Origin of the sequence: Bacillus sp. B19-2 (genome assembly GCF_022832475.1) — a bacterium.
GTDB lineage: Bacteria > Bacillota > Bacilli > Bacillales > Bacillaceae > Bacillus > Bacillus paralicheniformis.
Map to the genome: position 1 here is coordinate 1 of NZ_JALHKQ010000010.1, position 42,835 is coordinate 42,835.

Annotated in this window: 46 protein-coding genes, 2 tRNA genes, 1 rRNA gene and 1 pseudogene; 16 read left to right on the plus strand and 34 right to left on the minus strand. The window is 45.3% G+C overall.

The genetic code is table 11. From position 1 onward, the window contains the following. Nucleotides 1–162: 162 nt before the first annotated feature. The 4 genes from amyS to MST20_RS20685 all read right to left on the minus strand — a co-directional run bounded on the left by amyS (nucleotide 163) and on the right by MST20_RS20685 (nucleotide 5,200). On the minus strand, nucleotides 163–1,701 hold the full coding sequence (gene amyS / locus MST20_RS20670) for an alpha-amylase (protein ID WP_243944507.1): 1,539 nt from the start codon (nucleotides 1,699–1,701) through the stop codon (nucleotides 163–165). A gap of 130 nt (nucleotides 1,702–1,831) precedes the next feature. Beyond that, the gene (locus MST20_RS20675) at nucleotides 1,832–3,211 is read right to left on the minus strand and encodes a polysaccharide deacetylase family protein (RefSeq protein ID WP_243944509.1); all 1,380 of its coding nucleotides are present in this window, start codon (nucleotides 3,209–3,211) and stop codon (nucleotides 1,832–1,834) included. 71 nt (nucleotides 3,212–3,282) lie between these two features. Continuing rightward, nucleotides 3,283–3,960 carry a DUF3298 and DUF4163 domain-containing protein gene (locus MST20_RS20680; RefSeq protein WP_145650806.1) on the minus strand — a complete coding sequence of 226 codons (678 nt, stop codon included), beginning with the start codon at nucleotides 3,958–3,960 and terminating at the stop codon, nucleotides 3,283–3,285. Between the two features lie 292 nt (nucleotides 3,961–4,252). Beyond that, entirely contained in the window at nucleotides 4,253–5,200 is a 948-nt protein-coding gene (locus tag MST20_RS20685) for a helix-turn-helix transcriptional regulator (protein WP_243944511.1), read from the minus strand. A gap of 94 nt (nucleotides 5,201–5,294) precedes the next feature. On the opposite strand from MST20_RS20685, the gene MST20_RS20690 reads away from it, so the two are divergent. After that, complete coding sequence (locus MST20_RS20690) at nucleotides 5,295–5,720, plus strand: VOC family protein (RefSeq protein WP_243944513.1); 426 nt, start codon at nucleotides 5,295–5,297, stop codon at nucleotides 5,718–5,720. A 260-nt stretch (nucleotides 5,721–5,980) separates the two neighbouring features. Continuing rightward, the gene (locus MST20_RS21455; RefSeq protein ID WP_003179417.1) at nucleotides 5,981–6,067 is read left to right on the plus strand and encodes a putative holin-like toxin; all 87 of its coding nucleotides are present in this window, start codon (nucleotides 5,981–5,983) and stop codon (nucleotides 6,065–6,067) included. Between the two features lie 313 nt (nucleotides 6,068–6,380). Here the strand turns inward: MST20_RS21455 and ftsW are convergent, their stop codons facing one another. The 4 genes from ftsW to MST20_RS20710 form a co-directional block, all read right to left on the minus strand. Continuing rightward, nucleotides 6,381–7,523 carry a putative lipid II flippase FtsW gene (gene ftsW / locus MST20_RS20695; protein WP_243944514.1) on the minus strand — a complete coding sequence of 381 codons (1,143 nt, stop codon included), beginning with the start codon at nucleotides 7,521–7,523 and terminating at the stop codon, nucleotides 6,381–6,383. Next, nucleotides 7,520–8,677 (minus strand): rod shape-determining protein RodA, encoded by a 1,158-nt coding sequence (gene rodA, locus MST20_RS20700; RefSeq protein ID WP_243944515.1) that lies wholly within the window; start codon nucleotides 8,675–8,677, stop codon nucleotides 7,520–7,522. Before rodA ends, ftsW begins: the two co-directional genes overlap by 4 nt. A gap of 15 nt (nucleotides 8,678–8,692) precedes the next feature. Continuing rightward, nucleotides 8,693–9,337 carry a helix-turn-helix domain-containing protein gene (locus MST20_RS20705; RefSeq protein WP_243944516.1) on the minus strand — a complete coding sequence of 215 codons (645 nt, stop codon included), beginning with the start codon at nucleotides 9,335–9,337 and terminating at the stop codon, nucleotides 8,693–8,695. A gap of 193 nt (nucleotides 9,338–9,530) precedes the next feature. Next, complete coding sequence (locus MST20_RS20710; RefSeq protein ID WP_020450387.1) at nucleotides 9,531–10,163, minus strand: homoserine/threonine efflux transporter; 633 nt, start codon at nucleotides 10,161–10,163, stop codon at nucleotides 9,531–9,533. A gap of 145 nt (nucleotides 10,164–10,308) precedes the next feature. On the opposite strand from MST20_RS20710, the gene MST20_RS20715 reads away from it, so the two are divergent. Next, on the plus strand, nucleotides 10,309–11,136 hold the full coding sequence (locus MST20_RS20715; protein WP_243944517.1) for a TrmB family transcriptional regulator: 828 nt from the start codon (nucleotides 10,309–10,311) through the stop codon (nucleotides 11,134–11,136). A 35-nt stretch (nucleotides 11,137–11,171) separates the two neighbouring features. Here the strand turns inward: MST20_RS20715 and MST20_RS20720 are convergent, their stop codons facing one another. The 5 genes from MST20_RS20720 to MST20_RS20740 form a co-directional block, all read right to left on the minus strand. Further along, entirely contained in the window at nucleotides 11,172–12,227 is a 1,056-nt protein-coding gene (locus MST20_RS20720; protein WP_243944518.1) for an LLM class flavin-dependent oxidoreductase, read from the minus strand. Between the two features lie 267 nt (nucleotides 12,228–12,494). Continuing rightward, nucleotides 12,495–13,469, minus strand: a complete 975-nt coding sequence (locus MST20_RS20725) for an SPFH domain-containing protein (RefSeq protein WP_243944519.1) — start codon at nucleotides 13,467–13,469, stop codon at nucleotides 12,495–12,497. A gap of 21 nt (nucleotides 13,470–13,490) precedes the next feature. After that, entirely contained in the window at nucleotides 13,491–14,258 is a 768-nt protein-coding gene (locus MST20_RS20730; protein WP_243944521.1) for a TPM domain-containing protein, read from the minus strand. After that, complete coding sequence (locus tag MST20_RS20735) at nucleotides 14,258–15,283, minus strand: TFIIB-type zinc ribbon-containing protein (RefSeq protein WP_243944523.1); 1,026 nt, start codon at nucleotides 15,281–15,283, stop codon at nucleotides 14,258–14,260. Before MST20_RS20735 ends, MST20_RS20730 begins: the two co-directional genes overlap by 1 nt. Nucleotides 15,284–15,318: 35 nt before the next feature. After that, nucleotides 15,319–15,999, minus strand: coding sequence for a PspA/IM30 family protein (locus MST20_RS20740; RefSeq protein ID WP_243944525.1), 681 nt, complete (start codon nucleotides 15,997–15,999; stop codon nucleotides 15,319–15,321). A gap of 368 nt (nucleotides 16,000–16,367) precedes the next feature. Between MST20_RS20740 and MST20_RS20745 the strand changes: the two genes are divergently transcribed. After that, entirely contained in the window at nucleotides 16,368–17,645 is a 1,278-nt protein-coding gene (locus tag MST20_RS20745; RefSeq protein WP_243944527.1) for an MFS transporter, read from the plus strand. Nucleotides 17,646–17,665: 20 nt separating this feature from the next. Here MST20_RS20745 and MST20_RS20750 read toward each other — a convergent pair whose 3' ends face one another. Beyond that, nucleotides 17,666–19,138: a carboxylesterase/lipase family protein gene (locus MST20_RS20750; RefSeq protein WP_243944529.1), complete on the minus strand. Its 1,473-nt coding sequence runs from the start codon at nucleotides 19,136–19,138 to the stop codon at nucleotides 17,666–17,668. A gap of 153 nt (nucleotides 19,139–19,291) precedes the next feature. Here MST20_RS20750 and MST20_RS20755 point away from each other — a divergent pair, with 153 nt between their 5' ends. From MST20_RS20755 to MST20_RS20765, 3 genes are all read left to right on the plus strand, one after another. Further along, nucleotides 19,292–20,056: an SDR family oxidoreductase gene (locus tag MST20_RS20755; RefSeq protein ID WP_243944531.1), complete on the plus strand. Its 765-nt coding sequence runs from the start codon at nucleotides 19,292–19,294 to the stop codon at nucleotides 20,054–20,056. An 83-nt stretch (nucleotides 20,057–20,139) separates the two neighbouring features. Continuing rightward, on the plus strand, nucleotides 20,140–20,502 hold the full coding sequence (locus MST20_RS20760) for a DUF488 domain-containing protein (RefSeq protein WP_075755223.1): 363 nt from the start codon (nucleotides 20,140–20,142) through the stop codon (nucleotides 20,500–20,502). 65 nt (nucleotides 20,503–20,567) lie between these two features. Then, on the plus strand, nucleotides 20,568–20,852 hold the full coding sequence (locus MST20_RS20765) for a DNA-binding protein (RefSeq protein ID WP_243944533.1): 285 nt from the start codon (nucleotides 20,568–20,570) through the stop codon (nucleotides 20,850–20,852). A 26-nt stretch (nucleotides 20,853–20,878) separates the two neighbouring features. Here MST20_RS20765 and ppsA read toward each other — a convergent pair whose 3' ends face one another. Together ppsA and MST20_RS20775 are read right to left on the minus strand one after the other, a co-directional pair. Next, on the minus strand, nucleotides 20,879–23,503 hold the full coding sequence (gene ppsA, locus MST20_RS20770) for a phosphoenolpyruvate synthase (RefSeq protein ID WP_243944535.1): 2,625 nt from the start codon (nucleotides 23,501–23,503) through the stop codon (nucleotides 20,879–20,881). 15 nt (nucleotides 23,504–23,518) lie between these two features. After that, entirely contained in the window at nucleotides 23,519–24,133 is a 615-nt protein-coding gene (locus tag MST20_RS20775) for a TetR/AcrR family transcriptional regulator (RefSeq protein ID WP_243944537.1), read from the minus strand. 160 nt (nucleotides 24,134–24,293) lie between these two features. On the opposite strand from MST20_RS20775, the gene MST20_RS20780 reads away from it, so the two are divergent. Further along, nucleotides 24,294–24,524 (plus strand): hypothetical protein, encoded by a 231-nt coding sequence (locus MST20_RS20780; protein WP_243944539.1) that lies wholly within the window; start codon nucleotides 24,294–24,296, stop codon nucleotides 24,522–24,524. 49 nt (nucleotides 24,525–24,573) lie between these two features. After that, complete coding sequence (locus MST20_RS20785) at nucleotides 24,574–25,254, plus strand: SOS response-associated peptidase (RefSeq protein ID WP_243944541.1); 681 nt, start codon at nucleotides 24,574–24,576, stop codon at nucleotides 25,252–25,254. Nucleotides 25,255–25,321: 67 nt separating this feature from the next. On the opposite strand, the gene MST20_RS20790 is transcribed toward MST20_RS20785, so the two are convergent. After that, the gene (locus tag MST20_RS20790) at nucleotides 25,322–25,783 is read right to left on the minus strand and encodes a GNAT family N-acetyltransferase (RefSeq protein ID WP_243944543.1); all 462 of its coding nucleotides are present in this window, start codon (nucleotides 25,781–25,783) and stop codon (nucleotides 25,322–25,324) included. A 97-nt stretch (nucleotides 25,784–25,880) separates the two neighbouring features. Between MST20_RS20790 and MST20_RS20795 the strand changes: the two genes are divergently transcribed. Then, entirely contained in the window at nucleotides 25,881–26,147 is a 267-nt protein-coding gene (locus MST20_RS20795; protein ID WP_243944544.1) for a hypothetical protein, read from the plus strand. A 24-nt stretch (nucleotides 26,148–26,171) separates the two neighbouring features. Here the strand turns inward: MST20_RS20795 and MST20_RS20800 are convergent, their stop codons facing one another. The 3 genes from MST20_RS20800 to MST20_RS20810 all read right to left on the minus strand — a co-directional run bounded on the left by MST20_RS20800 (nucleotide 26,172) and on the right by MST20_RS20810 (nucleotide 29,607). Beyond that, nucleotides 26,172–26,621: a YfmQ family protein gene (locus MST20_RS20800; RefSeq protein ID WP_243944546.1), complete on the minus strand. Its 450-nt coding sequence runs from the start codon at nucleotides 26,619–26,621 to the stop codon at nucleotides 26,172–26,174. A gap of 113 nt (nucleotides 26,622–26,734) precedes the next feature. Then, nucleotides 26,735–27,652 carry a VanW family protein gene (locus MST20_RS20805; RefSeq protein WP_243944548.1) on the minus strand — a complete coding sequence of 306 codons (918 nt, stop codon included), beginning with the start codon at nucleotides 27,650–27,652 and terminating at the stop codon, nucleotides 26,735–26,737. Nucleotides 27,653–29,184: 1,532 nt separating this feature from the next. Beyond that, nucleotides 29,185–29,607 (minus strand): antibiotic biosynthesis monooxygenase family protein, encoded by a 423-nt coding sequence (locus MST20_RS20810; RefSeq protein WP_243944550.1) that lies wholly within the window; start codon nucleotides 29,605–29,607, stop codon nucleotides 29,185–29,187. Nucleotides 29,608–29,739: 132 nt separating this feature from the next. Between MST20_RS20810 and MST20_RS21460 the strand changes: the two are divergent. The 3 genes and pseudogenes from MST20_RS21460 to MST20_RS20825 form a co-directional block, all read left to right on the plus strand. Then, nucleotides 29,740–29,886 (plus strand): annotated as a pseudogene (locus tag MST20_RS21460) (transcriptional regulator); the annotation flags it as partial. A gap of 82 nt (nucleotides 29,887–29,968) precedes the next feature. Next, nucleotides 29,969–30,427 (plus strand): hypothetical protein, encoded by a 459-nt coding sequence (locus tag MST20_RS20820; RefSeq protein ID WP_243944551.1) that lies wholly within the window; start codon nucleotides 29,969–29,971, stop codon nucleotides 30,425–30,427. 282 nt (nucleotides 30,428–30,709) lie between these two features. After that, nucleotides 30,710–30,997: a tyrosine-type recombinase/integrase gene (locus MST20_RS20825; protein ID WP_347880877.1), complete on the plus strand. Its 288-nt coding sequence runs from the start codon at nucleotides 30,710–30,712 to the stop codon at nucleotides 30,995–30,997. Nucleotides 30,998–31,073: 76 nt separating this feature from the next. Here MST20_RS20825 and groL read toward each other — a convergent pair whose 3' ends face one another. Then, complete coding sequence (gene groL / locus MST20_RS20830) at nucleotides 31,074–32,711, minus strand: chaperonin GroEL (RefSeq protein WP_243944555.1); 1,638 nt, start codon at nucleotides 32,709–32,711, stop codon at nucleotides 31,074–31,076. Nucleotides 32,712–32,755: 44 nt separating this feature from the next. Further along, nucleotides 32,756–33,040, minus strand: coding sequence for a co-chaperone GroES (gene groES / locus MST20_RS20835; RefSeq protein ID WP_003179248.1), 285 nt, complete (start codon nucleotides 33,038–33,040; stop codon nucleotides 32,756–32,758). 225 nt (nucleotides 33,041–33,265) lie between these two features. Here groES and MST20_RS20840 point away from each other — a divergent pair, with 225 nt between their 5' ends. Then, nucleotides 33,266–34,000, plus strand: coding sequence for a CPBP family intramembrane glutamic endopeptidase (locus MST20_RS20840; RefSeq protein WP_243944557.1), 735 nt, complete (start codon nucleotides 33,266–33,268; stop codon nucleotides 33,998–34,000). Continuing rightward, nucleotides 34,000–34,191 carry a YdiK family protein gene (locus MST20_RS20845; protein WP_243944559.1) on the plus strand — a complete coding sequence of 64 codons (192 nt, stop codon included), beginning with the start codon at nucleotides 34,000–34,002 and terminating at the stop codon, nucleotides 34,189–34,191. Before MST20_RS20840 ends, MST20_RS20845 begins: the two co-directional genes overlap by 1 nt. 44 nt (nucleotides 34,192–34,235) lie before the next feature. On the opposite strand, the gene tatC is transcribed toward MST20_RS20845, so the two are convergent. From tatC to moaC, 4 genes are read right to left on the minus strand one after another with little or no spacing between them, the layout of a single operon-like run. Further along, nucleotides 34,236–35,012 carry a twin-arginine translocase subunit TatC gene (gene tatC / locus MST20_RS20850; RefSeq protein WP_243944561.1) on the minus strand — a complete coding sequence of 259 codons (777 nt, stop codon included), beginning with the start codon at nucleotides 35,010–35,012 and terminating at the stop codon, nucleotides 34,236–34,238. A 6-nt stretch (nucleotides 35,013–35,018) separates the two neighbouring features. Next, complete coding sequence (locus tag MST20_RS20855; protein WP_020450330.1) at nucleotides 35,019–35,192, minus strand: twin-arginine translocase TatA/TatE family subunit; 174 nt, start codon at nucleotides 35,190–35,192, stop codon at nucleotides 35,019–35,021. 38 nt (nucleotides 35,193–35,230) lie between these two features. Then, entirely contained in the window at nucleotides 35,231–35,875 is a 645-nt protein-coding gene (locus tag MST20_RS20860; RefSeq protein ID WP_035337111.1) for a redox-sensing transcriptional repressor Rex, read from the minus strand. Between the two features lie 3 nt (nucleotides 35,876–35,878). Then, the gene (gene moaC / locus MST20_RS20865; RefSeq protein WP_243944563.1) at nucleotides 35,879–36,385 is read right to left on the minus strand and encodes a cyclic pyranopterin monophosphate synthase MoaC; all 507 of its coding nucleotides are present in this window, start codon (nucleotides 36,383–36,385) and stop codon (nucleotides 35,879–35,881) included. A 146-nt stretch (nucleotides 36,386–36,531) separates the two neighbouring features. Here moaC and MST20_RS20870 point away from each other — a divergent pair, with 146 nt between their 5' ends. Then, nucleotides 36,532–38,457, plus strand: a complete 1,926-nt coding sequence (locus MST20_RS20870) for an ABC-F family ATP-binding cassette domain-containing protein (RefSeq protein WP_243944565.1) — start codon at nucleotides 36,532–36,534, stop codon at nucleotides 38,455–38,457. Between the two features lie 239 nt (nucleotides 38,458–38,696). Here MST20_RS20870 and tsaD read toward each other — a convergent pair whose 3' ends face one another. The 8 genes from tsaD to rrf all read right to left on the minus strand — a co-directional run. After that, nucleotides 38,697–39,722 (minus strand): tRNA (adenosine(37)-N6)-threonylcarbamoyltransferase complex transferase subunit TsaD, encoded by a 1,026-nt coding sequence (tsaD, locus tag MST20_RS20875; RefSeq protein ID WP_243944567.1) that lies wholly within the window; start codon nucleotides 39,720–39,722, stop codon nucleotides 38,697–38,699. After that, the gene (rimI, locus tag MST20_RS20880; protein WP_243944569.1) at nucleotides 39,712–40,170 is read right to left on the minus strand and encodes a ribosomal protein S18-alanine N-acetyltransferase; all 459 of its coding nucleotides are present in this window, start codon (nucleotides 40,168–40,170) and stop codon (nucleotides 39,712–39,714) included. The genes tsaD and rimI overlap by 11 nt, the downstream gene beginning before the upstream one ends. A gap of 12 nt (nucleotides 40,171–40,182) precedes the next feature. Next, entirely contained in the window at nucleotides 40,183–40,872 is a 690-nt protein-coding gene (gene tsaB, locus MST20_RS20885; RefSeq protein ID WP_243944571.1) for a tRNA (adenosine(37)-N6)-threonylcarbamoyltransferase complex dimerization subunit type 1 TsaB, read from the minus strand. Continuing rightward, nucleotides 40,853–41,329 carry a tRNA (adenosine(37)-N6)-threonylcarbamoyltransferase complex ATPase subunit type 1 TsaE gene (tsaE, locus tag MST20_RS20890; RefSeq protein WP_243944573.1) on the minus strand — a complete coding sequence of 159 codons (477 nt, stop codon included), beginning with the start codon at nucleotides 41,327–41,329 and terminating at the stop codon, nucleotides 40,853–40,855. The genes tsaB and tsaE overlap by 20 nt, the downstream gene beginning before the upstream one ends. Nucleotides 41,330–41,337: 8 nt before the next feature. After that, nucleotides 41,338–42,321, minus strand: a complete 984-nt coding sequence (thiL, locus tag MST20_RS20895; protein ID WP_243944575.1) for a thiamine-phosphate kinase — start codon at nucleotides 42,319–42,321, stop codon at nucleotides 41,338–41,340. A gap of 196 nt (nucleotides 42,322–42,517) precedes the next feature. After that, nucleotides 42,518–42,594: transfer RNA gene (locus MST20_RS20900), tRNA-Asp, on the minus strand. 40 nt (nucleotides 42,595–42,634) lie between these two features. Next, nucleotides 42,635–42,711: transfer RNA gene (locus tag MST20_RS20905), tRNA-Met, on the minus strand. Between the two features lie 12 nt (nucleotides 42,712–42,723). Next, nucleotides 42,724–42,835, minus strand: a 5S ribosomal RNA gene (rrf, locus tag MST20_RS20910); the annotation flags it as partial.

Genomic DNA, 42,835 nt, shown 5'->3' on the forward strand with positions numbered 1-42,835 from the left:
GCGCTGATCTTTAGAGTGCTTAGACAACATGGAAAAACCTCCAAAAACTAGATTTCACTCACATTTTAACAAAAAAAGCTTGTCGATCAAGCCACTTTTTATGGCTTTGTCGACAAGCTGAACGGATTTCCTTTAGGAAATCCGTCCTATCACTCTATTCTTCTATTTTTGAACATAAATCGAAACCGACCCGCCGTTTACGTGAAACTCTCCCCAGCCTTCAGAATTGATGACAACCGGTTCGGAACGGTTTCCGGTGATGTCATGCCATGTCTCACCGGCGTTTTGCCGGCCGACATACATTCGCTTTGCCCCGCCGGGTCCGTCTGTTATTAACGCCGCCAAACCGGAATTTGCAACCGAGCTGTCGCCTTCCCTCGTCCAGCCGACAATGTCATGATGGTTGAAATAATCATGCTGTGCTCCGTACGCATATTGTTTTCTCGCTTTTAAGATCGGTTCGATTTTGTGTTTCAGGGCAGGAATTTCGCGCTGCGAGGCTCCTTTCGTCCCGTACATATCCCCGTAGAAAACCTGCGGGTAGCCTGCTTCTCTTGTCAAAATAAAAGCGTAAGCGAGCGGCTTAAACCATGTTTGAACAGTCGACTCAAGCGATTGCCCCGGCTGTGTATCATGGTTATCGACGAATGTAACCGCTTTCAATGGATGCTTGGAAACGACTGTTCCGTTCAGCAATTTCCTCATATCATAGCCGCCTCCCTGTGTCGATGCAGCATGGAACTGGTAATGAAGCGGCACGTCAAACACTGAATGATTAAAGTTTGTTTTGTTTAAATAGTTTTCCAGCGCGCCTAAGTCATTCTGCCAATATTCGGCTACCGTAAACATTTCCTTCCCTGTTTTTTCCCTGACATGATTGACCCACTCCCGCAAAAAAGAAAATTTAATGTGTTTGACGGCGTCAAGGCGGAATCCGTCCAATTGCAGCTCATTGGCATACCACGTTCCCCATCTCTTTATTTCTGCCGCGACATCAGGATGATCATAATCGATGTCGGCATACATCAAGTAATCATAGTTGCCGTTTTCATTGGAAACTTCCCAATCCCATGCCTTTCCTTGAAACTTATAGATGCGGTTCAGCTTTCGGGACTCGTCCCAATCGGTTCCGTCAAAATGGTACCAATGCCATTTGAAATCGCTGTATGTGCTGCCGCGCCCCGGGAATTGAAAATGTGTCCACGCTTTGATTCGCTGTTCTCCTGATGTTACGCGGTTGCGGTCGGCGGGATCGACTTCAACAGCCGTTACATCTTCGGTCGCATCAGCACCGCCTTTGTGGTTGATGACTACATCGCCGTAAACGTTGATATCCCGGGAATGAAGACTGTTGATCGCAGATTGCAGTTCTCCCTTTGTGCCGTACTTTGTCCGAACCGTCCCTTTTTGATGAAACTCCCCTAAATCATACAGATCGTAAGCGCCGTAGCCCACATCATCTTGGCTTGTTCCCTTATATGCCGGGGGAATCCAGACGGCAGTAATACCGTGTTCAGCCAAATATGCCGAGTTATTTTGTAAGCGTTTCCAATGTTGCCCGTCATTTGGCATGTACCACTCAAAATACTGCATCAGCGTCCCATTAAGATTCGCCGCCGCTGCTGCAGAGTGAGGCAGCAAGAAGATGAGCGCCAATAACAGCGGCAGCAATCGGGCATAAAGCCGTTTGTGTTGTTTCATGATTCTCCTCTCCCCTTTCAAAGTGAAACACATGCTATTGTATAAATATTTTGAATTTTTAACAAATATCATTTTCCCTATATTTTCTTGCAACAGAAAAGCGCCGATATGGCGCTTTCTTCTCATTTATTCAATATCCTCTCTGCTTCTTCACTTCTTCAAGCTGAGATACAGTTACCAATTGATAGCCTTTTGCTTTCAGCTTTTTAATAATCTCTTCAGCCGCTTCTGCGGACGTTGCATAAATATCGTGCATTAAGACGATTTTTCCGTCTCCCGCATGACTCATGACATGATTGACTATCTTTTGTTTATTTCTGTACTTCCAATCTTCCGGATCAACATCCCACAACGAGACCTTCAGGTTGGAAAGCGAGCGGACGGAATCATTGATCCCGCCGTATGGAGGGCGCAAGTGTGCAGGCTGGTGTCCGCTGATTTTTTCGATCATTTCTTGCGTGTCGTTAATTTCCTGAAACGCTTTTTCGTTTGACAGCCTTGTCAATAACGAATGGTCCCAGGAATGGTTGCCGACTTCGTTTCCTTCCTTCAGCATCCGTTTTATCGTTTCGGGATAATATTGGGCTCTGCTCCCAAGCACGAAGAAGGTCGCATGCCCTTCATGCTTCTGTAAAGCGTTCAATATTTTATTCGTTGTAGCGGGATTCGGGCCGTCATCAAATGTGAGAGCAATCACTTTTCCATCAGGATTTATTTTCGCTTGTTTCGGAAGGGGGACAGGCTCCTGTTCACGTTTTGCCTGAAGACGATTCTTTTTCATATTTTGATATTGGTCTTTTAAAATATCTTTTACCCATTCTTTTTTTATTTTTACAGACTGCTCAAGACCGGTTTGTTTTTTCTCAAAATAAAATTCGAGTTCGTTTTCCAGGAGCGCGAAGCGGCTGAAATGCTCTTCCCGAGGGCTTGTCCCTTCTTTTAATAAAGCCATGTCGGCAGACGGATTCCGATTTTTCAATTCCTGATAGGCAATGCTTGAAATCCTGTTCAGAAAATCTGAATTTTCTTCGAACAGGTCTTGAAGGGACAGCAGCTTTTTCTGTTTTAAATCGGCGTTAAACGTCTTGACAGACGTTGTCCCCGAAACGCCCCCGGCCTCTATGTATTGATTCAGCACCACACTGGCCGTATCCTTTGTATAATAGACAACCTTATATTTGATGTTCAGTTCAAAAGGCCCGTCTTCATGCTGAGCCTGGGCCTTTGCATTATCCTCTTTAAAACCGGCCAATTCTTGATTCACATACGCTTTTATTTGTTCATCGATTTCTTTTATGTGAAACACCGGATAGTGGATGGCATACCTCTCTTGTTTGCTGTCATTGACCATGGATTCGACGCCGAGGCCGGATTGTCCGCCGTCTTTTTTTGGTTGAGGGGGCTCTTGACTGTTGCTTGACACCTTATTGTAAGAATACCCCGCCAAACCTATTAATATCGTTAAAAAAATCAACATTTTAACCCATCGAAATGATGGTTTGCCAGACATCGCTGCTCACTCTCCTGTTTCATGACTTGCTGTCTCTGTTTCTATTACAAATATTGTTTCTTATACCGGGACTAATATAAAAGCGTCGACGGAAGCTTTATTTCCTGGTTTCCGGCCGCATACGGGGCGATGTCATACTGCTGAAATACGATTGAAATTCCGCTGCTTGTATAATAGAATGCCGTCTGTTCATCCAAGCGGATATCGCTCTTTTTCAGATCAGAATAAAATTGTTCCGGATGTTCGTTAATATAGCTGAAAATATAGTTCTTTGCCTTTTCGATTTTCGCCTGATTGTTTAATACGTCAGTCAGCACGACTTGTTTGTGCTTGTCAAAGTCAAAGTTGTAGGATGTAACGGTGTACATGCCGTGCGCACCGCCGGAGAACTGATAGTCATAGATTAAAAAGCTCAGTTTGCCTTCCTCGTTGTATTTGACTTTGTAGGACGTTTCATAGACGTTTTCCTCGTCCTTATCCTTCTTTTCGGCATCTTTAACGATTTTTTGAAATTCTTTATAGGAGTTTTTTAAATGAAGTTTTACCGCATCGTTGGCCAGCTGGGCATCTTCTTCCTTCAAATCGCTGAATACCGGAAAAGAAAGCGAACTGATGTCTTTGTAATATTCCGTGTGAATCGCGGCTTTTCTATTTTGTGAAGCGTTTATTTGAGATGTTCCTTTATTGATGATAAATAGCAGCGATGCTGTGAGTACAAGGAATCCTAAAATAGCCATCGCTTTTTTCATAAGCATGCTCCTTTGTCAATCTTCTTTTAAACTCGTAACATATCATTTTTCTTTGTAACATAAATGTAATATTTATTTCATATTTGTAATGATACTCACTTTTAAATCCGCCGTCAACTTTTTTGGGTAAAAATTTCTTCTGACGGCAAAAATAAGACACTCTCAGGAATCGAGAGTGTCGTTAACGGGATGATGAAGGAGACGTGCGTCTTCACGCTTTTTTTGCAAGGCTATAAATGCTAAGAAACGCCAGGCTGCGGTCTTCGTGATCAGTCTGACCGAAGTCTTCATTTTAGCCGTATTGTTTCAGCATATCGGATAATGTCCGCTTCATCCTTTCGATTAATTCGGAAGGCTTCTGAATAACCGCTTCCCGGCCGAATGAAATGAAATAATCCGCAAAAAAATCGATATCCTTCGGTGCGATCTCGCCTTTCAGCACGCCGGACCCGTCTTCATTTACGTGCAGCTCAAAGTGCGGCCATTTAAGTGAACCGTGCCGTTCTACTCCTTTTTTTGTCAGCTCTGCGGATAATTCCAATGTCTCCCTTGGCCGGGACACAGCTGAAAAACGGTTCTGTAAATTAAGACCGGTTAAATCAATCGGGGCCGTATGTTCATCAAGCTCGGCCCGCTTGATCCGGTCGCACCTGAAGATGCGGTAGTCCTTTCTTAACAAACAGTAAGCCGGGCAATACCACTTCCCTTGATTGGCATAGATTCCGATCGGCTGAATGTTTCTCTTGCTTGCTGTGCCATTTGCTTCATATTCGATGATCAACACCTTTTGCTGAACTGCCGCCTCAAGCAGCATCTTTAAGACCGGAATGTCGTCTTTTTGCTCATAAGGCGTATAAAAAGCAACGCGATCCTTCATACTGTCAATCGCATCCCGGATGTCTCCTGAAAGATTTAAATAAAATTTCTTTTTGATGGACTCGTACTGAGCGTCAAACGGCAGGGATATATAATGCTTCAGCGCATCGATCGCAAAGAAGATGGCAATCGCTTCGTTCTCGCTGAAGGCGATGGGAGGAAGAATCCTTTCATTTAACACCTGATACCCTCCGTGGGGGCCGGTTTCAGAATAGAGGGGCACCCCCATTTCGCTGAGCTCTTGCAAATCCCTTAAAACCGTTCTCTTGGAAACCCCGAATTCCTGCGCCAGCTCCCCGACCGTAAATCGTTTTTTCCGGTTTACCATCATGATCATTTCATTCAATCGTTTCGCTTTTGACATGAAAACCTCCAATCATTTTTTAACGATGACATAAGTTGTCACCATTATAATATACAATCTTCTTAGATCAACAAAAAAAGGAGATGTTCCCTCTATGAAAACGCAAATTACACCTTACATCCTGATGAATGGAAGAGCAAAGGAAGCGATTGATTATTATCGTCATGTACTCGATGCTGAAGTAAAGTTCAGTCAGACGATTGGTGAAGGCCCTGCAGATGAGGCGGCGAATTTTAAAGAAGACGAATTGGATTTCATCGCACACGCCGTTTTGACAATCGGCGACGCCGTCCTGATGATCGCCGACATCATTCCTGAACTGCCTTTCCAAAGCGGAAACCAATTGTCCATTTGCGTAACGGCAGCTGACGTTTCTTCGGCCAAGCGTCTGTTCGGCAAGCTGAGCGAGCGGGGCGAGGTCAAGCTTGAGCTGAAGGAGACTTATTTCAGTCCCGCCTACGGCATTGTCACCGATCCGTTCGGCGTTACCTTTCAAATTTTTGCCGCGCGTCCCGCATAAATGAACAAATGAGACATATCAAAAAAGGCCGGGTTTCTGAACCGGCCTTTTTTGCACTGGATCAGCTCTGAAAAATTTACAGGGTTTTTGGCTAAAAAGCGGTATTTGACCGCAAAAATGCGTTTCTTCAAACTCACTTGACAAAGGGCATTTATGGAAACGCCTCTTCTTTTTGGTATAATAAAGGTTAGCAACAGTTCGGTTCTATATAAGGGCGGTCGGCTCACCCTCCATCTCTTGGAGAGAAAGGGGGTGAGCATGTGACAGTATCAGAGGCGTTGCAACTCATGGTCTCTTTCGGCATTCTCGTCGTGGCCATTCTGTCATCTAACGACAAAAAAAAGTAAGATCGCCCTTGATTCCCACACCAAGACGATCTTACTTTTTAATTGGGATCTAAAAATAGAGCCGACTCCTTTTTACGGAGCCTCTCTGTTGCTTCCGGGAGATGTAGCCGCATCTTCCGGTCTTTTTTCAGTTTACGCATTCATATAAAGATTATTCTGTTTCACACCTTGAATATATCACGATTTCCTTTATTTATCAATATGAATGCGTTTATATAAAAACGGAGCCACGGTCACATACGATATGAGAAGATCAATTCCTGATGACAGGATCATCCGGTCAATCGCAACTTCAAAATCGGGAAAAGCTACATCAGAAAGGCCTCCCTTTTTTAACTCCCCGCTTAATATGTGAGGAGAGGTTGACCAATATCCCGGCTGACGTCAGCATGAACATTAACGAAGAACCTCCGTAGCTGACAAACGGAAGAGGAATTCCGGTAATGGGAAGAAGGCCGAAAACAGCGCCCAGGTTAAATAACGCCTGAATCATGATCTGAAAAGTAATGCCGACCGCCAGCAGCTTTCCAAACGGATCATCGATTTGCACAGCGATCCGAACGGCTCTGAACATGATCAACAGGTAGGCCCCGATGATCATCAACAGCCCGACACCGCCGAGTTCTTCGCTGATGACCGCCATGATAAAGTCCGTATGGGCTTCAGGAAGAAATCCCAGCTTTTGAACGCTGTTCCCTAATCCATTCCCCCATACCCCGCCCGAATCAATGGCAAGGTAGGAATTGATCAACTGGTAGCCGTCTCCGTTTTCATTTTGAAAAGGATCGCTGAACGATGTCAGCCTTTTTAACCGGTACGGCGCTGTCATAGCAAAATATGCGATGCCCGCCCCTGCCATTGTTCCCAGAAGGAGCAAGTGCCGTATTCTGAGGCCGGCGCACAACAGAACCGCTCCGCAGCTTAACAGGATCGAAACAGCGGTGCCCAAGTCGGGCTGTTTTAAAATCAAAAAAAACACAGCGGCCAAAATGATCAGCGGCGGCATGACGCCCTTTCCAAAATCGGCGATGTATCTCTGCTTTTTCGCATACACATAGGCGAAATAAATAACCATCACAAGCTTCACAGCCTCGGACGGCTGGATTATGAGCGAACCGAATTGAATCCACCTTTGGGAATTGTTTTTCTCCATCCCGATTCCCGGCAGCAAAACGAGAATCAGCAGCAAAAAAGAAAGCTTCACCAAAAACCGGATGAGTTTGCTGTAAGCTTTGTAAGGGAAAAAGACGGCAGCCGAAAAAAAGGTCAAACCGATGAGCAGCCACTGCAGCTGCTTCATAAAAAAATAGCTGCCATCATGATACTTCATATATCCGAGGGGGTAGCCGGCACTGTATACCATCAGCAAGCCAAACGAGGATAAAAACAGAACCGAAGCAATCAATACATAATCCAGTTTCTTTAGATGGGAAAGAATCATTTTGCGCACCTTCATCCCCACTCATTCCCAAACATGTAATGTTTAGATCTGATATTCACACTGAAAACGAGACCTAAAGCGATCATGTTGGTCAGCAGCGCGCTGCCGCCATAGCTGATAAACGGAAGAGCGAGCCCCGTGATCGGCATTAACCCGATTGTCATTCCGATATTTTGGAACACTTGGAATACAATCAACCCCGCAACCCCCGCACATATATAAAGACCGAACAGACTGTTGGACGAGATCGCGATCCTGATGATTCTGTAGATCATCAGAAAATACAGACAGACTAATGTGACGGCACCCAAAAAACCGAATTCTTCACCAATCACGGCAAAAATAAAATCGGTATGAGCCTCCGGAATCTTCCCTCCCTGCACTTGGGTTCCGTGAGTAAAGCCGCTTCCTGACATCTGGCCCGATCCGATCCCCAATAACGCCTGCGTCAGCTGGTATCCATATGTAGAAGCATGTTCATGAGGACTGAGCCAGCCGTATATCCGGTCAAGCTGGTGAGGCTTAATCATCTTTGAAAAAATCTCAAAGTAATGATTGTGCAAATACGTCAAAAAGGCGACCAATCCCATGAATCCAAGTGACAGGGACATGATCATTCTGCCCGAAATCCCCGAGACGAGCATCAACGTGAATGCGATCGACAAAATCACCAATGCGGACCCTAAATCAGGCTGAACCAATATGAAGAAAAACGGAATCACCGTGTAGATCATGATTTTCCCCGTCGGAATGATGCTCTCGGTGAAGGAGAACCTTTTATGCTGAAATTGGTTGAGTATCGAAGCCAACAGGAGAATCAAAATGATCTTCATAAATTCTGAAGGCTGGATTTCGATGACTCCGAAGCTGATCCACCTTTGCGAACCGTTTTTATAAGTTCCAAAAAAATGAACGAGAATCAGAAGAAAAACGGCTCCCGCAAATAAACGAAGCGCCAATCGTTCTAGCAGCTCATAGTCGATGTAGGCCGTTCCCGCCATGACGCCAAACCCGACAAGATACCAAAAAACCTGCCGTTTCGCAAAATAAAAAGGGTCCTGTGTTTCATACTGGCCGGACCCGCTGTAAACGGCCAGCAGACTGATGATAAACAAACAAAATAGAATCAGCAGCAGGCTGATGTCAATGTTGATATGCTTTCTTTTCATCTGTAACATGCTCCATCATGATTTATGTGACAGCTGGTTGAAAACGAATTGAACCGCTGCGGCATCATCAATATAGCCGATTGGAAAAATATAATCCGGTATGACATCAACAGAAACGATAAAATACAGCAAAGCGCCGCCCATCAGCAGCAATTCACGCGGCGTTCCGCGCCCCGAGGTAAATCGGCTGTACATGTCGTGCAAACGGGTCAGAAAAGGACCAATGCCGGCGACTTTCTCGACTTTGGATTCAAACTCAGCCAAAATGGTACGCTTTCCTTCCTCCGTCTGAGAATATTGTTCGTACTCATTCAATTTGTTTTTCAGTTGTTCCGTGGTAAAGGACCGATCATAGACATTTGAAGTTTGCAAAACATCTTCAATTTCGGCAACTGACGAGTGAATATCCGGACGTACGCTCTCCCTCGCCTTCTCCATCGCATAGCCGGCCGCTGTCATCAGCTCATCAAAAGAAACGCCGAGACTTTCAGAAAACCTTTGCAAATGGTTCAGGTTTGCTTTTCTTTTGCCATTGATGATTCTTGAGATGGTCGCTTTATCGATTTGAGTGCGTTCGCTCAATTCTCTTAAAGATAATGATCTTTTTCGCAAATGCTCTTTCAGCAGCGCCCCCAGCTGATTTTTCTTTTGTTCATCCATGAGCTTTTCTCCTCTCACACTTAAAATGTATCAATCTATCAGCCAAAAGACCAAGTCGGTATCAATATATAGAATCGTTGTCAAAATGTCAACGAATAACCATAGACCGCTGTTTTATCTGGCTTATTCCACCCCATAATCGTTGACAAATAAACAAAAAAAGAGCGAGTCAAAACTCACTCCTTCTCCGATATCAATCCAAACCCGTTTTAACGCCAAACCCGACAAGCACCAGCCCCGCGGCTTTTTGAAAGACCTTCTGGAATTTCACGCTTCTCAGCCATTTTTTTGCGAAATCGATCAAATATACGAGGATGAGGAACCAAAACACAGCAAGAAAGGTAAGGATTAAAGCGAGGATGATCAACTGCTGGTTGACGCTTTCTCTTAAATTAATAAATTGAGGCATAATCGTGATATAAACCAAAACAGTTTTCGGATTGAGAACGTTGCTGAACAATCCTTGCATAAACGAATCCTTATAATGCCGGCTTGATGCGTTTTCGGTTTTGTTTTTCTCGGCTTGTATGTCCTCCAAAGAAAACATTTTTTTCGCGAAAAAGCTTTTAATGCCTAAATATATTAAATAGGCCGCCCCCAAGTATTTGATCGTATTGAACAAAATCACCGACTTCGCAATCACCACCGCTAAGCCGAGAACGGCAATCAGCGTCCAGAAAGAAAGCCCAGTCGCCAAACCGAGAACATTGCAGCGCCCGGCGTTCGGCCCGTAGCGAAGCGTGTTTTTCACGACAAGCATCGTATCGGCTCCGGGTATCACCACCATCATGGCGGCAATCGATATGTATGACAGCAGGCTATCCATCAGGTGTCTCCCCCCATACCGGTTTATATAGTGACTACTTGAGTAACCACTTATAAAAAGTGTATCAGCGGACTTGAAATAAATCAATACATCCAGCAAAATATGAGTGACAAAGGTAGCGACTCTTGTTGAAGCTGGAGGGCTTATGAAGGAAACCATATTAGACGTACTGAAAAACCTGAATTTCACCGAGTATGAGTCGAAAGCATACTTGGCACTCTTGGAAGAATCGCCGCTGACAGGCTATGCGGTGGCGAAAAAATCGGGTGTTCCCCGGTCGAAAATATACGAAGTGCTGGAAAGCCTAGTGATCCGCGGCGATATCTTTGTCAGCTACGGCGGCACACCGCAGTACATTCCCGTTCCCGCCAATGAACTGATTAAAAACCGGCGGCTGAAAGCGGAAGAGACTTTTGAACAGGCAGAAAAATATTTCGAGAAGTTTGAACGCACTGCAAATGACCGGGAAAATATTTGGAACATCACTGGGCGAAGCGAGATTATCGATAAAGTAAAGGCTTGTATATCATCAGCCGGAAAAAGGATTCTCCTCGAAATTTGGAAAGAGGATTTTCCTGAATTGGAGCCGGAACTCAAGCAGGCCGCAAAAAAAGGCGTCATCGTCACCATCATTGCGTACGGCGACATTGAAGCTGATTTCGCCAATGTCTATCTCCATGACAGCAGCACACAAATTACAGAAGAGTACGACGGACGCTGGCTCGTATTCAGCGTCGACGATTCGGAAGTCGTGGCCGGCATTGTCTCGCACGGGAAAGACAGCCGCGCAGCCTGGACGATGCATGTAGGCTTGGTGATGCCGATTACCGAAGTGATGATTCATGATCTGTACCTGATGGAAATCATGAAGAAGCACAGAGAGGTATTGGAGGAAAGTTTCGGCGAAAACCTGATCCATTTGCGCCGCAAATTTTCGATTCATCCGGATTTCAAAAAGCATTATATGAAATAAAAGACCCGCGCTAAGAAGGCGCGGGCCTTTTATCATTATGATCTTTCGGATGCCTCCCAGCGGGATACTTCTTCCCTGACGAGCGGCGCCGTTTTTGTTCCAAAAAGTTCAATCGCCTTCATGACATCTTCGTGCGGCATCGAACCGACCGGAACGTGAAGCAAAAAGCGGGTGATCCCGACATTCTTGCGCAGGTGAATAATTTTTTCCGCCACCGTCTCAGGATCGCCTACATAGAGCGCCCCTTCAAAGCTTCTGGCTGCATCGAAGCTCGAGCGGCTGTACGGGCCCCAGCCCCGCTCCCTCGCGAGCGTATTCATAGCCTGCTGGGTGGAAGGGAAAAACCGATCGGCGGCCGTCTCGGTATCCTCCGCAATAAAGCCGTGGGAATGGGAAGCGACCGTCAGCTTTGAGGCATCATGCCCTGCATGTTCCGCCGCTTTATAATAAAGCTCAACAAGCGGGGCGAAATGCTGCGGACTCCCGCCGATGATGGCGAGAACCAGCGGCATGCCGAGCAGTCCGGCGCGAACGACGGATTCCTGGTTTCCGCCGCTTCCGATCCATACAGGCAGCGGATTCTGCACAGGGCGCGGGTACACGCCTGTATTTTGAATAGCCGGACGATGCTTGCCGCTCCATGTGATCCTTTCCGACTTTTGCAGCTCAAGCAGCAAATCAAGCTTTTCTTCAAAGAGCTCATTATAATCGTCTAAATCATATCCAAACAGCGGAAAGGATTCGATGAAAGACCCCCGGCCCGCCATGATTTCCGCCCTGCCGTTTGAGATCCCGTCGAGCGTCGCAAAATCCTGAAAAACACGGACGGGATCTGCTGACGACAGCACGGTGACCGCGCTCGTTAATCTGATCCGCTTTGTCTGTGCAGCCGCTGCGGCCAGGACGACGGCAGGAGAAGAAGCGGCGTAATCTTGACGATGATGCTCTCCAACTCCGAATACATCCAAGCCCACCTGATCGGCAAGGACGATCTCCTCCACTACTTCGCGCAGCCGCTCCGCATGGCTGATGACTTTTCCGGTTTTGATATCAGGGGTCGTTTCTACAAAGGTGCTGATGCCTAATTCCATGTCGCTTTTCCTCCAGATTGTTTCCTTTAATTATTCTGTACATCCTTGATTGATGTATGCCGTATTCTTTTCACCCGGCACTCACATTGTTATATATAGAATACGGCGGGCGTTCTGATCATGCAATTGATCCGACTTGTGAATCAGGATCAGCTTCTGCTCCATTTGTTTTCCAGCTTGGTCTGCCGGCAATCATGCCGGTCTGTTATTCATAAATTCACAAAGAAGATACCAGCTTTGCCGGTATCTTCTATATCGATCCCCCGCTTACACAAGTTTCTGCCCGCAGTTCGGACAGAAGTTGGCTTCACCCGTTTTCGTTCCGCAGTTTGGACAGAAGTTCGGCTTTGCCCCTGCCTGCGGCGTGCTTTGAGGCGTCTGTGTCTGCGCCTGCTGATTTTGGTTCATCTGATTCATCATTTGGTTCGCGACGTTCATTCCCATCATCATGCCGGCCATATCGGATGCGGCACCGCCGCCTGCCATCTTTCCTGACGCCATGCCGTCTGTCATGGAGATCTGCTGATATCTGTTCAGATCGCCGACCATCCCGTGGGAAGCGTTCTTCGTGATCATGTCCTGAATTTCTTTCGGATAATTGAAACTCATGATGTTAAAGCCTGTTATCGTCATGCCGTCGCTGACAATTTCCATATCAAGGTCTTCCTTGATCCCTTTTGCGATATCAAAGGCGTTGGCTTGAAGGTTGAACATATCTTTTCCTTCTTTTGTGATCCACTTCATCAGAAGCTGATCAAGGATAGATGTGATCCGTATTTTGATATCTTCCACAACATACTGATCTTTCACACCGGCAATTTTATCGATTAATGCGACATAATCATTCACCTTAAAATTAAATGTGCCGTTCGCTCTGATCGGCATGCCGCCCGGAAGTCCTGCAGCCGGGATATTAATGGCATTCTTCGTCCCCCATTTAACGGTAAACTCCTTCGTATTAACAAACAGGACTTCGGCGCGCATTCCGCTGTTAAAGCCAAATTTAAAACCTTTTAAAGTAGATAAAAAAGGAATAATTTCAGATTCGATATCATAGTCGCCTTCATCTTGGAATATGCCTATGATTTTTCCATTGTTTAAAAAGACGGCATCCTGACCGGGACGAATGATCAGCCGGCTCCCCTTTTTGATTTCGCGGTTGTTCCATTTGTAGAAAATCATATCATCGCGAAATTCGTCCCATTCTACTACATTTGCAAATTGATTTTTAAAAAACACCATTTGAACTCTTCCTTTCCCTTTCTAAAAGCTTCCCCGGCTGCCGCTGTGCGAATGTCCTCCGCTCGTCGTTCCGCCGCCTGAGCTTTTATTATTGGACGGTTTTCTCTGTTTTGTGACGGTCGTTCTGATGTACTCGTCATTCTTTCTGATCACTCCGGATGTATCACCGTTCATATATGTGTTTGCACTTACGGTCACTCTGCCGCCTGAATTGTATTTCATAATGGCGACGGCAATTCCCGCGATGACTGCTGACACAAGCAATTGAAACCATGTCTTAAAAAAGATGCTGTCCGCCCACGGTTTCTTCTCCATATCATCATACGCCGCCTTCATAAACATTTCGAATGCGGCTTCATAATGATTGTCAGATATATCCGGCGTGATTTTTTCTCTAATTTTGTCCAGTCTGGCGTCATTCAAATATTCTTCAGCCTTTTTAAAGCCGGCAAGATAGACTTCTTTATGCTCCATATCAACCGTTAACACGGCTGCATTTCCGTGCTTCTTCTGATAGCCGGGCGCCTTTTCGTCATAGAAGTCCTCCGTATATTTCTTTACATCGCGGCCATTCGTATCATTGGCCGTCACAATGATAAAGTCGGTTTCCCGTTCGGCGCCTAATTTGGCTGCCAGCGTCTCCAGTTTCTCGATTTCCTGTTTGGTCAGAAGCCCGGCTTCATCATAAACATACCGCTTCTGTTCAGAGGCTGCCGCACCGGAGGCTATAGGGATGAAGACAAGAAAAATCATACATAGGATCATTGCGTTTCTCAATAAATTTCTCATCACGCCCCGCCTCCCATCACAGCAGCGATGATTTTCCAGACTGCAAATATGGAGACAGCCAGTCCGCTAAACCACATCTTTTCTTTAAATGAGCTGATCGGCGGCTTGCCGACGACTTTTCCCGTTTGTCCGTTCATCGCAAAAATGTAATCCTTTTGTTTGTAGTTGTAATTGACCATCCAGACTGGCAAAAGTACATAAAAGCTTTTCATTTTTTGCGTATCGACGTGTTTCGTTTTCACATCGACGGAGCTGTATCCGGATAGAGTGGAATCGATATATGATTCGATGTAGCCGCTGATTTTGCTTTTCGCCCGCGGAAAAAGCTCTTCATCATCGTAATTATATTTTTCAGCGATGTAGCCTGCCAAATAGGCCGTTTTAAAATCTTTCAGCTGATCATACGGATAAGGCTCCAATTTGTCCATCAATTCATCGTTCATCTTTTCTGAGGCATCCACCGGGACTTTGATGTAGTCGAGATTGATATCGCGAAACGCATCATAATGTTCGGTCTCCGTATAGATGTAGTCGCCCTGTGTATACCGATGTACCTTTGTGCAGCGGGCGCTGATCTGCACTTTGCTGTTTAAATCGTACATCCAGAAAGGGACGTACATGCCTGTGATGCTTTTAATCCGGTCAGCAGACATAAAGCCCTTTGGTGTTAACAGCCCTTTTCTGCACCACTTGCGAAACGCGTCTGCCGCTTCCTCTTTACTGATCGTAAAAGGAATCACCTTTGCCGGGGCAAGGTTTCCGGACAGGCGGTCGGTGATCACTGCCGCTCCCCCGCAAAAGCTGCAGGATGTAGCCGTCGTTTCTTTTTCAGTGATCAAAATAGCGCCGCAGTTTTGGCAATGATATTCTGTTGCTTCGTCTTCAGTAAATCTCGCTGTTTTTAATTCTTCCGGAATGTTTTCAATCTTGTCCTGTCTCCCGCAGCTCCCGCAGGCCAGCGTGCCGGATTCAGCGTCAAAGGCCATGTCATCCCCGCAGCCCGGACATTTATAAGATATTACCATGTCTCTTAACCTCTCACTTTATTCATTTCAAATTGTTATGACTTTTGACCCGCCATTTTCGCTTTCAGTGCGGCAAGCGCATCATCCACACCAGAGGGGCTGTCATATTTAGCCTTCAGGTCTTCAATGTCATCTTGAGGAGCGGCGTTCAGTTCAGCCATCGCATTCGCTTCATCAAGCGCCCGGTTGGCCTTTTCCTCCATTCTGCCGAAAGCGGACATTGAATTGTTGGCATTTGCTGCAGATGCACCGAGTTTATTCATTCTTTCCTGTGTTTTCGCCGCTGTCCATTTCGCTTTGATCGCGGCCCGGCGCGCTTCAAGCTCTCCGATATCGGAAACAAGCTTATCGTGCATTTTTTTCATTTGAAGCGCATTGGATGACGCCGTTTGTAATGCAGTTTCTAATTCGGATGCCTTCGTTTCCAGGACCGTTTTCTTTTCTAAAAATGTTCGGGCATCCGCCTCGCTGCCGGCTTCCAAAGCCTTCATGGCATAGCGCTCAAGCTTGTCGATTTCCGCCCGGCAATCCGCCAGTTCTCTTTTTGCCCTTTGCTCGGACGCCATGACGGACGCGGTTTCCGCCTTTACTTTGTTTAAGTCGCTGTTTAAGTTCCTGACATACTGATCCACCATTTTTTCCGGGTCCTCCGCTTTATCAAGCAAAGCGTTAATATTGCTGGCCATAATGTCTTTGAACCTGCTTAATATACTCATCTAAAAAAACTCCTCCTCATAGTAAAATATACTTAGTTTAAATATACTATTTTTTCTAAGGAAAAGTTTCGGTTTTTTAATAAAAAATTGATATAATGGCAGTTTTTCAAGGAGAAATTTCAAACAAAAACAAAGATTTTCAGACGTAATATTCTGATTTATATGTTGATTTATTTTTGTTTTCCGAATAAAGTAATACTATGAGCAAAACATTCGCAACAGCGTGCAAGCTGGAACGGATGCAGGGTCGGTATCAGAAAATGACAACGCTTACATATTCGCATAACTCACTTAGGAAAAATCCAGCATTCAACGCATCAATCCGGCTTCTGTCAGAAAAGAATTCTGATTTGAAAGGGGAACGAATCATGCCAGGGAGAAAAAAAGGCAGTTTGAAGTCGACGATCACGGTTGCCATGTCCAACTATTTGGAGGCGGGATCAATCGTCGCAGGGGCCGGCGGGCTTTCGTTATGGGTTGAATATTTAGGGTTGGACGACGCCCGGGTCGGGCTTCTCGGCGCCTTAAGCGCAAATGGTTTCGGCGCGGCGATCGGCGCTTTTCTCGGCGGTTTTTTAGTCGACCGTTACGGGAGAAAATTCATATACAAATACGATCTATTGGTCTATATGCTTGGCGTTTTGCTGATCGCCATGTCGTTTAATTTTCCAATGCTTTTAACCGGTTACATCGTGACGGGAATTGCGGTGGGCGCAGCGATTCCGGCTGCTTGGACTTACATTGCCGAGGAGGCGCCTGATCACGAACGCGCCGGACGCGTCGGCTGGGGGCAGCTGGCATGGTCGGTCGGACCGGCGCTTACGCTGCTGCTATCGGTTGCCTTGGCGCCGCTCGGTTTGCTGGGAAGCCGGTTGATTTTTGCACAATTATTCGTTGTCGCGGTCATCACGTGGATTTTGCAGCAGCAGATTCACGAATCGTCCATCTGGGAGGAGCAAAAGCGAAAAGAAGCCGAAGACAAAGCAAAAGGAGTTGCAGAAAAGGCATCGATCAAAGAGCTGTTGACCAACAAAGCGAACCTCCGCGCCATGATTCTTCTCATCGGAATTTACGCGTTTTGGAACCTTGTTGCCGGAACAATGGGATATTTCATGCCGTATATTTATGAGACGGTCGGCGGTTTAACAGCAGCGCAAGCCAACCTGCTGCAGGCATTTTTATGGATTTTGACAGTGGCGTCCACATACTTCGTCTTTATCCGTCTCGGCGATAAAGTCAATCGAAAAACGCTTTTTGGCATAGGAGCAGCCATGGCAACCGCCGCATGGGTCATCCTCACCTTCGGCACGATGAACATCACAGAGCTTTTATTATTCGTATGCCTGTGGGGCATTTCTGCGGGATTTGGAGCGCAGGCGTTTTACGGGCTGTGGGCGGCAGAGCTTTTTCATACGAAATACAGGGCGCTCGCCCAAGGCTTCATGTTCTTCATCGTCCGCATCGGCGTCGGACTCATCTCATTGGTCGTTCCTGCGATGATTACGGGATTGGGCTTTAAAACAGCCGGCGCCGTCATGATTGCGTTTCTCGTCATTCATATGATCATCGGGCTCCGTATGGCGCCGGAAACACGCGGCAAATCGCTTGAAGCCATTCAAAGCGAACGCTATCACCAAAGCGGCTGACCTCAGGTCAGCCGCTTGTTCTAAACCTGCTGGTTCGAGGCTGTCAACAGCTTTCTCTTCTCTGAATACGGGTCGTTTTCAATTGCGATCTCTTGATCAAAAATGAGCGTTTTCCGTGAATCTTCATGATAATCAGGCCAGCTGACATGATCGGTGCTCGGATTTCCGGAGCGGGCAAAAGACACCCAGGCAGCCTGAATCTGTTTAACAAGCTGACGCGCTTCCTCCCCAGCCTTCGTACCTGTCAGCTGTTCCAAACTGTCCATATTGCCAAATACAAACGGAATCTCTAAGCCGTGTGCCGCTTTGTTGAACGGCGGATGCTCCGAATCGGAATGCCAGTCAAACCGGTACATAAAGACAGATGCATGTCGTGATTGAGCCGAAGCGAACACAACGGACGGATGCCAAAAGATCAGATCTGTCATCATATCAACATGGCCTTCTAATGATCTCGGATACAGAGACACCGCGGCTTCAGCGGCCTCTTTTCCCATGTATTCTTCTAAAATCTCATTAACCTTGTTCTCAGGCAAAAGTTCCGAATCAGAGGCAAAAAACAAGGCGCCTTCATCGCGGTTTGTTCCGATTAATAGATTGATCCCTTTTGCCGCGCCTTTCGCGACGGCGGCCTCCGGCTTCAGCGGCAGGTTTTTTTCGTCAAGTGCAGGCTGAAAGATCAATTCAAAAATATTTTCTCCCATTAAAGTACGCAGCTGATCGGCGGCTTGAAGAAGTTCCTGATCAGATACATCGCAAAGGCGCTCCAGGTGATGATGATCAATATCGAGAATCGTTAAGAATCTTTCTGCTGCGGCTTTTGCAAGCTTTTCAGACATTGTTGCGGAAGCCCCGCTTTCCATAATTGCCTGTTGAAAAAGCCCCTTTGCTTTCGGCATCGCCAAAAGCGAAGCAATGCTCATCGAGCCCGCCGATTCTCCAAACACCGTAATATGATGACGGTCTCCGCCAAAGAAAGCGATATTTTCTTTCACCCACTCGAGCGCCGCGATTTGATCCAACAGGCCAAGGTTGCTTGGGTAGGAATCATCAATTGAAGAAAGATGCAAAAAACCGAACGGACCGAGGCGATAATTGATGGTGACCACGACCACCTTTCCCTGCTTTGCGAGCTGAGTCCCGTCATAGAACGGTTCACTGCCGGCGCCGAGATAAAAAGCGCCCCCATGAATCCACACCATAACAGGCAGACCCCCATCCGCCTCTTCAGGTGCGTACACATTTAAATACAGGCAATCCTCAGATTTTTGAACCCCCTCTGATTGGGGCAATACCCCGTCGGGCTGCGGACAAACCGGACCAAATTGAAAAGCCTCCCGCTCACCTTCCCAAGCCTCCATGCGCTGCGGTTCCCGGAACCTTAACTCGCCGACGGGAGGTTTTGCGAAAGGAACGCCTTTAAAGATACGGACACCGTTTTCCGCTCTGCCTTTCAGCTTTCCGAAGCACGTTTCGACAGTCGTTTCATACATTTTATTCCACCCCTTTCACTTTTCAATAATAATGCAATCGGAACATACCGTCTAATCGGAATACTTGCATTTTGGAAAATGAAGGGTCTAGTATAGGATCAGAAAAGATGTTCAACTTATTGTTTGAAAATTTGACGGAAAAGAGGGATTTCAATGAAACTGTCGGGACACACAGTACTGATCACAGGCGGTGCATCAGGAATCGGCTTTGCTTTTGCCGAACGATTTATGAAATCGGGAAATACGGTCATCGTCTGCGGGAGAAGGGAAAGCAAGCTGAAAGAAGCAAAGGAAAAATATCCGGAGCTGATCACCCGTGTATGCGATGTAACCGATGAAACGGAACGACTGGCATTATTTGAATGGGTCAAAGAACGTCACCCTGGCGTAAACATACTTGTGAATAATGCGGGCATACAGCAGCGCTACCACATTTTAAAAGCCGATGTCATAGACAATTGGGCTGACTACAAAAAAGAAATCACCGTCAACATGGAGGCGCCGATCCACCTGGCCATGCTCTTTAGCCAATACTTCGCCGAAAAACCGGGGGAAACAGCGATCATCAATGTAACATCAGGCCTGGCGTTTACACCGATGGCGATCGCACCGATCTACTCATCGACAAAAGCCGCTCTCCATTCTTTTACGATGAGTTTAAGACATCAGCTTTCCGAGGCCGGCGTTGAGGTCATAGAGGTCGCTCCTCCCGCGGTCAATACGGATCTGGGCGGTGTCGGACTGCATGATTTCGGAGCTCCTTTAGATGAATTTGCCGACGCAATTTTCAAAGGGCTGGAAGAAGGCCGCTTAGAAATCGGCTATGCCAGATCGGAAAAAGCTTTGCGGATGTCAAGAGATGAAATCGATGAAAGCGTCAGCCAAATGTACAGTTCTTTAAAACATTCCATCGAATAAAAGGATTGTTGGCATAGGCTTTTCAATAGAGGTTGTTCCTTCCAGCCGGCCGGTTTATCATAAAATGAGAAGGAGTGATCCAGATGCCGATTATTCTTCAGCGCATTTATCATGAAAACCAACAGGCAGAAGGACGCCGCATTTTAATCGATCGTGTGTGGCCGCGCGGCATATCAAAAGAAAAAGCGAACCTTGACTGCTGGATGAAAGAAATCGCTCCAAGTCCTGATTTAAGAAAATGGTTCGGCCATGACCCGAAAAAATTCGAATCGTTTAAAGAAGCCTATCAAAACGAAATCAAACAACACCCTGAAAAACAAAGAAGCTTCAAGGAATTAAAAGAAATGGCTGCGGACGAAACCGTTATTCTGCTTTACGGTGCAAAGGATGAGCGCCATAACCATGCCGTCGTTCTTTATGAGATGCTGAACCGGCAAAGCCTTTGACCTTGAAACTTTTTTCAATCCTTTTCGTATGACAGATAAAGCAATATGCGAAAAGGATGGTAAACATGGAGATGAACCTGTTTTGGATCGGGCTTGGTTTAGCGGCTTTAGGCTATTTTATCGGAGACGGTTTGAAAAACTTTAAAAACCCAAAAGGGAACCATTCGGGCTATCCACATTTAATCAAAGAAAGAGATTTACAATATTATTTAGGATTAAGCAAAGAAGAAACGAAAGAAATGCTGCGCAAATATCCTGAAATCCCTAAAATTGAGTTAAATGGAACGACCTATTATCCTTACCAGCACTTGATGGAATGGATGTTGTCCGCCGACCTTTATAAACGTTAAAGCGCAGCTTGAAGCTGCGCTCGCTTTTATGATTCGAGTATTTCAACATAGCCTTCCGATCCGTTTATCCTGATCTTCTGTCCGTCTTTAATTTCTTTTGTCGCATGCTCAACCCCCACCACCGCCGGAAGCCCGTATTCCCGCGCAATGACGGCGCCATGTGTCATGAGGCCGCCCACTTCAGTCACCAAACCTTTGATTGAGACAAACAGCGGTGTCCAGCTCGGATCTGTAAAAGGCGTGACAAGGATATCCCCCTCTTCGATATCGGCTTCTTCCAATTTCAGAATCACTCTTGCCCTTCCTTCGATGACTCCCGATGAAACAGGAACGCCCGCCAACGCTCCCGCCGGAATGTGATCTCCCAGAACTTCTCCCGTAATGACCTCGCCTTCTGAAGTCATCATTCGCGGAGGCGTCAATTTTTCATAATACTGATATTCTGCTTTTCTTTCCTCGATCATCTTCACATTGAGACGATTAGCGCAAACGGCCTCTCTCAATTCATCAAAGGACAGATAATAAATATCCTCCTTCGCTTGAATCAGCTTCTTTCGCTGCAAAACGGCGGCTTCTTTCATCAACGCTTCCTTATATATAAAATAACGTTTGATCAGAGCATATTTGGGATATTCCCGATAACCGATAAAATTCCGCAAAACGCTGATCATCTTCTTTGTCTTTTTTGCCTTTTGTCTGCCTCCCTTTAATTGTTGCAGACGGCTTAACAGATCCCTCTCCTTTTGCCCCGCTTCCAATCGTCCCTGTTCAAACTTCACCGTTCGGGCACCGGGCTCAAAGTTCTTGATGTTGCTCAAAATGACTGGAGCAAGAATGGAAGGGCGTTCGCTCCAGCGCGTCTTGGTCATATCGATCTCACCGGTACAGCGCATGCCGTATTTCTCAAGGAATGCCCGCAATGCGCTGCTAAAGGCGGGACCGCCGTCAAGCTGTTTGAGATCTTCGAAAAAGGTTTCATCATTGGCATCCGCTAAATATTTCTGAACCTCGGGGTATCCTCTGGCAGCATCGGAAACATCCAAAAGCGCCAAGCCCATTTCAGATGTGACATTATGCAATACCGATTGAGAAAGGGTATCGGCGACATTTTTTTCGCCAAGCCATTTCTCCATTTTTCGATTGAGCCAGTATACCGCATATAAACCAACCATAATCACAGCCATGCTCTCTGAATCATAGAGAACTTTTTTCAAGCTTTTTTGATCCTCTTCTATCTGTGCAAATAGCGTTTCACCCGATGCGTTTTTCAATCGCTGTTCAGCCTCATGAATGGATGCTTCCGCTTTGGACATGAGCCGTTTGACTACACCTGTGTCGTTTTTTCGGTAAATCTTCAGCGCATCAGCCGGCAGTGACCATGACAGCCCTTCAGCCCCTAACCTAAACATCCGCTTCCCTTTCGGCAGGGTTTTGACAAGCTCCTTTCTTTTTAAAAAATTTACAAGAGCGCTATGCATGAAAGGATCATTTTTCCCCGCCGTACTGAGGACGACTTTCCGACCGGAAAAAGATGCCAAATCATGTGATAAATCAATAAAAAGCCTTCCGCCTGCACAAGTCAGCTCATAATCCGAGATCAACCCGAAAAACGATATCCCAAGCGGATTGATCGGCTCTGTCATCATTTGCTGATGCCCGACAGACATATAGACGCGCAGCTTGTCATCGCTCTGTTTCGGAAGAGGAAACAATGTCGTTACAGGCCGGCTCTGGACAAAGAAAAATTCGCCATCAGCCAGACACCATTCAATATCCTGCGGAAAACCGAAATGAGCTTCGATTCTCCTTCCTAGTTTTTCGAGCTGTATGATCTGTTCATCTGTTAATGTTTGCTTTTTCCGGCGTCCCGCTTCGACTTCGCGCGCCTCAGTGCCGCCGCTTTCCAAAGAATAGACTGCCGTCTTTTTCTCGGAAATCGTTTTTTGAATGATCGCGCCTTCGCGAACCTTATAGTTGTCTGCTGAAACCGTTCCAGATACTAGCGCCTCTCCCAAAGCAAAGCTCGCATCAATCGAGGTGACCTTCCGGTTGGATGTAACGGGATCTGCCGTAAACAAAATGCCGGACGCATCCGAAAACACCATCTGCTGGATGACGACCGATAATTGAACTTTACGGTGGTCAAAACCGTTTTGAATCCGGTAGATCACGGCCCGCTCTGTAAACAGTGAAGCCCAGCATTTGCTGATATGCTTCAAGATCGCCTCTATTCCTTTTATATTTAAATACGTATCTTGCTGCCCAGCGAAAGAGGCATAAGGCAAATCTTCCGCTGTAGCGCTTGATCGGATGGCATATGCACCGCCGCCAGCATTTGAGTGAGCGCTTTTAACCGCTTCTTTGATCTCTTCGGCGATTTCGGCCCTTTCAATACCATTGCGGATCTGGAGGGAGAGTTCGTTAATCTGCTCTCTATCGTTCACTTTTAAAAGAGACAGCTGATCAATCAATTCACTGACACTGCCGTTTTCGCCGATCATCCTTTCATATGCCTTTGTAGTTACACAAAAGCCGGGAGGCACTTGAATGCCGTCCATTTTGGACAATTCGCCCAAGTTCATCCCTTTTCCCCCGACAAGCGGCAAATCGGCTCGATCGACCTCATGAAAGCCCAATACATAGTGTCCCATCAGAAATCCCCCTTTTTATTCGCCTTCAATACCGAAACGAATCATATCCAAAAACCGTTTTCGTTCTTCAAGAAGATGTCTGCTCCAAGCTGAATCATAATCGTTTTCAGCCGTTACTTTCGCTAGAAACTTTTGTTCAAAATGCCCCATCATGACCATGATGAGTTCGAACGCCTCTTCACGATCGACTCCTTTCCTCAACGGAACTTTCGCAAAAAGCTGTTTTAGAATACGATTTCTAACGGCAAATTGCTCCCCATACTTTGCGGCGATTTCTTCTTTTAATTCGGAAGGCGGTGAAAAAAAGGCTTCTTTCGTGAGCTTATATACGTTTGGATAATCCGCGAAAAACTCAAGCTTAGCCAGGCTTATTTTTTCTTTCGCTTCAAAAAAATCATGATAAGACGACAGGTCATCAAGGGAAAGGCGCGACTTTACCTTTTCAATACAATAATCGAGCACAGTTAAGTACAGGATTTTTTTGCTTTTAAAGTGATGAAAAATCAGCGCCTTTGAAATGCCGGCCGCTTCCGCCAGCATTCCGGTCGAAGTCTTAGCATAGCCGCGCCTCGCAAAAACTTCCAAACAGGCATCGAGTATTTGTTCTTTTTCATAAAGCTGTAAAGGCATTGATCATCATTCCTTTTCGTTATTGACCAATCGGTTAGTATAAATTGTAGCGTTTGCTGATCATTCGGTCAATATAATAAAATAAGAATGAGGTTTTAACATATGAATTTATTGGTAAAATGAAGGTGGAGCTTACAAAATATGTCGGGGTGAAAAAGCAATGCTGGCGTTGGTGGTAAAGTTTATTTTGCTCTTTATTTTATGTTCCATTTCGTTTTCTTTATTTAAAGCATGTGTTTACACAGCAGGTAAAAAGCTGATTGACCGGACCGCGGAAGGATCGGCGCTTAACTGGACCTGCAGCGTATTCATCAAAAACGGCGTGGCCATGACGGGCGATGACTGCTTTGTCATGGCTGTTGCAGCGGCCTTGTTGGCCATTTATATATAAAAAATCTATTTGCCTCAAACTTTCAATAAACAAAAAAAGGTGATCTAAGATGTGCGGCAGGTTTACGCTCTTTTCTGAATTTGATGAGATTATTGATCGTTTCGAGATTGATCAAATGACGATTGAAGATTACAGCCCCAGTTATAACATCGCGCCTTCCCAGTTCATTCTCGCCGTCATCAGCGACGGTTCTCATAACCGGCTGGGGCGGCTGCGATGGGGATTGATTCCGCCATGGTCAAAGGATGAGAAAATCGGTTATAAAATGATCAATGCGCGCGCCGAGACTTTGGCTGAGAAGCCGAGCTTTCGAAAGCCGCTGATCAGACAAAGGTGCCTCATTCCGGCAGACAGTTTTTATGAGTGGAAGCGCACCGATGCCAAGACAAAACGGCCGATGAGGATCAAGCTCAAAACAAATGGACTGTTTTCGTTTGCGGGGCTTTGGGAGAAGTGGCAGCCTGCAGGCAGCAAGCCCGTCTATACATGCACAATCATTACGACAATGCCCAACGATTTGATGAAAGATATTCATAACCGCATGCCTGTCATTCTTGATCGTCAGGCTGAAAAGGAATGGCTGAATCCGGAAAATCAAGACCTTGCGTATTTAGAAAGCCTTTTAAAACCCTATGCGTCAAAAGAGATGGAAGCTTATGAAGTCCCGACTCTCGTCAATTCACCGCATCATAATTCTCCTCAACTCATTAAAAAAGCCCCTTTGCAATGAAAAAGGGGCTTTTCAGCGAGGCGGCCGGGTCATAATGGTGAGGGCATCGCCTCCATGATTCAAAAAATTAATGTGTCAGAAGGTAAAATTCACTGCTGAATCCGATGCCTTCCCAAAAATGCAGCGCCGATTGATTATCGATATCAACTGATACTTGAACGTGAGACACTTGATGCCGTTCAAACCAATCCATCATACGATCTGCAACAAGCTTCCCCAGTTTGTTTCTTCGATAGCCCGGGGCTATGTACACTTCATCGATGTGCCCGCTCAGACAATCGCTGACCAAATCTTTCTTAATAGAGGCCAGCCCGTATCCGACCGCTTCTTGCTTCTCATTCACGACGGCAAAAACCGCTCCGTATGCGGATTGAGCATATTGTTTCAGCTGCTGCTGTATCATTTCTCTATCTTGATCATCCAATCTGCAATCAGCCGTTTCCAATGTATTATCATTCCACAAATTAATCAGTTCAGCAACAAACTCAGGCTTCAGAGGGGCATCAAGCTGTTGAATATGTATGGTCATGGCGTTTCTCCCTTTGCAAGACTTTTCATCAACCACATTTTAAATTAGAATAATATGCAATACAAGGATTTTATTGCTAATGAAAGGTGATGGTGAAATGGACAGTCGTACAGCGCGGGAAAAAGAACCGCCGCTTGTCAAAGCGTTCCATTATATCACGCTTGCCGGCATAATTCTCCTCATCATTCCATCCGGTTTAAATCCTGTTTATTTGAATGTGGGTTTCATCCTGTTTGGGCTGAACATCGGTGTGCGTTCATTCGTTCTTTTGAAGAAGAATAAAAAAGGAGAATGTATCTTTACGATCGCTGCTTGTTTATTTTTGATCGGTTACAGCGCTGTCAGGCTTTATTTCATATCATAAAAAAAGCAGGTTTTTTCCTGCTTTTTAAACCAAATCCGCCGTTTTGAGCCCCCTGCATGTTTGCAGACTGTCAGAACGCAGACAATAAGCGGCCGTCTTTTTCTTATATTGTTTAACGACGTCTATATGATCATCGTATCTGTAAACCAACAGCTTCACAGCGTTTTTTCCTCTTTTTGTTTCGATAACAAACGGTGTCCCGGCGTTTTTCGGATTTACATACAGCGGCTCGTCTCCCGGGTAGATGTAATACCGCTCCATAAATACGGCTTCATTAAAGTGTTGAATAAATTGACTCTTGTCAGATCCCTCTAAACGCTTTCCGCCGAACGTCACTGTAACATTCGCTTCTTCCAGCTTCACATGAACTTGAAATTTGCCGGTCAGCCACTCTACAACACCGCTCGGAAGGCAAGTGACCAGTATTTTAAAAAGACTGAAGATCACCAAAAAGGTTACAAAAAGCCATGTCACTCGATCATCTCCTCTTGTCTTAAAGATGTGTCCTTGATTCATCCTATCATACAGGCAAAAGGATTTTATTGTACATTGTGTGAACAAGTGCAGCGCCAGCTGAACATTCGCCTCTAGTGATCCCCGCTCTGATGTTCTTCTTTTGGGATTTCAGACGGAGCCTTCGGGACCTTCCGCAGCTGATGATTGACAACATCAGAAGAATAAAGTGTAACAACCATCATTCCTCCATGCCGTTTTGCTCGGATCAAGACCGGCTGGTTATATTTATTTTGAAAGCGCAAATCAGGCCCGCCCCAGCTGACCGTCGCGTCGCGCCCCGGCGGAACATAAGGGACACGGCGGCTGTGGGAATAGCGCTGGACGATTTCCAGTCCTGCCCGGTCAACCGCATTAAACAATGTCGACGAAACCTGGCAAATGCCTCCCCCAACCCCTTCAGACAATTCGCCTCTCACGATCACGGGAGCCTTCATATACCCCTTGTCCGGCGTCCTCATACCGACAACTTTGTTAAATGAAAACGTCTCATTAGGAAACACAACATGATTGTCGATCGCTTTTGCCGCGAGTGAAATGTTGTGCGTCCTGCTTTTATTCCCGGAATTAAAATACGTCACATACTGGCCGATCCGCTGTGTCCGGATATGGGAAAGCAGTTCGCTGTCCACTTTCGGGTAAACGTTCAATTCAGGCACCTCGATTGCGGACGGGCCATCCCCATAAAAATACGCGTAAAACTGCTCTCTAAACCCCTTCCTGGAAAGGCTGTAGCCAACCTTGCCGGGAACGATCCTTCCCTGATCATTGATCACGGCGTTGACGGGATCCTTGTGTACTTTCCGCTCAAGCCTGTCAACGAACTCGCCGTATTTTTTATCATCAATCAACGGTGTCCCGGGAAGCGGCATTGTAAAATCTTCGCGGTTCAAAACGGCCACTTTCTTCCCTTGCTGGGTAATCGTTAAGCTGTCAGAATGCCCCGCGGGCTGCGCTAAAAGTAAAAGTCCAGTCATCCAAATTTTCAGCATAAGTCGATGTACCTCCCGCTATTAGTATGAACAGGAGATGATATTTGATGTACTGGACGTATGATGCTTTAATGATGATCTATATTATGGATTGGAAAGGTTACACTAATGGAGGGAAGCTAAAGCATGCATTTAAGCCTGTTTATTTTTATTGGTTCCTTTTCTTTTTTGCCTAATTAACATTACGGTAGTTGCGATCAGGACTATCAAAAAAATGATGCCTGAGTACAGGAACCCAACCAGCTCTACGCCATTAAATTTGTACGTAAAATAACTGCCGATAAAAAAGATTGTCCCCAGCAGGGAAAATGAATTGCATCGATTTACAATTTTTTTGACCATTTTTATAAAACCCCCATGGTCTTGCGATTTAAATGCCATTTGCACATTTGCCCCAATATCAGATGCAGAATTAGAGGGACATTTATTAAGGCTACTCTTACCGAAGTTCATAATATAAAATATATGCCCTTCTCTTTGAGAAAGGCATGTCGCTACTTGTTCTGTTGATTTTCTTTTAAAGTAAGATTTAAAAATAGAAGGGCCAGTAAAATGAATGCGATGTTCACCAGCCAGGACTTCCAGCTAGCCGCAGGGTCAAAAATTGTACCGAGCAGGTGAATAATAAATGAAAGTGATAAAAGCAAAAACATTAGTTTGTTGTGCGACATTAATTGTTTAACCTTTCTGTTAAAAGTTCAGAACCCATTATACCTTAATTATCCAAAGTTCAACAAATTATCTTTCGATCAATTTACAACATTGATGTTTGATGAACAACTTAATTTCTTATTTTTTGGGGTCACTTCAAATAAGGGAAAGTGCGTCTCCCATTCTGCCCAATAAAAAAACGGCCACCAATTAACTGCACAACATCCGTGTGCAAAAGATCAATGTCCGCAGGCCCTCCTTCTTGGACTCAGGTATACGTTCGTTTTTCTTGTCTCTATCGTATGACAAAATGGAATAGAGAAAGTCCCCCATTTTATCCCCCTTTTTGTCGGATTTTTCTCGGATTGGAACATAAAACATAGAACAATCCCTTTCACGAATGTATATTCCCATACGCAAATTGATTTTTCTCGGAATAGGTTGTATTTTACTGGAAATTCATTTCAGAGACATACACCTTCAAAATCCCAAAGTGTGACCAGTTTTGTGACCAAAATAGCTAGTTTAGAAAATTAGAAATGCAAACTTAATAAGGGGTAGCGTAAGATCAGGAAAATGCTAATATTTAAAAGCCCAATTTCTCAGTATTGAATTTGAAAAATTGGGCTTTTTTCGCTCCGCAATCGCGCCCTTTTGCTGAACAAAGTTGCGATCTTCATATAGTGCTTATAGACAAGGGGGTATTCCAGCAGAGGTATCACCATGGAGTTATCAGTTGATTAGCTTGGTGAAGATGAAGAAAGAACCAATGAAGGACATATTAGAAAACGTTCTTCAAGTTGAAATCACCTTAAAAAACAGCGACATAAACAGTTTTTCTTCCTATTACACCGGCCTAAAGATAACTGGCCAAGTTTAAATCAGCGACTGACATTCGTTAAATTACTTCCCCATTCTCCTTTTGGGGTTAAATAACTTATTATTCTATCCTCAAGGAGATCACCAAGAACTTCTTCATATTTTTTTCGATAAGGCTTTGGCAATTCTTCCTGTAACCAACTGTCTTTTGTACCTTGCCAGATTTCATAAATTACTATATCATCTGGTTTTTCAATATCATCACTTATAATAGCATTTATAAAGGTAGGTTCGTTTGACATCACTTCAACAAGTGAATAAAGTGATTTTCGAAAAGCTTCTTTTTTGCCTGCTTTAACTTTGAAACGAATGTTTAAAACAACTTGATTGGCATTGCTAGTCATAGTAATATGCAACCCCTCAAAAAGTTTATTTAAGAATATTCCCGTTAAACCTAGTGTAATAGAATGTTCTTCCTTATTCAACAAAAGTGCCTATTTGTTCCAGAATATGCGCCCCGTTTTAATGATTAGCCTTCTTCCATTCCCCTCGCAATTATTCAGCCTTTATTCTCCTTCGGTGAACCTCCACTATATGGCCCTTTAATGGAATAAAGAAGAATCTTCACTGATACAGCTAAAAAAATCTTAAATGATCCAAAAACCTTCATCGCTGCCCGTCAAGGAGAAATAACACAGGAGATTTTAGATGCTGCCCTCGAAATCATTTCGGAGCAACTAAAAGAAGGGCGCAAAAAAAGATGATAACAAAAAAGAAACAACAGCAAGCGAGAACAAAGAATCTGATAGTAAAAAAGATAACGAAGATGTCCAAGAAGATGGGGACATGAAAGCGACTACCGTCTTCACTAATAAAAATGTAAATATTAAAGGCTCAACTGGCCCTATGAAATATGAGATCAGTGCCATTCAATTAAAGGAATTGGAGCCAAAAAACGAAGAAACCGCCTCGCTTCTTGATGCGAAAGTCGGAGATAAAATCAACGCAATAACAATTGAAATGGAAGGCGAAAATACTTCTGATAAAGACGTAAGCTTTTTCTTAGGGCAAGCGAAAATCATTACTGATACTAAGGAACAGCTTGAACCCGAGGTGTTACTTTCTGAACATATCGAAGGAGAATATTTAGGGAAAGTTAAAAATAAAGGTCACAATGTTTACATCTTGAAAAATTCATCTGTTAAAGACTTGAAATCAATCGAAATTCGGGTTGATGCTCCAATAGATGATAAAGCTGATAGTCTCGGAAAAGATGTAAAACATACAATTGAAGTCAATAATTGAGAATTGCCCTTTTTAGGGCTTTTCTTTAACACTAAAAACAGAACTATATTCTTATCAAGGTGGACTACATGCCTTTTTAAGCAATGCTCGAATTTAAAAGTTACAAAGACATTGTATTGCCCAACAAACAAAGCATCTAATTAAAATTTATTGCATCCTAACACCAGCAACTGTAGGAGAAGTACCTGCTTTCCGATTTTAGCGGCGCTCTTAAAAAGGCTTAAATTTAAATAGGCAAAGATAGCATATGCCAACGGCGAAAAATTTAGCTAAGATAATTTCATTTTTTCCCGTCCGGATGGTAATCCCGAAAACATAAAGAAAATGGATACAAGAATGAGAAGCATTTTAAAACGAATGTACCTAAACAAAAAAATCACTCAACACACTTTCCGTCACACCTTTACATCCCTTGCAGTCGAAGCCGGTGTTCCTTTGGAAGAAATCCAGAAAATTTTAGGCCGCGAAAAAGACGAAGTGACTAGAAAAGTTTATCTGCATACCACTAAAACTTCGCAACAATTCAATTCATTTGTAAATGACTTATCAATGAAAATCCAATCATCATGATGGATGTGACCATTTCGTGACCAATTTAATAAACAAAACAAAAAACCCCTTGATTTTCAAGGGGTTTTAAGTGGGCTTACATCATGCCGCCCATGCCACCCATTCCGCCCATGTCAGGCATTCCTGCGCCGCCGCCTTTGTTTTCTTCAGGCTTGTCGGCAACAACTGCTTCAGTTGTCAGGAACATAGCCGCTACAGAAGCTGCGTTTTGCAGAGCTGAACGTGTTACTTTTGTAGGGTCAACGATACCTTTGTCGATCATGTTCACCCATTCGCCTGTTGCAGCGTTGTAGCCTACGCCAATTGCTTCGCCTTTCAGGCGCTCAACGATGACAGATCCTTCAAGACCCGCGTTGTGTGCGATTTGACGGATTGGTTCTTCAAGAGCGCGAAGAACGATGTTGATACCAGTCAGTTCGTCGCCTTCAGCTTCAAGGGCAGCTACTTTATTGTAAACATTGACAAGAGCTGTACCACCGCCGGATACGATTCCTTCTTCTACCGCAGCGCGAGTAGAGTTCAGGGCGTCCTCGATGCGAAGCTTGCGTTCTTTCAATTCTGTTTCAGTCGCAGCGCCGACTTTGATGACAGCTACGCCGCCTGCAAGCTTAGCAAGGCGCTCTTGTAATTTTTCTTTATCGAACTCAGAAGTTGTTTCTTCAACTTGAGCGCGGATTTGGTTGACGCGTGCAGCGATTTGCTCTGTATCTCCCGCACCTTCAACGATTGTTGTGTTTTCTTTTGTCACAACAACTTTAGAAGCGCGTCCCAATTGGTTGATTTGAGTTGATTTAAGGTCAAGACCTAAATCTTCTGTGATCACTTCGGCACCTGTCAGGATAGAGATGTCTTCGAGCATCGCTTTGCGGCGGTCGCCGAATCCAGGCGCTTTAACAGCCACTGCGTTGAATGTTCCGCGAAGCTTGTTGACAACCAATGTTGCAAGAGCTTCACCTTCAACGTCTTCAGCAATCAGAAGCAACGGCTTGCCTTGCTGAACGACTTGCTCAAGCACCGGCAGGATTTCTTGAATGTTTGTGATTTTTTTGTCTGTTACTAAGATGTACGGATTTTCAAGAACCGCTTCCATCTTATCGGAATCTGTCACCATGTAAGGAGACGCATATCCGCGGTCGAACTGCATACCTTCAACCACTTCAAGCTCTGTTGTGAATCCTTTGGATTCTTCGATTGTGATGACACCGTCGTTGCCAACGCGCTCCATTGCTTCAGCGATCAGGCTTCCGACTTCTTCGTCAGCAGCGGAGATTGAAGCAACTTGTGCGATTGATTCTTTGCCTTCGATTGGTTTGGAGATTTCTTTCAGGCTTTCAACCGCTACAGCCACAGCCTGCTCGATCCCTTTGCGCACGCCTACAGGGTTAGCGCCGGCAGTTACGTTTTTAAGACCTTCGCGAATCATCGCCTGAGCTAGAACTGTCGCTGTTGTTGTACCGTCACCGGCAATATCGTTTGTTTTGCTCGCAACTTCAGCAACAAGCTTTGCGCCCATGTTTTCGAACGCGTCTTCAAGCTCGATTTCTTTCGCGATGGTAACACCGTCGTTTGTGATTAATGGAGAACCGAATTTTTTCTCAAGAACGACGTTGCGTCCTTTAGGTCCCAAAGTTACCTTTACAGCATCCGCCAATGCATCTACACCGCGCAGCATTGAACGGCGGGCTTCTTCGCTAAACTTAATATCTTTTGCCATGTTATTCGAACCTCCTATATAATTGTCTCGTTTTTATTTATGACTTAGCCGATTACAGCTAAAATGTCGCTTTCACGCAAGATTAAGTAGTCAGTACCTTCATATTTCACTTCGGTACCTGCATATTTTGAGAAGATGATGCGGTCGCCTGTTTTAACTTCTAATGCAACGCGCTCTCCGCTCTCTAACACACGGCCTGAACCGGCTGCAACCACTTTACCCTCTTGTGGTTTTTCTTTTGCGGAGTCAGGAAGTACGATTCCGCTGGCAGTTTTTTCTTCAGACTCAACGAGCTCAATGACAACGCGATCACCTAATGGCTTTAACAATGAAACAACCTCCTCAATATTTTCATATGTAATTTTAGCACTCGCACTCGGTGAGTGCTAACACAATTCTTATAATAAAGAATCTCCTAGGCAATTTCAAGTGAAAAGGTCAAATTTTTTTGCGCTTACATTTCTCCGCATATCCTTATCATCCTATAATTTAAAAAGAGTGTGTTACAATAAACATAGTCTGATTTAGATTTTTAGAAAAGGAGTACATAAAGCTTGAGAAAACAATACTGGTTTATTATATTGGCATACGTTCTCATGCAATTGTCGGCCTATGTCGGCTTGCCTCTTCTCTACTTCTTGGGAGTGGGCAGAGGACAGCCCAAAGCTGAAGCCCAGCTTACATTGACAGGCGTATGGTCTGTCATCGCGTTTACCCTCTGTCTCGTTATCGTGCTGCTGATTTTGCGGACGGTGCCGAAGACGACGCTTCGCAACCGTCCGAAAGCATCGGTTGGAGCGTCAATCGGATGGGCGGTAGCCGGCGTCTTTCTCGCTTTGTTTGCGCAGACAATTGCCGCTTCGATCGAAATGAACTTGTTCGGGGTCAACCCGGAATCCGAAAATACGCAGCGGATCATGGAAATCATCACCGCATTGCCGCTGATGATGTTTGTCTCTTCTGTATTCGGTCCGATTCTTGAAGAAATCATTTTCAGAAAGATCATTTTCGGTGCGATCTATGAGAAAACGAATTTTTTCGTTGCCGCTCTGTTCAGTTCAGTGCTCTTCTCGATCGTCCATTTGGATTTCAGCCATCTGCTTATTTATACGGCAATGGGATTCACATTCGCCTTTTTATATGTCAGGACCAACCGGATTATCGTGCCCATTTTCGCCCATGTCGCCATGAATACTTTCGTCGTCTTGCTGCAGACATTCCGGGAGCCTATTGAAGAATACTTGAAACACGTCGAGAAAATGCAAATGATTATTGGAGGATTTCTATGATGAGAAGCCCTACATTCTGGGGAGCGCTTTACTTATTAACGGGTGTGCTGTTTACGTATCTGGCGGCAACCTCGCCCGGAAACATGTGGTCTTTTTATACGATCCTGCTGATGCTTTTCGCAGCCTATAATATCAGCATTTCCTTTAAAATGTTCGCCCTTGCCGGAAAGATGAAGCGAAAAGATCAATAGCCTTTTTTGTGAAGGAAAAGAGCCATTCTGAAAAAGAATGGCTCTTATTTTGTATGGTCGTTCAAAAACGCCTGATTTTCCTCTTGAATCATTGTTTTTTGCGCCTGCCTGTAGGATATTCTTGAAATCACGATACTGACTTCATAAAGAATGAGCAATGGCACCGAGACCATTAAATGCGACAAAAGCTCAGGCGGTGTAATGAGCGCCGCAATGACGAACAACACAAAATATGCGTATTTTCTGATTTTCGCCAAAAACATCGGCGTCACGAGCCCGAGCCTTGTGATAAACATGATGACCACAGGCATCTGAAACAATAAGCCAAAAGGAAGCGTCAACTGAAGCAGAAACTGAAAATATTCGTGTATTCCGATGACCTGGTTGACATTCAGATCATTTGAGACTCTCGTCATAAAGTCCACGACAAACGGAAATAAAATAAAGTAAGAAAAGGCAATGCCGCCTAAAAAAAGAATAATCGATACCGGAATATAGCTGAGCGTCACTTTTCGTTCTTTTTCATACAGCCCCGGGCTGATGAAAGCCCACAGCTGGTATAAAACAAGCGGCGAAGTCAAGACGGCGCCGATGATGAACGCGAACTGCACGTACACAAATAAAGGATCGGTCAGCTTGAACGCGTTAAGCGTCAGCAGCTTCGCTTCATCTGTCTGCTGCAAATAGATAATCAGCGGCTTTGCCAATAAAAAGCCTGCCGCAACAAATAAAACAAAAAAGAAAAAAGTGATCACAAGCCGTCTGCGTAGTTCTGTGATATGTTCTATCAGCGACATTTCTCTTTCCTTCATAAATGTCATCCTATCCTACTGATCTTCTTTCTTTTTATCGGAATCGTCGTCAGCCAAACCTTTTGTCGCATTTTTAAACTCCCTCAGCGTGTTTCCCGCCGCTCTTCCCAGCTCGGGAAGTTTTTTCGGGCCGAATATCAAAAGCGCCACCACGACAATTAAAATAAAGCTTCCAGGACCGATTGGCATAAAGCCTGCCCCCTTTCCTTTATTTTTCGTTTTCCGTTTTACTTTTCCTGCATTGAATAATGTTTCATGAAATACACCAGCGACTGAAGTTCAACCGCCAAATCTATATGATGAATGCGAATGTGTTCCGGCACATTCAAGCGGGCCGGCGTAAAATTAAGAATGCCTTTAATGCCAAGCGCCACCAGCCTGTCTGTAATCGACTGTGCGGCTTGAGCCGGAACCGTCAAAATGGCGACGGGGATATCATCCGTCATATGCTCTTCAAGTCTATTCAGATCATAGACGGGAACGCCCCCGACCTCGGTTCCGATCTTTTCCTCATTGATGTCAAACGCCATGGCGATTTTTGTATTATTGTTTTTGATAAAATTGTAATGGAGAAAGGCTGTCCCCAAATTCCCCACGCCAATGAGCGTTACGTTTGTCATTTCATCCTGATCAAGCGTCTTTCTGAAAAAGGACAGCAAATAATTGACATTGTAGCCGTATCCTTTTTTTCCGAGCGCGCCGAAGTACGAGAAATCCCTGCGGATGGTCGCGGAATCGACTTTGACGGCATCGCTCAGCTCAGCGGAAGATACACGCTGTTTTCCGGATGCATGAAGGTTTTTTAAAAAACGATAATATAATGGCAACCTTTTCGCTGTCGCTTGCGGAATTTTTGAATGATCCATGTTCATAAACTAATCCTCCATGTCTACATCAGCTTTTTCCCTTTTATAGTCACCGTTTTTCCCGCCTGTCTTTTCGAGAAGAAAGGTCGGTCCTATCACCATTCCCTTATCCGCCGCTTTGCACATGTCATATACGGTCAGCGCACATACGGAGGCGGAAGTTAACGCTTCCATTTCCACACCTGTGCTCCCTTTGGTCTTCACTTTAGATTGAATATGCAGAATGCTCTTCTGTTCTTTCTCCTCCCAGCGAAAGGTGATGTCGACTCCTTTCAGAGCGATGGGATGGCACATCGGGATGATGGCGGATGTCTGTTTTGCGGCCATGATTCCGGCCACTTGCGCCACCGCCAATACATCGCCTTTTCCGATTTCCCGGTTTTTGATTTTTTCATGTACTGTTCGATTCATAGACACGCTTGAAACAGCCGCAGCTGTGCGCACTGAAGCTTCCTTTTCGCTTATATCAACCATCTTGGCTCTGCCTTGTTCATTAAAATGTGTAAACTCATTCATGTTCTGAACTCTCCTTATAACGATCATACACTATTTTTTTCATTCTGTCTTTTTCTTTGGCTAAAATCTTCCAGACTTCACTTAATTGTTTGCTGACTGCGCAGTGATAGGCTACACTTAAAATAGCAGACAAGAGGTGAAAGATCATGATGATTTTACAAGTGAACCAGCTTTCAAAATCGTTTGGAGCCGATACGATTTTAACGAATATAAAACTCGAAGTCAGATCTCGGGACCGGATTGCGATCGTCGGACGCAACGGCGCCGGAAAATCGACTCTTCTAAAGATTATCGCAGGAAAACTTTCATATGAAAAGGGGGACATCATCAAGCCGAAAGATATGACGATGGGCTACCTTGACCAGCATTCCGGCCTTGATTCCAAGCTGACGCTCAAAGAGGAATTGCTGTCGGTATTTGATTTTCTGAAAAAAATGGAAAAAGAAATGCGCGCGATCGAAGAAAAGATGGCGCAGGCCGAACCGGACACGCTTGAATCGTTGATGAAGACGTATGACAGGCTTCAGCAGGAGTTCAAGGACAAAGGCGGCTACCAATATGAGGCAGAGGTCAGATCCGTCATGCACGGGCTCGGCTTTGCGGGATTTGACGACTCCGTCCGCGTCCAGGACTTAAGCGGAGGTCAAAAAACAAGGCTTGCCCTCGGAAAAATGCTTTTGACAAAACCCGACCTCCTCATCTTGGACGAACCGACAAACCACTTGGATATCGACACCCTGACATGGCTTGAACAATATTTGCAAAACTACAGCGGAGCGATTTTAATCGTTTCCCATGACAGGTACTTTCTTGACAAAGTGGTTACCCAAGTTTACGAGATCAGCCGGTCCCAAAGCAAAAAATATACCGGGAACTACAGCTCTTATCTCCAATTAAAAGCCGAACAGCTGGAAAAGGAAACAAAGCTTTACGAAAAGCAGCAGGACGAAATCGCCAAGCTGCAGGAGTTCGTCGACCGGAATCTGGCCAGAGCTTCGACGACGAAACGGGCGCAGAGCAGACGAAAGCAGCTTGAACGGATGGAGATTATGGACAAACCGCTCGGAGATGAAAAGTCGGCGACTTTCCGCTTTGAAATTACAAGGCAAAGCGGAAACGATGTACTGCGGGTGGAAGACTTGACAGTAAGCTATCAGGAGCAGCCCCCGCTTCTCCGTTCATTGAACTTTCGCATTACCCGCGGGGAAAGCGTTGCCCTGGTCGGGCCGAACGGAATCGGCAAGTCAACCCTTTTGAAAGCATTGATTCAAAAGCTGCAGCCGGTGTCGGGAACAATCGCGACAGGCTCCCATGTCTCAATCGGCTACTATGACCAGGAACAGGCTGAATTGACGTCGTCAAAACGTGTGCTTGACGAGCTTTGGGACGATTATCCGGAGATGAATGAAAAGGATATCCGGACCTGCCTCGGCAACTTCCTGTTTTCGGGAGAAGACGTATTAAAACCTGTGCACGCGTTAAGCGGAGGCGAAAAAGCGAGACTTGCCCTCGCCAAGCTGATGCTGCAAAAAGCGAACTTCCTTATCCTTGATGAGCCGACAAACCATCTCGACCTGGACAGCAAGGAAGTCTTGGAGAACGCTTTGATCGATTACCAGGGAACGATATTATTTGTGTCCCATGACCGCTATTTTATCAACCGGATCGCGACAAAAGTACTGGAGCTTTCCCGCGACAAAGCCGAAGAATATTTAGGCGACTACGATTATTACACAGAAAAAAAAGCGCAGCAGCTTGAACTGAAAGAACTAGAAAAACAGACGGAAGAGCGTCAGAATAACGCTTCCGAAAAACCGGGCGCAAAAAAGAGCTATGAAGAAGAAAAAGAGCTGAAAAGAAAAGAACGCCAGCGGCAGCGCAGGATTGAAGAAATCGAAACAAGAATTACGGACATTGAAGAACAGATCGAAAAGAATGAAGAGCTCCTGTGCGACCCCGCCGTCTTCCAAGACCATGAGAAGGTCCAGGAAATCCACTCTGAAAATGAACGGCTGAATGAGGAGCTTGAACAACTGTTATCAGAATGGGAAACACTCTCTACAAATGAATAAAGGGTGAACCGCTCCAAGCCGGAGCGGTTTTTTTGTCCACAATTAAAATCCTTTATTTAAAAGAAAGAAAGCGATTTACCCACAATATCCACAAAAAACATAATATTTATACACATTATTAACAGGTAAAAAAGGTCTGTAAATTAAGGTTTTTAACATTATACACAAGACTGTGGATATATGTTAACAACCTGTTAATAACTATTCCCGGGCAAAAAAACCTCACAGAGCGTGAGGTTTTAATAAGACGTCAGATCTAAGCCGGGCTGACCGTTCATATCATATTTTCCTCTGATTCCTTTTTCAAAAGCAACCGTACCTGCGGCGGCAATCATCGCGGCATTGTCCGTACACAGCGAAAGCGGCGGGATCAAAAGCTCAATCTCCGGATGGCTGCTGAACTTTTTTTCGAGCGCCGCTCTCAGCCCTTTGTTTGCAGCAACTCCTCCGGCAAGCAGCACCTGTTTGACCCCATAAGCTTTCGCAGCACGTTCCGTTTTTGTGACGAGGACATCAATGACGCTTTCCTGAAAGCTGGCTGACAAATCTTCCGGAGCGATCGTTTCACCTTTTTGCGAAGCGTTGTGAAGCGTGTTGATGACTGCGGACTTCAATCCGCTGAAGCTGAAATGATAAGAACCTTCTTCAAGCCATGCGCGCGGCAGCGGCACATTTGCCTCGCCTTTTTGCGCAAGTTTGTCAATGTGAGGTCCTCCCGGATAAGGAAGCCCCATCGTTCTCGCCACTTTGTCATAGGCTTCGCCTGCCGCATCGTCAAGCGTCTCTCCGATGACTTCAAATGAGCCGTGCTCTTTCATATACACGAGTTCGGTGTGGCCGCCTGAGACGACAAGGGCAATCGCCGGAAATTGAATGTCCTGAACAAGTCTGTTGGCATAGATGTGACCGGCAATGTGATGGACGCCTACGAGCGGTATGCCCCGGGCAAAACTGAGCGCTTTCGCGGCATTCACGCCGATCAATAAAGCGCCGACAAGCCCCGGTCCTTCCGTTACTGCGATGGCATCAATGTCATCAAATGTCATGTCCGCTTGTGCAAAGGCTTCCTCAAGCACGATCGTCATCTGTTCCACGTGATGCCTTGATGCGATCTCGGGAACGACGCCGCCAAACCGTTTATGACTCTCGATTTGCGACGCTACGACATTTGACATGATATCCGTTCCGTTTTTGACAATCGCGGCGGCCGTCTCGTCACAGCTTGTTTCGATTCCTAATACATACAGATCTTTTTTATGATTCATTTAGTCTCACCCACATTAATAATGCATCTTCCCCATTATCGGTATAATAATTTTTGCGAATTCCTCCCGGCTCAAAGCCGAGCTTTTTGTATAAGCTTTGTGCAATATGATTCGATACCCTCACCTCTAAAGAAAGCTGAACCGCCTTTTTCATCCGGCAAAGCTTCATCGCGGCTTTCAAAAGAGCTTCTCCGAAACGGCGGCCCCGATATGCAGGGGAAACGGCAATGTTGGTGATCTGGGCGTCATCCATGACGATCCAAATCCCGCAGTAGCCGACAACTTGCTCCTCAACTTCGAGAACGAGGTAATGTGCATACATATTGTGAAAAAGCTCATGATGAAAAGATTCTTTTTTCCACGGAGAAGAAAAAGAGCTTTTTTCAATTTCAAAAACCTGGTCCAAATCTTTTCGATTCATATCGCGTATGACCATTTGCGTGTTCATGGCTTCACCCGTTTACTTTTGTTTTTCAAGCCAGACGGCCTCGGCTTCGGCCAGACGAATATAGTTTGGAACAACGCTGTGCACAGGCTCGGCCTCTTTAAGTTCTCCGATTAAAGCCAATTCTGAAGGTCGTGGAAGCTGCAGGGCAGGGCCAGCAATGACCGCTTGTTCACCGAGAATCTGTTCGATCATTTCCTGATGAATCTCTGTGTCACTTCCTATGAAAAGGACTTGCTGATCCATGGCTTTCAGCTTTTTAAGCCAATCCTCAAGCAGAATGTTTTGGTCCTCTTCCAAGCCATGCAGTTTGCCGTCCCTATACTGGTATAGTCCCGTATAAACCTGACCGCGTCTGGCATCGAACAACGGACAAATCAAGCCTTGGAAAAAACGGCCGTTTGCCGCCAACACTTCTAGGCTTGAAACGGTTTTAATCGGAATATTTAATGACCATGCAAGCGTTTTGGCAATCGTAACACCGATCCGCACGCCTGTATATGAACCCGGACCTTTGGCAACTGCAATTTGGGTCAGGTCATTCGGCTCTAGACCGCACTCTTTTAGGAGTTCATCGATCGCCGGCATAGCTCTGACCGAATGGTTTTTCTTTAAGTGGGATATATGCTCGGCTATCACTTTTCCGTCTTTAATTAATGCCACACCGAGCGTTAAATTGGATGTATCAATCGCAAGTATCGTCATGTTTGCTGATCTCCTCGCAAAGATTTTCGTAGCGGCTGCCTTTAGGGGTAAAGGTCAGCTTTCGTTCATCATCGCCAAGCCGCTTAATGACCACCTCAAGGCGTTCTTTCGGAAGCTGCTCCTCAATCAAATGCGCCCATTCCACAAGGCAGACGCCGTCTCCCTCAAAATATTCATCTAATCCGAGATCTTCCGTTTCATCTTCCATTCTGTAAACATCCATATGAAACAGCGGAAGAGAGCCGTCCCGGTATTCTTTGATGATGGTAAAAGTCGGGCTGCTGACAACCCGCTTGATTCCGAGCCCTTCGGCAAATCCTTTCGTAAAAGTCGTTTTGCCTGCTCCAAGATCGCCCTCCAATGTGATAACATCACCGGGCTGAACATACTTTGCTGCCAGTCTGGCAATGTCTTTTGTCTCTTCAGGCTCTGTCGTTTTCCACTCTAACGTTTTCACTTTACTTGTCACCTGTCTTGTTTAAAATGGTTATATCCTTTTTTTTCGAGAAGAACGCGGCCCTGTCCATTATGATAAAACACGTCCGCCTGCCCTTGTTGTGTAACGCGGCCGATTTGATAAACCGGCACATGACGCTCAGAGCATTCCTGGCTAAAACGTTCCCATTGATCATTAGAAATCGTACCGACGAGTTCAAAATCCTCACCGCCGAAAAGGACCCACTCTTCCCATTTTGTGTGCAATGTATGTAAATCCGAATGGATTGGAATCAACTCTTTATATATGTCAATGGAAACACGGCTCGCTTCGGCAATTTCATTTAATTCGCTGGCAAGTCCGTCGCTGATATCATTAAGTGCCACATGATGATAGCGTGAACAGAGCAAACCTGCCTCAACCCTCGGCATAGGCCTCTTGTGCCGCTTTATAAAATATTGAGACTGCTTCTCATCTTTCATCTCTGCTTGGCCCAATATAAAAGCCAGACCGGCAGCAGATGAGCCAAGTTCTCCCGTCACAAAAACGACATCCCCGGGTTCGGCATGGCTTCTTAAACAAGATCTGCCCTTTTCAATCTCGCCGATTACTGTTACGGTCAAAACGAGCGGCCCGTTGGCAGATACGGTGTCACCGCCGATTAAGTCCATTTGATATAGTGTCGCCAGTTTATTCATTTCTTCATACATGGCTTCAATATCCGCCGCGCGCCAGCCGGAAGGAACAGCGATGGATACAAGATAATACTTGGGGCTGCCTCCCATCGCGGCAATATCACTAATATTCACAGCCAATGCTTTATATCCGATATCGGCAGGCGATGAATGGGATGATAAAAAATGAATACCATCGACCATCGTATCGACCGCAACAATCTCATGATAACCGTTCTTTGTATGATAAACAGCGGCATCGTCCCCAATACCGATTTCTATTTCCCGGTGAAAAAGCGAACGGGGCGTAATCCTTTGAATCAATTCAAATTCGTCCATAAGATCATTTGCTCCTTTGCTGTTGCAACCAATCAAAACACTATCATTAGTTTATCGAATTATCACCAATTATCCAAGAAATAAAGAAATTCGGCAAACATTGTGAATAACGCCGATGAAGCCAAGCTTTCAGCATAGACCTGAAAGAAGACATAAAAAAAAACGAAAACCTCAAAGATTTCGTTTGTGTACAACATGGCGGTCCGGACGGGACTCGAACCCGCGACCTCCTGCGTGACAGGCAGGCATTCTAACCAACTGAACTACCGGACCACTTTTTATTTATTTATTTTCTTTGTATGGAAATTATATTTGGTTGCGGGGGCAGGATTTGAACCTGCGACCTTCGGGTTATGAGCCCGACGAGCTACCGAACTGCTCCACCCCGCGATAATATAAACAGCTTGGCGGCGTCCTACTCTCACAGGGGGAAGCCCCCAACTACCATCGGCGCTGAAGAGCTTAACTTCCGTGTTCGGCATGGGAACGGGTGTGACCTCTTCGCTATCGCCAC

Excerpts from the sequence above, each read along its gene's own strand:
- amyS (WP_243944507.1), bottom strand. The coding sequence starts at position 1,701 with ATGAAACAACACAAACGGCTTTATGCCCGATTGCTGCCGCTGTTATTG.
- MST20_RS20675 (WP_243944509.1), bottom strand. The coding sequence starts at position 3,211 with ATGTCTGGCAAACCATCATTTCGATGGGTTAAAATGTTGATTTTTTTA.
- MST20_RS20680 (WP_145650806.1), bottom strand. The coding sequence starts at position 3,960 with ATGAAAAAAGCGATGGCTATTTTAGGATTCCTTGTACTCACAGCATCG.
- MST20_RS20685 (WP_243944511.1), bottom strand. The coding sequence starts at position 5,200 with ATGTCAAAAGCGAAACGATTGAATGAAATGATCATGATGGTAAACCGG.
- MST20_RS20690 (WP_243944513.1), top strand. The coding sequence starts at position 5,295 with ATGAAAACGCAAATTACACCTTACATCCTGATGAATGGAAGAGCAAAG.
- ftsW (WP_243944514.1), bottom strand. The coding sequence starts at position 7,523 with ATGAAGGTGCGCAAAATGATTCTTTCCCATCTAAAGAAACTGGATTAT.
- rodA (WP_243944515.1), bottom strand. The coding sequence starts at position 8,677 with ATGAAAAGAAAGCATATCAACATTGACATCAGCCTGCTGCTGATTCTA.
- MST20_RS20705 (WP_243944516.1), bottom strand. The coding sequence starts at position 9,337 with ATGGATGAACAAAAGAAAAATCAGCTGGGGGCGCTGCTGAAAGAGCAT.
- MST20_RS20710 (WP_020450387.1), bottom strand. The coding sequence starts at position 10,163 with ATGGATAGCCTGCTGTCATACATATCGATTGCCGCCATGATGGTGGTG.
- MST20_RS20715 (WP_243944517.1), top strand. The coding sequence starts at position 10,309 with ATGAAGGAAACCATATTAGACGTACTGAAAAACCTGAATTTCACCGAG.
- MST20_RS20720 (WP_243944518.1), bottom strand. The coding sequence starts at position 12,227 with ATGGAATTAGGCATCAGCACCTTTGTAGAAACGACCCCTGATATCAAA.
- MST20_RS20725 (WP_243944519.1), bottom strand. The coding sequence starts at position 13,469 with ATGGTGTTTTTTAAAAATCAATTTGCAAATGTAGTAGAATGGGACGAA.
- MST20_RS20730 (WP_243944521.1), bottom strand. The coding sequence starts at position 14,258 with ATGAGAAATTTATTGAGAAACGCAATGATCCTATGTATGATTTTTCTT.
- MST20_RS20735 (WP_243944523.1), bottom strand. The coding sequence starts at position 15,283 with ATGGTAATATCTTATAAATGTCCGGGCTGCGGGGATGACATGGCCTTT.
- MST20_RS20740 (WP_243944525.1), bottom strand. The coding sequence starts at position 15,999 with ATGAGTATATTAAGCAGGTTCAAAGACATTATGGCCAGCAATATTAAC.
- MST20_RS20745 (WP_243944527.1), top strand. The coding sequence starts at position 16,368 with ATGCCAGGGAGAAAAAAAGGCAGTTTGAAGTCGACGATCACGGTTGCC.
- MST20_RS20750 (WP_243944529.1), bottom strand. The coding sequence starts at position 19,138 with ATGTATGAAACGACTGTCGAAACGTGCTTCGGAAAGCTGAAAGGCAGA.
- MST20_RS20755 (WP_243944531.1), top strand. The coding sequence starts at position 19,292 with ATGAAACTGTCGGGACACACAGTACTGATCACAGGCGGTGCATCAGGA.
- MST20_RS20760 (WP_075755223.1), top strand. The coding sequence starts at position 20,140 with ATGCCGATTATTCTTCAGCGCATTTATCATGAAAACCAACAGGCAGAA.
- MST20_RS20765 (WP_243944533.1), top strand. The coding sequence starts at position 20,568 with ATGGAGATGAACCTGTTTTGGATCGGGCTTGGTTTAGCGGCTTTAGGC.
- ppsA (WP_243944535.1), bottom strand. The coding sequence starts at position 23,503 with ATGGGACACTATGTATTGGGCTTTCATGAGGTCGATCGAGCCGATTTG.
- MST20_RS20775 (WP_243944537.1), bottom strand. The coding sequence starts at position 24,133 with ATGCCTTTACAGCTTTATGAAAAAGAACAAATACTCGATGCCTGTTTG.
- MST20_RS20780 (WP_243944539.1), top strand. The coding sequence starts at position 24,294 with ATGCTGGCGTTGGTGGTAAAGTTTATTTTGCTCTTTATTTTATGTTCC.
- MST20_RS20785 (WP_243944541.1), top strand. The coding sequence starts at position 24,574 with ATGTGCGGCAGGTTTACGCTCTTTTCTGAATTTGATGAGATTATTGAT.
- MST20_RS20790 (WP_243944543.1), bottom strand. The coding sequence starts at position 25,783 with ATGACCATACATATTCAACAGCTTGATGCCCCTCTGAAGCCTGAGTTT.
- MST20_RS20795 (WP_243944544.1), top strand. The coding sequence starts at position 25,881 with ATGGACAGTCGTACAGCGCGGGAAAAAGAACCGCCGCTTGTCAAAGCG.
- MST20_RS20805 (WP_243944548.1), bottom strand. The coding sequence starts at position 27,652 with ATGCTGAAAATTTGGATGACTGGACTTTTACTTTTAGCGCAGCCCGCG.
- MST20_RS20820 (WP_243944551.1), top strand. The coding sequence starts at position 29,969 with ATGAAAGCGACTACCGTCTTCACTAATAAAAATGTAAATATTAAAGGC.
- groL (WP_243944555.1), bottom strand. The coding sequence starts at position 32,711 with ATGGCAAAAGATATTAAGTTTAGCGAAGAAGCCCGCCGTTCAATGCTG.
- MST20_RS20845 (WP_243944559.1), top strand. The coding sequence starts at position 34,000 with ATGAGAAGCCCTACATTCTGGGGAGCGCTTTACTTATTAACGGGTGTG.
- tatC (WP_243944561.1), bottom strand. The coding sequence starts at position 35,012 with ATGACATTTATGAAGGAAAGAGAAATGTCGCTGATAGAACATATCACA.
- MST20_RS20855 (WP_020450330.1), bottom strand. The coding sequence starts at position 35,192 with ATGCCAATCGGTCCTGGAAGCTTTATTTTAATTGTCGTGGTGGCGCTT.
- MST20_RS20860 (WP_035337111.1), bottom strand. The coding sequence starts at position 35,875 with ATGAACATGGATCATTCAAAAATTCCGCAAGCGACAGCGAAAAGGTTG.
- moaC (WP_243944563.1), bottom strand. The coding sequence starts at position 36,385 with ATGAATGAGTTTACACATTTTAATGAACAAGGCAGAGCCAAGATGGTT.
- MST20_RS20870 (WP_243944565.1), top strand. The coding sequence starts at position 36,532 with ATGATGATTTTACAAGTGAACCAGCTTTCAAAATCGTTTGGAGCCGAT.
- tsaD (WP_243944567.1), bottom strand. The coding sequence starts at position 39,722 with ATGAATCATAAAAAAGATCTGTATGTATTAGGAATCGAAACAAGCTGT.
- rimI (WP_243944569.1), bottom strand. The coding sequence starts at position 40,170 with ATGAACACGCAAATGGTCATACGCGATATGAATCGAAAAGATTTGGAC.
- tsaB (WP_243944571.1), bottom strand. The coding sequence starts at position 40,872 with ATGACGATACTTGCGATTGATACATCCAATTTAACGCTCGGTGTGGCA.
- thiL (WP_243944575.1), bottom strand. The coding sequence starts at position 42,321 with ATGGACGAATTTGAATTGATTCAAAGGATTACGCCCCGTTCGCTTTTT.